The sequence below is a fragment of the Actinophytocola gossypii genome (assembly GCF_025165815.1).
GTDB lineage: Bacteria > Actinomycetota > Actinomycetes > Mycobacteriales > Pseudonocardiaceae > Actinophytocola > Actinophytocola gossypii.
The window spans coordinates 112469-170139 of record NZ_JAFFZE010000012.1 but is presented as its reverse complement, the minus strand read 5'-3'; the positions used below and the strand labels follow the sequence as shown (position 1 = coordinate 170139).

46 protein-coding genes (2 of these 46 running past the window's edge) are annotated in these 57671 nt (G+C 71.3%); 31 read left to right on the top strand and 15 right to left on the bottom strand.

Features of this window, described 5'->3' with window-relative positions; translation table 11 throughout:
• The 12 genes from JT362_RS14655 to JT362_RS14600 form a co-directional block, all read left to right on the top strand.
• Positions 1 to 581, top strand: partial view of a cytochrome P450 family protein gene (locus tag JT362_RS14655; RefSeq protein ID WP_260191745.1) — the end only. The gene continues 661 nt to the left of window position 1, outside the view; only the last 581 of its 1242 coding nucleotides appear in the window; the start codon falls outside the window, past its left edge; its stop codon occupies positions 579 to 581.
• A gap of 18 nt (positions 582 to 599) precedes the next feature.
• Positions 600 to 1838, top strand: a complete 1239-nt coding sequence (locus JT362_RS14650) for a cytochrome P450 family protein (protein ID WP_260191744.1) — start codon at positions 600 to 602, stop codon at positions 1836 to 1838.
• Between the two features lie 64 nt (positions 1839 to 1902).
• Entirely contained in the window at positions 1903 to 3714 is a 1812-nt protein-coding gene (locus JT362_RS14645) for an MBL fold metallo-hydrolase (protein WP_260191743.1), read from the top strand.
• Positions 3711 to 5381 carry an alpha-galactosidase gene (locus JT362_RS14640; protein WP_260191742.1) on the top strand — a complete coding sequence of 557 codons (1671 nt, stop codon included), beginning with the start codon at positions 3711 to 3713 and terminating at the stop codon, positions 5379 to 5381. Before JT362_RS14645 ends, JT362_RS14640 begins: the two co-directional genes overlap by 4 nt.
• A gap of 69 nt (positions 5382 to 5450) precedes the next feature.
• Positions 5451 to 6803 carry an ABC transporter substrate-binding protein gene (locus JT362_RS14635; RefSeq protein WP_260191741.1) on the top strand — a complete coding sequence of 451 codons (1353 nt, stop codon included), beginning with the start codon at positions 5451 to 5453 and terminating at the stop codon, positions 6801 to 6803.
• A gap of 4 nt (positions 6804 to 6807) precedes the next feature.
• Entirely contained in the window at positions 6808 to 7752 is a 945-nt protein-coding gene (locus tag JT362_RS14630) for a carbohydrate ABC transporter permease (protein ID WP_260191740.1), read from the top strand.
• A complete protein-coding gene (locus JT362_RS14625) occupies positions 7752 to 8648 on the top strand; it encodes a carbohydrate ABC transporter permease (RefSeq protein WP_260191739.1) in 897 nt (298 codons plus the stop codon). The genes JT362_RS14630 and JT362_RS14625 overlap by 1 nt, the downstream gene beginning before the upstream one ends.
• Entirely contained in the window at positions 8645 to 9595 is a 951-nt protein-coding gene (locus JT362_RS14620; protein ID WP_260191738.1) for an ROK family protein, read from the top strand. The genes JT362_RS14625 and JT362_RS14620 overlap by 4 nt, the downstream gene beginning before the upstream one ends.
• Positions 9592 to 10158: a D-sedoheptulose-7-phosphate isomerase gene (locus tag JT362_RS14615; protein WP_260191737.1), complete on the top strand. Its 567-nt coding sequence runs from the start codon at positions 9592 to 9594 to the stop codon at positions 10156 to 10158. Before JT362_RS14620 ends, JT362_RS14615 begins: the two co-directional genes overlap by 4 nt.
• An 8-nt stretch (positions 10159 to 10166) precedes the next feature.
• Complete coding sequence (locus JT362_RS14610) at positions 10167 to 12599, top strand: alpha-mannosidase (RefSeq protein WP_260191736.1); 2433 nt, start codon at positions 10167 to 10169, stop codon at positions 12597 to 12599.
• Positions 12596 to 14419, top strand: coding sequence for a YyaL domain-containing protein (locus JT362_RS14605; protein WP_260191735.1), 1824 nt, complete (start codon positions 12596 to 12598; stop codon positions 14417 to 14419). The genes JT362_RS14610 and JT362_RS14605 overlap by 4 nt, the downstream gene beginning before the upstream one ends.
• The gene (locus tag JT362_RS14600; protein WP_260191734.1) at positions 14412 to 15899 is read left to right on the top strand and encodes an FAD-dependent oxidoreductase; all 1488 of its coding nucleotides are present in this window, start codon (positions 14412 to 14414) and stop codon (positions 15897 to 15899) included. Before JT362_RS14605 ends, JT362_RS14600 begins: the two co-directional genes overlap by 8 nt.
• 40 nt (positions 15900 to 15939) lie before the next feature.
• Here the strand turns inward: JT362_RS14600 and JT362_RS14595 are convergent, their stop codons facing one another.
• From JT362_RS14595 to JT362_RS14585, 3 genes are read right to left on the bottom strand one after another with little or no spacing between them, the layout of a single operon-like run.
• The gene (locus tag JT362_RS14595; protein ID WP_260191733.1) at positions 15940 to 16977 is read right to left on the bottom strand and encodes a LacI family DNA-binding transcriptional regulator; all 1038 of its coding nucleotides are present in this window, start codon (positions 16975 to 16977) and stop codon (positions 15940 to 15942) included.
• Positions 16978 to 16982: 5 nt separating this feature from the next.
• Positions 16983 to 17843: a hypothetical protein gene (locus JT362_RS14590; protein WP_260191732.1), complete on the bottom strand. Its 861-nt coding sequence runs from the start codon at positions 17841 to 17843 to the stop codon at positions 16983 to 16985.
• Positions 17840 to 19198: an FGGY-family carbohydrate kinase gene (locus tag JT362_RS14585; protein ID WP_260191731.1), complete on the bottom strand. Its 1359-nt coding sequence runs from the start codon at positions 19196 to 19198 to the stop codon at positions 17840 to 17842. Before JT362_RS14585 ends, JT362_RS14590 begins: the two co-directional genes overlap by 4 nt.
• 137 nt (positions 19199 to 19335) lie before the next feature.
• Between JT362_RS14585 and JT362_RS14580 the strand changes: the two genes are divergently transcribed.
• Positions 19336 to 19905 (top strand): hypothetical protein, encoded by a 570-nt coding sequence (locus JT362_RS14580; RefSeq protein WP_260191730.1) that lies wholly within the window; start codon positions 19336 to 19338, stop codon positions 19903 to 19905.
• On the opposite strand, the gene JT362_RS14575 is transcribed toward JT362_RS14580, so the two are convergent.
• On the bottom strand, positions 19859 to 20641 hold the full coding sequence (locus JT362_RS14575; RefSeq protein WP_260191729.1) for an RluA family pseudouridine synthase: 783 nt from the start codon (positions 20639 to 20641) through the stop codon (positions 19859 to 19861). The two genes, JT362_RS14580 and JT362_RS14575, sit on opposite strands and share 47 nt — an antisense overlap.
• A gap of 54 nt (positions 20642 to 20695) precedes the next feature.
• Here JT362_RS14575 and JT362_RS14570 point away from each other — a divergent pair, with 54 nt between their 5' ends.
• The 3 genes from JT362_RS14570 to JT362_RS14560 are packed head-to-tail and all read left to right on the top strand — an operon-like array spanning position 20696 to position 24433.
• On the top strand, positions 20696 to 21115 hold the full coding sequence (locus JT362_RS14570; protein WP_375546497.1) for a DUF6098 family protein: 420 nt from the start codon (positions 20696 to 20698) through the stop codon (positions 21113 to 21115).
• A gap of 10 nt (positions 21116 to 21125) precedes the next feature.
• Complete coding sequence (locus JT362_RS14565; protein WP_260191728.1) at positions 21126 to 22394, top strand: ATP-grasp domain-containing protein; 1269 nt, start codon at positions 21126 to 21128, stop codon at positions 22392 to 22394.
• A 17-nt stretch (positions 22395 to 22411) separates the two neighbouring features.
• Positions 22412 to 24433, top strand: a complete 2022-nt coding sequence (locus JT362_RS14560) for a CocE/NonD family hydrolase (protein ID WP_260191727.1) — start codon at positions 22412 to 22414, stop codon at positions 24431 to 24433.
• A gap of 11 nt (positions 24434 to 24444) precedes the next feature.
• Here JT362_RS14560 and JT362_RS14555 read toward each other — a convergent pair whose 3' ends face one another.
• Positions 24445 to 25083, bottom strand: a complete 639-nt coding sequence (locus tag JT362_RS14555) for a response regulator (protein WP_260191726.1) — start codon at positions 25081 to 25083, stop codon at positions 24445 to 24447.
• Positions 25080 to 26045, bottom strand: a complete 966-nt coding sequence (locus JT362_RS14550; protein ID WP_260191725.1) for a sensor histidine kinase — start codon at positions 26043 to 26045, stop codon at positions 25080 to 25082. The genes JT362_RS14555 and JT362_RS14550 overlap by 4 nt, the downstream gene beginning before the upstream one ends.
• A gap of 169 nt (positions 26046 to 26214) precedes the next feature.
• Between JT362_RS14550 and JT362_RS14545 the strand changes: the two genes are divergently transcribed.
• Together JT362_RS14545 and JT362_RS14540 are read left to right on the top strand one after the other, a co-directional pair.
• Entirely contained in the window at positions 26215 to 26673 is a 459-nt protein-coding gene (locus JT362_RS14545) for a CBS domain-containing protein (protein ID WP_260191724.1), read from the top strand.
• A gap of 18 nt (positions 26674 to 26691) precedes the next feature.
• Entirely contained in the window at positions 26692 to 27978 is a 1287-nt protein-coding gene (locus tag JT362_RS14540) for an ArsB/NhaD family transporter (protein WP_260191723.1), read from the top strand.
• A gap of 36 nt (positions 27979 to 28014) precedes the next feature.
• Here the strand turns inward: JT362_RS14540 and JT362_RS14535 are convergent, their stop codons facing one another.
• On the bottom strand, positions 28015 to 29070 hold the full coding sequence (locus JT362_RS14535; RefSeq protein ID WP_260191722.1) for an N-acetylmuramoyl-L-alanine amidase: 1056 nt from the start codon (positions 29068 to 29070) through the stop codon (positions 28015 to 28017).
• Positions 29070 to 29642, bottom strand: a complete 573-nt coding sequence (locus JT362_RS14530) for a hypothetical protein (protein WP_260191721.1) — start codon at positions 29640 to 29642, stop codon at positions 29070 to 29072. The genes JT362_RS14535 and JT362_RS14530 overlap by 1 nt, the downstream gene beginning before the upstream one ends.
• 120 nt (positions 29643 to 29762) lie before the next feature.
• On the opposite strand from JT362_RS14530, the gene JT362_RS14525 reads away from it, so the two are divergent.
• The 4 genes from JT362_RS14525 to JT362_RS14510 all read left to right on the top strand — a co-directional run bounded on the left by JT362_RS14525 (position 29763) and on the right by JT362_RS14510 (position 38746).
• On the top strand, positions 29763 to 30791 hold the full coding sequence (locus JT362_RS14525) for an NADP-dependent oxidoreductase (protein ID WP_260191720.1): 1029 nt from the start codon (positions 29763 to 29765) through the stop codon (positions 30789 to 30791).
• Positions 30792 to 31511: 720 nt separating this feature from the next.
• Positions 31512 to 32480 carry a multicopper oxidase domain-containing protein gene (locus JT362_RS14520; protein ID WP_375546496.1) on the top strand — a complete coding sequence of 323 codons (969 nt, stop codon included), beginning with the start codon at positions 31512 to 31514 and terminating at the stop codon, positions 32478 to 32480.
• 41 nt (positions 32481 to 32521) lie between these two features.
• Complete coding sequence (locus tag JT362_RS14515) at positions 32522 to 36499, top strand: ThuA domain-containing protein (RefSeq protein ID WP_375546495.1); 3978 nt, start codon at positions 32522 to 32524, stop codon at positions 36497 to 36499.
• A gap of 69 nt (positions 36500 to 36568) precedes the next feature.
• The gene (locus JT362_RS14510) at positions 36569 to 38746 is read left to right on the top strand and encodes an OmpL47-type beta-barrel domain-containing protein (protein ID WP_260191719.1); all 2178 of its coding nucleotides are present in this window, start codon (positions 36569 to 36571) and stop codon (positions 38744 to 38746) included.
• A gap of 76 nt (positions 38747 to 38822) precedes the next feature.
• On the opposite strand, the gene JT362_RS14505 is transcribed toward JT362_RS14510, so the two are convergent.
• Entirely contained in the window at positions 38823 to 39221 is a 399-nt protein-coding gene (locus JT362_RS14505) for a hypothetical protein (protein WP_260191718.1), read from the bottom strand.
• A gap of 161 nt (positions 39222 to 39382) precedes the next feature.
• Between JT362_RS14505 and JT362_RS14500 the strand changes: the two genes are divergently transcribed.
• Both JT362_RS14500 and JT362_RS14495 read left to right on the top strand, forming a co-directional pair.
• Positions 39383 to 40084: a Crp/Fnr family transcriptional regulator gene (locus tag JT362_RS14500; protein ID WP_260191717.1), complete on the top strand. Its 702-nt coding sequence runs from the start codon at positions 39383 to 39385 to the stop codon at positions 40082 to 40084.
• A gap of 358 nt (positions 40085 to 40442) precedes the next feature.
• Positions 40443 to 42173 carry an HEXXH motif domain-containing protein gene (locus JT362_RS14495; RefSeq protein WP_260191716.1) on the top strand — a complete coding sequence of 577 codons (1731 nt, stop codon included), beginning with the start codon at positions 40443 to 40445 and terminating at the stop codon, positions 42171 to 42173.
• 5 nt (positions 42174 to 42178) lie between these two features.
• Here JT362_RS14495 and fxsT read toward each other — a convergent pair whose 3' ends face one another.
• From fxsT to JT362_RS14465, 6 genes are all read right to left on the bottom strand, one after another.
• On the bottom strand, positions 42179 to 46570 hold the full coding sequence (gene fxsT / locus JT362_RS14490; RefSeq protein WP_311202708.1) for an FxSxx-COOH system tetratricopeptide repeat protein: 4392 nt from the start codon (positions 46568 to 46570) through the stop codon (positions 42179 to 42181).
• The gene (locus JT362_RS14485; protein ID WP_260191715.1) at positions 46567 to 47670 is read right to left on the bottom strand and encodes an AAA family ATPase; all 1104 of its coding nucleotides are present in this window, start codon (positions 47668 to 47670) and stop codon (positions 46567 to 46569) included. Before JT362_RS14485 ends, fxsT begins: the two co-directional genes overlap by 4 nt.
• A 13-nt stretch (positions 47671 to 47683) precedes the next feature.
• Positions 47684 to 49480, bottom strand: a complete 1797-nt coding sequence (locus JT362_RS14480; protein ID WP_260191714.1) for a VMAP-C domain-containing protein — start codon at positions 49478 to 49480, stop codon at positions 47684 to 47686.
• 84 nt (positions 49481 to 49564) lie between these two features.
• Positions 49565 to 49903 carry a hypothetical protein gene (locus tag JT362_RS14475; RefSeq protein ID WP_260191713.1) on the bottom strand — a complete coding sequence of 113 codons (339 nt, stop codon included), beginning with the start codon at positions 49901 to 49903 and terminating at the stop codon, positions 49565 to 49567.
• Positions 49904 to 50017: 114 nt separating this feature from the next.
• Complete coding sequence (locus tag JT362_RS14470; protein ID WP_260191712.1) at positions 50018 to 50146, bottom strand: LPFR motif small protein; 129 nt, start codon at positions 50144 to 50146, stop codon at positions 50018 to 50020.
• Between the two features lie 56 nt (positions 50147 to 50202).
• A complete protein-coding gene (locus JT362_RS14465; protein WP_260191711.1) occupies positions 50203 to 51432 on the bottom strand; it encodes a D-arabinono-1,4-lactone oxidase in 1230 nt (409 codons plus the stop codon).
• A 75-nt stretch (positions 51433 to 51507) separates the two neighbouring features.
• Here JT362_RS14465 and JT362_RS14460 point away from each other — a divergent pair, with 75 nt between their 5' ends.
• From JT362_RS14460 to ptsP, 7 genes are all read left to right on the top strand, one after another.
• Positions 51508 to 52152 (top strand): DUF4230 domain-containing protein, encoded by a 645-nt coding sequence (locus tag JT362_RS14460; protein ID WP_260191710.1) that lies wholly within the window; start codon positions 51508 to 51510, stop codon positions 52150 to 52152.
• A gap of 82 nt (positions 52153 to 52234) precedes the next feature.
• The gene (gene pfkB, locus JT362_RS14455; RefSeq protein WP_260191709.1) at positions 52235 to 53245 is read left to right on the top strand and encodes a 1-phosphofructokinase; all 1011 of its coding nucleotides are present in this window, start codon (positions 52235 to 52237) and stop codon (positions 53243 to 53245) included.
• 11 nt (positions 53246 to 53256) lie between these two features.
• Positions 53257 to 54744 (top strand): PTS mannitol transporter subunit IIBC, encoded by a 1488-nt coding sequence (locus JT362_RS14450; protein WP_260191708.1) that lies wholly within the window; start codon positions 53257 to 53259, stop codon positions 54742 to 54744.
• On the top strand, positions 54737 to 55189 hold the full coding sequence (locus JT362_RS14445; protein ID WP_260191707.1) for a PTS mannitol transporter subunit IIA: 453 nt from the start codon (positions 54737 to 54739) through the stop codon (positions 55187 to 55189). The genes JT362_RS14450 and JT362_RS14445 overlap by 8 nt, the downstream gene beginning before the upstream one ends.
• Positions 55186 to 56226 (top strand): zinc-dependent dehydrogenase, encoded by a 1041-nt coding sequence (locus JT362_RS14440; protein WP_260191706.1) that lies wholly within the window; start codon positions 55186 to 55188, stop codon positions 56224 to 56226. The genes JT362_RS14445 and JT362_RS14440 overlap by 4 nt, the downstream gene beginning before the upstream one ends.
• Positions 56227 to 56258: 32 nt before the next feature.
• Positions 56259 to 56540, top strand: a complete 282-nt coding sequence (locus JT362_RS14435; RefSeq protein ID WP_260191705.1) for an HPr family phosphocarrier protein — start codon at positions 56259 to 56261, stop codon at positions 56538 to 56540.
• On the top strand, positions 56533 to 57671 hold the 5' portion of the coding sequence (gene ptsP / locus JT362_RS14430) for a phosphoenolpyruvate--protein phosphotransferase (RefSeq protein ID WP_260191704.1). It continues 505 nt past the right edge of the window; the window shows 1139 of its 1644 coding nt (coding positions 1-1139); it begins with the start codon at positions 56533 to 56535; the stop codon falls past the right edge of the window. The genes JT362_RS14435 and ptsP overlap by 8 nt, the downstream gene beginning before the upstream one ends.

Below are 57671 nucleotides of genomic sequence, written 5' to 3'. Positions count from 1 at the left end.
CCGCGTTCCTCAACCACAACAACCTGCGCAACGACTACGAGATCCAGCAGTCGATGGTGCTGATGATCTCCGCCGGGTACGAGACCACGACGTCCTGGATCGCCCAGTCGCTGCGGCTGATGCTCGCCGACAACCGGTTCGCCGGCCGGCTGCGCGGCGGCCGGCTCGGCCTCGACGACGCGCTCGACGAGGTGCTGTGGCGCGACCCGCCGATGTCGAACATGCCGGCCAGGTACGCGCTGGTCGACTGCGAGCTGGCCGGCATGCCGATCGAGCGCGGCGACGCGCTGATCCTCGGTCTCGGCGCGGCGAACCAGGATCCGAGGGTGCACACCGACGACTCGTGGCTGGAGGTCGGCAACCGGTCACACCTCGCGTGGAGCGCGGGTCCGCACGCCTGCCCGGCGCAGCGGGCCGGGCGCATGATCACACGGATAGCGGTCGACACGGCGCTGCACCAACTACATGATGTGACGTTGTCGGTACCGGCTGACGAGATCCAGCTGCTTCCGTCACCCTGGACGCGGTGCCCCGCCAGCCTTCCGGTCAGGTTCACCCCGTCCGGCCCGGTCCCCAGATAAGCCAGGAGGCTCAGCCCGATGACCGACTCGGTCGCCGCACAGGTTCCCGTCATGCACCTCGACCCCATGGGCACCGACCACCACGGTGAGTCGGCCAGGATGCGGGAGCTGGGGCCGGTGATCCGGGTCGTGCTGCCGGGGGACGTCACGGTCTGGGCGGTCACCGACCACGCGCTGCTCGCCGACCTGGTCACCGACTCGCGGGTGAGCAAGGACTGGCGGAACTGGAACGCGATCAAGTCCGGCGAGGTCACCGACGAGTGGCCGCTGGTCGGCATGATCAAGGTGACCAACATGGTGACCAGCGACGGCGAGGTGCACCAGCGCCTGCGCCGACCGGTGACCCGCACCTTCACCCGCGGCCGGGTGGAGCAGCTGCGCCCGCGCCTCAACGAGATCGTCAGCGCGCTGCTCGACGACCTCCCCAACCACGCGGCCGCCGACGGTTCGGTCGACCTCCGCACCCACTACGCCTACCCGGTGCCGATGCAGATGATCTGCGAGCTGACCGGCGTGCCGGTCGACTGGCGCCCGAGGCTCCGCGAGCTGGTGGACAGCATCTTCCGCACCAACACGACGGCCGAGGAGGTCGTGGCGACCCAGCGCGACCGGCACGAGCTGCTGAACCGCCTGGTCGACCTGCGCCGCGAGGAGCCGGGTGCGGACCTCACGAGCGCGCTGATCGAGATCGGCGAGCAGGACCAGGAGAAGCTGACCCAGGAGGAGCTGATCGACACGATCTGGCTGCTCCTGACCGCCGGGCACGAGACCACGCTGTCGCTGATCGTCAACGGCGTGCGGGCCATGCTCACCCACCCCGACCAGCTCGAGATGGCTCGGTCGGGCGGCGCGGAGGTGTGGGCCCGCGTGGTCGAGGAGACGCTCCGCTGGGACGCCCCGATCGGCAACTTCCCGGCCAGGTACCCGTTCGAGGACATCGAGATCGCCGGCGTCCGGATCCCCAAGGGCGAGGCGATCCTGGCCCCGTACAGCGGCGTCGGCCGCGACCCCGCCCAGCACGGCGCCGAGGCGGACACCTTCGACATCACCCGCCCCGCCGTCAAGCACCTGGCCTTCGGCGGCGGCCCGCACATCTGCCTCGGCGCCCACCTGGCGCGGCTGGAGGCCCAGGTCGCGCTGCCGGCGTTGTTCGAGCGCTACCCGGACGTCCGCCTCGCCGCCGACGCGGCCACCCTGCCCCCGGTGCCGTCGTTCTTCTCCAACTCCGCCGCCCTGCTCCCGGTCCACCTGAGCTGACGGGGTCCTGAACGTCACCGTCAGGCATTGGCAGGCCTGACCTCCTTGTGGCAACGTTGCCACAATGGAGCTGGCCGTCGGGGTGTATCTGTTCCGGGACACGTGCAACGTGTACGTGCTGGTGCGGGACCGGGAGGCGGTGCTCGTCGATTTCGGGGACGGGGGCGTGCTCGACCACCTGGACGAGTTCGGTGCGGACCGGGTCACGGACGTGCTCGTCACGCACCACCACCGGGACCAGGTGCAGGGGTTGCGGCGCGCGGTCGCGCACGGGGCGCGGATCTGGGTGCCGCCCAGCGAGCGTGATCTGTTCGACCGGGTGGACGAGTACTGGCAGGCCCGGGTCCTCACCAACTACTACGACCTCCGGCAGGACCGGTTCTCGCTGCTCGAACCCGTCCCGGTGACCGGAACCGTGCCCGAGTACCGGACGCGGCGGTTCGGCGGGTTCGACGTCACGACCGTCCCCACCCCGGGGCACACGCTCGGCTCGGTGTCCTATCTGGTCGACGTCGACGGCCGGCGGCTCGCGTTCACCGGCGACCTGATCCACAGCCCGGGCAAGGTCTGGTCGCTCGCGGCCACCCAGTGGTCCTACTCCGCGCTGGAAGGGCTCAAGGCGACCGTCTTGTCGCTGTACGACCTCGCCGAGCGTGGACCCGACCTCGTACTGCCCTCGCACGGGGAGCCGATCGCCGAGCCACAGCCGGCGTTCGACCTGCTGGAGCGGCGGCTGCGGGCGTTCACCGACTCGCGCCGGGACTCCCCGTGGGACGCCCGCGGCCAGTGGGAGCATCCGTTCGAGGAACTCAGCCCGCACCTGCTGCGCAACCGGCACAGTTTCGCCACCAGCTACGTGCTGCTGTCCGACACCGGCAACGCGCTGCTGATCGACTTCGGGCTCGACATGATCGTCGACCTGCCCACCGGGGACGACCGGTCGTCGCGCCGGCCATGGTTGCCGTCGTTGCGGGTGCTGCGCCGGGACTTCGGGGTCGACCGGGTCGAGGTCGCGATGCCGACGCACTACCACGACGACCACGTGGCCGGGTTCAACCTGCTCCGCGAGGTCGAGGGGACTCAGGTCTGGGCCGAACGCACCGTCGCCGACGTGCTCGGTGTGCCGACCCGGTACGACCTGCCCTGCCTCTGGTACGACCCGATCCCGGTCGACCGGGTGCTCGAGGCCGGTCGCCCGGTCCGCTGGCACGAGTACGAGCTGGCCACCTACCCGCTGCCCGGCCACACCCTGTACGCGGTCGCCATCGCGTTCGAGGTGGACGGCCGGCGGGTGGTGGCGACCGGCGACCAGCAGACCACCACCTGGCGGCCGGGGGAGCGGGCCGAGGTGCTGAACCTCCAGTACAAGAACCGGTTCCGGATCGACGACTTCACCCGCAGCGCCGAGCTGTACCGCACGCTCGCGCCGGAGCTGATGATCTCCGGCCACTGGGCGCCGCGCCTGGTCGACGACGCCTACCTCGACCTGCTCACCGAGAAGGGCGCCGAACTGGCCAGGCTGCACCGCGACCTGCTTCCTTTGTCCGAAGTGGACTTCGAGGCCGAGGGTGTCGGCGCGTGGATCCGGCCCTACCAGGCCACTACGAGACCGGGCCGCCCGTTCGAGGTCGAGGTCGAGGCACGCAACCCGTTCGCCGACGCCGACGACGTCACCGTCCGGCTGGTCACCCCCGCCGGCTGGGCGGCCGAACCCGCGACGGCGACGACCTCGGTACCCGGCCGGGCCACCGAGACGTTCGGGTTCACCGTCACCCCGACCGACGAGCGTCGCCGCCGCGCCCGGCTCGGCGCGGACCTCACCGTCGGCGGCACCCGGTTCGGCCAGCACGCCGAGGCCCTGGTGGACGTCCGATGACCTACACCCTCACCCTCGACGAACGCCGCCTGACCGCCGAGATCCGCGACGAGCACGGCCTGTGGTTCCGACTGCGCCTCTTGTCCTCTTTGGACACGATGACCAGGCCGGACGAGACCCTCGGCGAACCCGTGGTGTCCCGTTCGGACGGTAGGATCGAGGTTCGCTGTGTCAGTTCACAGTGGACCGAACGGGTCACCACCGTCGAGCTGCACGACGACCGGATCGAACTGCGCACCACCGTCCGCGGCACCGGCCGGCTGCTCACCGCGCACCTGCTCGGCGGCCACCGCCCGCCCAACGGGTTCCTGCCCAGTGGCTCGGCACTGCGCACGGTGTACTCGCCCAACCCCGACCACCCGAGCCGGGTCCTCCGTCCCGCCGTCGAACCCGCGGTCATCGGCGTCACCGGCGACGGCGCCGAACCCGGCGTCGGCCGCTGGCTGTTCGCGCCCGCCCCCTGGTGCGTCGCCGGCCGGCGCGACCAGGGCGACTGGGTGTCGTTCGCCCTCGCCGCGCCGGTCGAGGAGCAGACGTTCACCTCGATGCACTACGCCGCGGGCACCGACGGTTTCGCCCTCCGCCTCGACTACGAGGGTCACACCGAAGTCGACGGCACCTTCACCACACCGACCCTGGTCGTCCACTTCGGACATACCGATCCGCCCGCCGCGCTGCGCGCACACCGGGACCTGCTGCTCACCCGGAGCCTTGCCCGGGAACCGGCGCCGCCGCACCGGTGGTGGCTGGAGCCGATGTTCTGCGGCTGGGGCGCCCAGCACCACCTGTCGCTGACCACCGGACGGTCCACGAAGGACTTCGCCACCCAGCGTCACTACGACGCGTTCCTCGACCACCTCGCCCGCCACGACGTCGTCCCCGGCACGGTCGTGGTCGACGACAAGTGGGCCGAGCACTACGCCACCTGCCGCCCCGACCAGCGCAAATGGCCCGACCTGGTTGGCTGGATCGCCGGCCGGCACGCCCTCGGCCAGCGCGTGCTGCTGTGGTGGAAGGCCTGGGACCCCGACGGCGCCCCCGCCGACGCCTGTGTCCGGCTCCCCGACGGCACCCCGGTCGCGCTCGACCCCGAGCACCCCACCGGCCGCCGGATCGTCACCGACGCCGTCGAGCACATGCTGGGGGACCTCGACGCCGACGGGCTCAAGGTCGACTTCCTCGCCCGCACCCCGAGTGGCACCGCCCTGCGGCACGCCGGCCGGAAGTGGGGCGCCGCGCTCCTGCACGACCTGCTCGCCCTCGTGTACACCACGGCGAAACGGGTGAAACCGGACGCGCTGATCGTCACCCACACGCCCAACCCCGCGTTCACCGACATCACCGACATGCTGCGGCTCAACGACATCCGCATGCTCGACGCGGTCGACCCGGACGGCCCGGTGGTGCCGCACATGCGCTACCGCGCCGAGGTCGTGCACGCGGCGTGCCCCGGCGTGCCGGTCGACGCCGACGGGTGGTGTCTGCCCGACCGGGCCGAGTGGGCCGCCTACCTGGCCGTCCAGCCCGAGTTGGGGGTCCCGGCGCTGTACTACGCCACCCACGTCGACCTCAGCGGCGAGGAACTGACCGCCGCCGACCTCGGAGACGTGTCACGAGTGTGGGCCGACTACCGCCGTGGTCTTGACGGGGCAGGTGAGCCGTCCTAGGTTGTGGCAACGATTCCATGTGGGATCGTTACCACACTTGTTCCCCTCGACGACGCGGAGGAACCTCGGATGTCCACTCGTTACGCACGCACCGTGGCCGTGGCCGCGATCGGCCTGCTCGTCCTGTCCGGCTGCGGCGGGGTCGGCGGGGACGACCAGCCAACCGAAGGCGAGGCCGTCACCCTGACCACCCTCGGCTTCGGTGTCGACGACGAGATCGCCTCGGTGCGCGTCGACCTGGCCAACGAGGCGATCGCGCCGAGCACGGTCAAGATCGGCGGCAACGCCTTCGACGCGCAGCAGTTCCTGTCCGCGGTGGCCTCCGGCACCGCCCCGGACCTGATCTTCATCGACCGCCAGCTGCTCGGCACCTACGCCGCCCGCGGCACCATCGAGCCGCTGGACAGCTGCGTCGAGAAGGAGCAGATCAACCTCGACCAGTACCGCGACCCCGCGCTCGAGGAGGTCACGCTCGACGGCAAGCTCTACGGGCTCCCGGAGTTCTACAACAACCGCGTCATGATGATCAACGACGACGCGGTGGCGAGCGCCGGCCTGACCGCGGACGACCTCGACCCGTCCGACCGCGACGGCCTGGCCGCGGCGACCACCAAGCTGACCAAGCGCAACGGCGCCGACCTCGCGCGCATCGGCTTCGACCCGAAGATCCCGGAGTTCCTGCCGATGTGGGCGAAGGCCAACGGCGTGGACATGATCAGCGCCGACGGCAAGACGGCCAACCTGGACGATCCGAAGCTGGTCGCGGTGCTGGAGTACGCGGTGGGCATGATCGACGCGCAGGGCGGCTGGGGCTCGTTCAAGGCGTTCCGCGACTCGTTCGACTTCTTCGGCGAGAAGAACCAGTTCGCCACCGACCAGCTGGCCGCGTTCCCGATGGAGGACTGGTACCTCAACGTGCTCGGCGAGGTCTCCCCGGACCTGAAGCTCACCGTGAAGCCGTTCACCGACCAGAACGGCGACCCGATCGACTGGGTCACCGGCAGTGCGTGGGCGGTCCCGGCCGGCGGCAAGAACAAGGACCTGGCCTGCCAGTGGATCAAGACGATGTCCGACGCGGACTCGTGGATCGCCGCCGCCGAGGCGCGGGCGGAGAAGCGCGAGGCCGAGGGGCTGGCGTTCACCGGCGTCTACACCGGCAACGAGGTGGCGGACGAGAAGATCTTCGGTGAGATCGTCGACCTGAGCGACACCCCCGTCTACGAGGACGCGGTCAACGGCGTGCTGGAGGCGCAGGAGTCCGCGTTCTCGATGCCGGCCTCGCCGGCCGGATCGGAGTTCAAGGCCGCCTGGGAGGGCGCGGTGAACCGGGTGCTGTCCGGCCAGCAGTCGCCGGCGGACGCGATGGCCCAGGCCCAGCAGGAGGCGCAGACCGCGCTGGACAACGCGGCCGCGGGGAACTGACCCCATGAGCACGGCCACCCGCCAGAGGAAGCGCCGGCCGCGCGGGAAGAATCAGCGACGGGAGACCCTGGCGGCGTTCGCGTTCCTGTCGCCGTGGATCATCGGGTTCCTGGTGCTCACCGCCGGGCCGATGATCATCAGCCTGGTGCTGTCGTTCACCAACTACGACGGCCTGCAGGAGACCAGGGGCGTCGGCTGGGACAACTACGAGAAGCTGCTGTCCGACCCGAAGGTCCGCAAGAGCCTCAGCAACACGCTGATCTACGCGGTGATGATCGTGCCGAGCACGATGATCGTGTCGCTCGCGCTCGCCTCGATGCTCTCCCGGATCGGCCGGCGCTCGGCCGGTGTGTTCCGCACGCTGTTCTACCTGCCCGAGGTGACCCCGAAGGTCGCGATCGGCGTGCTGTTCCTGCTGCTGTTCAACGGCCAGGTCGGCATGGTCAACTGGGCGCTCGGGCTGGTCGGCATCGACGGGCCGCAGTGGAGCACCGACGAGGCGTGGGTGAAACCCGGCCTGGTGCTGATGAACCTGTGGTCGGTCGGCGGAACCGTGGTGATCTACCTGGCCGCGCTGAACAACGTGCCGAGGGACCTGTACGAGGCGGCCGACCTGGACGGCGTGTCGCGCTGGCAGCGGTTCCGGCACGTCACCGTGCCGATGATCAGCGGCGCGCTGTTCTTCACCCTGATCATCCAGACGATCAGCGCGCTGCAGACCTTCGACGAGGCCTACGCCGCCTTCTACGGCAGCGCGGCGTCGGCGAGCTACTCCAGCGAAGCCGCCCTGTTCTACCTGATCTACCTGTTCCAGCAGGCGTTCCAGTTCCTGCACATGGGCTACGCGTCGGCGATGGCGTGGCTGCTGTTCGTCATCATCATGATCATCACGGCGATCCAGGTGAAGGTGAGCAAACGGTTCGTCTACTACGAGGGCGGTGACCGCTGATGGCCGCTCCGACCGTCGCACCGCCCGAAACGCCGAGGACGCCGCCGGCCCAGCCGGTGCGGCCCCGGCGCGGCCGCAAGAGCCGGGTGCTGTTCTGGATCGGGCTGCTCGGCGCGTCCGTGCTGTTCCTGTACCCGTTCTTCTGGGTGCTCAGCGCGTCGCTCAAACCGCGCTCTCAGGTGTTCGACAACGCGCTGCTGCCGAGCCAGTGGGCGTGGGAGAACTACGTCAACGTCTGGCAGGCGGCGCCGGTCCTCCAGTGGTTCCTGAACAGCGTCGTGGTGGCCGTCGCGGCGGCGACCGCGGTGACGATCGCCAGCGCGCTGGTCGCGTTCGGCTTCGCCTACTTCCGGTTCCCCGGGCGGAACTTCCTGTTCGGCCTGGTGCTGGCGACGATGATGCTGCCGGGCGCGGTCACGATGATCCCGGTGTACCTGATCTGGAACAGCGTCGGGCTGTCCACCACGCAGGTGCCGCTGTGGGCGGCGAACCTGTTCGGCAGTGCGTTCTACATCTTCCTGCTGCGCCAGTTCTTCCTGGGCCTGCCGCGGGACCTGTTCGAGGCCGCCAGGATCGACGGCGCGAGCTACTGGGGGCTGTTCTGGCGGATCGCGGTGCCGCTGTGCAAGCCGGCGATGATCGTGACGTTCGTGTTCGAGCTGAAGGCCAGCTGGTCGGACCTGCTCAAGCCGCTGATCTACCTGCGCGACGAGGAGCTGTACACGCTGCCGCGCGGGCTGAAGGCGATCTCCGACCAGTTCGGCCAGTCCGGTGAGCAGCAGTGGGAGATCGTCCTGGCCGGCAGCGTGATCACGACGCTGCCGATGGTGGTCGTGTTCTTCCTGGCCCAGCGCCACTTCCTCTACGGCATCGCGACCCAGGGACGCAAGGGATGAATTCCGCCGTGCTGGCACTCGACATCGGGGGGACCAAGCTCGCCGCGGGCCTGGTCGACCCGGACGGGCGGGCGCGCTCGTTCCTGGTCGCGCCGACCCCGGTCGGGGTGTCGGCGGTGCTCGAGGCGCTGTTCGCCCTGGGGCGCAAGGCGGTCGCCGACGCGGGGGCCGACCTGGCGGACGTCGCCGCGGTCGGCATCGGCTGCGGTGGCCCGTTGGACGCCGAGCGCGGGGTGCTGCTCGCGCCGCCGCACCTGCCGGGTTGGCGGGACGTGCCGGTCACCCGGCTCGCCGCGCGGGCGTTCGGGGCACCGGCGGCGCTGGACAACGACGGCACCGCGGCCGCGGAGGCGGAGTTCCGGTTCGGCGCGGGCGCGGGGAGCAGGCACCTGGTGTACCTGACGCTGTCCACCGGTGTCGGCGGCGGCGTCGTGCTCGACGGCCGGGTTTACCGGGGCACCACCGGCAACGGCGCCGAGCTGGGGCACGTGGTGGTCGACCGGCGGGGGCGGGTGTGCCGGGGCTGCGGCGGCCGGGGTTGCCTGGAGGCGTACGTGTCCGGCACGTCGATCGCCGAGCGGGCGGCCGAGGAGCTCGACCCGGCCAGCTCGCTGGCCACGGTGGACTCCTTCACCGCGGCGGACGTCGCCGAGCACGCGGCCGCCGGGGACGCGTTCGCCGCCGGGGTGTGGCGGGAGACGACGAGCGCGCTCGGCAGCGGGCTGACCTCGATCGTGAACGTGCTGGAACCGGAGGTCGTGGTACTCGGCGGCGGCGTCACCCGCGCGGGCGAGGCCCTGGTCGCGCCGGCCCGCGAGGTGGTCCGGACGACGGCGATGACTCCGGGCGGACGCGCGGTCCGGGTCGAACGGGCCGCCCTCGGCGACCGGGTGGGCGTGGTCGGCGCGGCCGCGGTGGGGATGCGACTGTTGGAGGAGACCAGATGAGCTTGGCCGACCAACTGGCCGACCACATCGGGGTGGCCGAGCGCGTGCGGGAACTGCTGCCGGAGCTGGACAAGGTGGCGGACCGGCTGATCGAGGTGTACGAGGCGGACGGGCGGCTGTTCACGTTCGGCAACGGCGGCAGCGCGGCGGACGCGCAGCACCTGGCCGGCGAGCTGATCGGCCGGTACAAGCGCACCCGGCGGCCGCTGCCGGCGGTGGCCCTGACCGTGGACCCGTCGGTGCTCACCTGCATCGCCAACGACTTCGCCTACGAGGACGTGTTCGCCAGGCAGGTGGTCGGGTTCGTGCGGCCGGGTGACATGGTGGCCGCGTTCTCCACCAGCGGCCGATCGCCGAACGTGGTGCGCGGGCTGGCGGCGGCCCGCCGGCAGGGGGCGACTACCGTCTACTTCGGAGGCTCGGGCGGTGGTCCGGCCGCCGCGCACGCCGACCACGCGCTGGTGGTCGACTCGACCGAGACCGCACGGATCCAGGAAATGCACCTGCTGCTCCTGCACCTGCTCTCCGAGCGGGTCGACGCGTGGGCAGCGGGCGACGACTAGGGAGACCAGTGTCCGACCAGCGTCTACTGCACATGATCGGGAACGCGCACATCGACCCCGTCTGGCTGTGGCAGTGGCCGGAGGGCTACCAGGAGGTCCGCGCCACCTTCGCCTCCGCCATCGACCGGATGACCGAGTACCCGGAGTTCGTGTTCACCTGCGACTCCGTGCTGTACCTGGCCTGGGTCGAGGAGCACGACCCGGACCTGTTCGCCGAGATCGGCAAACGGATCGCCGAGGGGCGCTGGCAGGTGGTCGGCGGCTGGTGGATCGAGCCGGACTGCAACCTGCCGTCGGGGGAGTCGTTCGTGCGGCAGGCCCTCTACGCGCAGCGCTACCTCAAGGACCGGTTCGGCGTCACCTGCACCGTCGGGTGCAACGTGGACCCGTTCGGGCACAACGCCTCCCTGCCGCAGCTGCTGCGCGGGTCCGGAATGGACGCCTACGTCTTCATGCGTCCCGGCCCGCACGAGATGGCGCTTCCCGGCCCGTACTTCTGGTGGGAGTCACCGGACGGGTCGCGGGTGCTGACCTACCGGATCCCGCACGAGTACTGCAGTTCCGGCGCCGACCTCGGCTACCAGGTCGACAAGTCGCTCGCGCAGCTGCCCGCCGACGCGCGCGAGCTGATGGTGTTCTACGGCGTCGGCAACCACGGCGGCGGCCCCACCAAGGCGAACCTGGACAGCATCCGCCGCCTCGACGCCACCGGCGGCCTGCCCCGGATGCGCTGCGGGCACCCGCGTGACTTCTTCGACCGGCTGGTCGCCTCCGGGGAGGACGTCCCGGTGCACGTGGGCGAGCTGCAGCACCACGCGGTCGGCTGCTACTCCGCGCACTCCGGGGTCAAGCGGTGGAACCGGCGGGCGGAGAACCTCCTGGCCCGCGCGGAGAAGTGGGCCACCGTCGCGTCCTCGGTCGCCGGTGTGCCCTACCCGGCCGCCGACCTGGAGCGGGCGTGGAAGCTGGTGCTGTTCAACCAGTTCCACGACACCCTCGGCGGCGCGGCGATCGAACCGGCCTACGAGGACGCCCGCGACCAGTACGGGCACGCGGTGTCGCTGGCCGTCGAGGCGTTCAACCGCGCGGTGCAGTCGATGACCCGGCGCATCGCGATCGAGCCAGAGCCCGACATGACCCCGCTCGTGGTCGTCAACCCGCACCCGTGGCGGCTGGTCGCCGACGTGGAGTTCGAGTTCGGCGGCTTCCCCGCGTTCGGCACCCGCGCGGTCGACGACGAGGGCCACCCGGTCGCCGTGCAGCGCACCCGCTCGAAGGCCACCGTCAACGGCTGGCGCCGCCGCCTGGTGCTCGCCGCCGACGTGCCGCCGCTCGGCTACCGGGTGTACCGGCTCTACCCCGGCGGCGACGGCGAGCCGGCGCCGGCGGTCACCGCGACCGACACCCGGCTGGAGAACGAGTTCGTCGCGCTCGAGGTCGACCCGGCGACCGGCTGGCTGCGTTCCCTGCGTGACAAGGTCTCCGGCGTGGACGTCGCCGCCCCGGGCGGGCACGCCGTCGTCATCGACGACCAGTCCGACACCTGGGGGCACCGGGTGCGGGCCTACGACTCCGTCGACGGCGTGTTCACCCCGCGCTCGGTGCGGCTGGTGGAGCACGGCCCCGTGCGGGCGGTGTTGCGCGTGACCAGCGGGTACGGGGCGTCGACACTGACCGAGGAGTACGTGCTCGGCGTACGGGACCGGCACGTCGAGGTACGGGTGACGCTGGACTGGCAGGAGCGGCGGAAGCTGCTCAAGCTGCGGTTCCCCACGGCGCTGTCCGACGTGCGGGCCACGTTCGAGATCCCGTACGGGCACGTGGAGCGCCCGGCGAACGGCAGCGAGGAGGCCGCGCAGGCCTGGGTCGACGTGTCCGGCGAGCTGCCGGACGGCCGGCGCGCCGGGCTCGCGGTGCTCAACGACGGCAAGTACGGCCACGACGTGCTCGGCGGCGACATCGGCGTCACCGCCGCGCGCAGCCCGGTGTACGCCTGGCACGAGCCGAAGGAACTGGACGACGACGAGCTGTACGTCTACCAGGACCAGGGCCGCCAGGAGTTCACCTGCCGCCTGGTGCCGCACGCCGGCGACTGGCGCGACGCCGCCGTGGTGCGGTGCGCGGCCGAGCTGAACCAGCCCGCGTTCCCGCTGCTGGAGTCCTACCACGACGGTGACCTGCCGGCGGTGCGGTCGTTCATGGCGGTGTCCGGGGCGTCGGTGCTGCCGACGGTGCTCAAGGCCGCCGAGGACGCCGAGGGCGCCGACGCGCTCGTGGTCCGCGCCTACGAGACCGCGGGCCGGGGCGGCGAGGCGACCGTCGAGGTGCTCGGCCGCACGGTCACCGCGACCTTCGGGCCGGCCGAGATCAAGACGTTCCTGGTGCCCCGCGACCACGACCAGCCGGTGGTGGAGACCGACCTGATCGAGTGGCTCCCGTGATTCCGTTCGACGTCACGGTCCTCTCCGCGCGGCCGGACGCCCTGTCGGTCGACCGCACGGTGTGCGACGTCGATGGCTCGCGGTTCGCCGTCCGGCTCGACGTCACCTGTGTCGCGTCCGAGCCGGTGGTCGCCGGCCTGCGGGTGTCGGTGCGCCTCGGCGAGACCGACGACCCCGGCTGGCTCGTGCCGGGCGCCTTCTACGGCGAGAACCGGGTCGCCGGGTGCCGGGTGCGGTACCCGAGGTTCACCCGCGACGCACCCGACCCGGCGCTGCTGGAGTCCGCCGAGTGGGGGTTGCGCGCCGACCGCTGCGCCACGCCCGCGGTGTTCGCCTGGGACCGCGAGGGCGGCGCGGCGCTGGTCACCACCGAGTGGTCGCCGCTCGGCCAGGCCGGCGTCGGGCTCGCGATGGACGGCGAGCACCCGGTGCTGCGCCTGCACTTCCCGTACCGCGAGGAGCCGGTGGTCTACGACGGCTCGCCGAACCCGCTGCCGGCCGACACCCCCGCGTTCGAGTGGTACCCGGGCCGGACCGAGACGCTGCGGTTCGACCTGCACGTGCTCGGCCCCGACCGGCACGCCTACGCCGGGGTGCTGTGTGACCTGCACCGCCGGACCGCGCCGGTGGACGCCGACACCGTGCCGTGGGTTTCGGTCGAGGATGCGGCCGCGCTCACCGCGTGGGGCCTGTACCGGTGGCACTACGTCGCCGAGGACGCGGTGCTGCTGGAGACCGCCGCGTTCGACCGGCACGCGCTGGGGGAGCACGGCGACCGGCAGGCCATGCACGTGTCGTGGATCAGCGGCGTCCCGTACGCCTACGCCCTGCTGCGGCACGGCAGACGGGTCGGCAACGACTCCTATGTGGACGCCGCGACCGCCGTGCTGGACAACATCGCCAACCACCTCACCCCAGGCGGCACGTTCTGGGGCCAGTGGACCCGCGCGAACGGCTGGAACGCCGGCTGGACCCCGGACCGGCGGCGCGTGCACGCCAGGACCCTCGGCGAGGCCACCCTGTTCCTCACCCGAGCGGTCGCCCTCGGCGGCCCGCCGCAGTGGCGCGCCGCGGTGGTGTCCAACCTGGACGTCGCGGTCAAGGGCCAGGCCGCCGACGGCTCGTTCGGCGCCGGCTACGACGTGGCGACCGGCGAGGTGCTGGACCGGAACGGCACCAGCGGCCTGGCGTGGATCCCGGCACTGGTCGAGGCCGCCGCCCTGTTCGACGAGCCGCGCTACCTCGACGCCGCCCGGCGGGCCGGCCGCTTCTACGCGGGCGCGGTGGAGCGGGAGTTCCTGTACGGCGCACCCGAGGACGTGGACCTGGCACCGTCGTCCGAGGACGGTTACCTGGCGATCATGGCGTACGTGTCGCTGTACGAGGCCGACGGCGCGGACGAGTGGCTGGCGCTGGCCCGGCGCGCGGCCGACTGGACGCTGACGTTCCGCTACACCTACGACGTCGACTTCCCGCCGCACACCCTGTTGGGCCACTACGACTTCCGCAGCCGAGGCGCGGACCAGGCGTCGCCGGCGAACCAGCACCTGCACTCCTACGGCCTGATCTGCGCCGCCGAGCTGGCCCGGCTCGGCGAGCACACCGGCGAGACGTACTACACCGCGTCGGCCGAGGAGAACCTGGCCTGCTTCCGCCAGTTCGTGGCCCGCGCGGACGGCGACTTCAACGCGTACCGGGGAATGGTGAGCGAACGCTTCTACCAGACCGCGTGCTACCAACCGAAGGGAATGCTGTTGACGCTGTCCCACGCGTGGTGTGTCGGCGTGCTGCTGCTGGCCTGCGAGGCGCGCCTTGGCTGAGCTGGTGGTCTACGGCGCGACGGCGGCCGGGGTGTGCGCCGCGGTCGCGGCCGCGCGGCACGGGGTGCCGGTGACGCTGCTCGAACCGGGCCGGCACGTCGGCGGGATGGTCTCCGGCGGGCTCGGCTACACCGACATCGGCGACCCGAGGGTCCTCGGCGGCATGGCGGGGGAGTTCGCCGCCGCCGTCGCGGAGCACTACGGCACGTCCCGCTACGCCGGCCCGGAGCCGCACGTGGCGGAGCGGATCTTCGAGTCGTGGCTGGACCGTGCCGGCGTGGCGGTCGTGTTCGGCGTCGGCGTGTCCGCCGTGGAGGGATCGATCTCCGTACTGCACGGCACCGACGGCCGGTCGTACCGCGCGGGCGTGTACGTCGACGCGTCCTACGAGGGCGACCTGCTCGCCGCCGCCGGCGTGCCGTACCGCGTCGGCCGGGAGAGCCGTTCCCTGCACGGCGAGACGTTCGCCGGCCGGCGGGAATGGGCGCCCGGCAAGCACAACTTCGAGCCGTACCTGTCCCCGTTCGCCGCCGACGGCTCGCTGCTCCCCCTGATCGACTCCTCACCCACCGTCGACGCGGGCGAGGGCGACGGCGCCGTGATGGCGTACGGCTACCGGGTCTGTCTGTCCACAGCGGACGACCGGCTCCCGTTCACCCGCCGCGACGGCTACCGCGAGGAGGAGTGGGAGCTGGCCCGCCGGTACTTCGCGATGCTCGCCGAGCGCGACCTGGAGCCGCCGGACGTGCTCGGCCTGGTCCGCAACCTCCCCAACGGCAAGTGCGACGGCAACTCCATCGGCCCGCTGTCGGTGAACCTGCTCGACGGCGCCAACCGCGCCTACCCCGACGCCGGCCCCGCCGAGCGGGCGGCGATCGTCCGCCGGTACCAGGAGTACACGGTCGACTTCCTGCACTTCATGAGCACCGACCCCGCCGTGCCCCGCCAGGTCCGCGACCGTCTCGGCGAATGGGGCTGGGCCGCGGACGAGTTCGACGGCGGCCTCCCGCACCAGCTGTACGTGCGCGAGGCCCGGCGGATGCTCGGCGAGTACACCCTCACCGAACACGACCTGCACACCGCCCCCACCCCCAAGTACGACACGATCGCCATGGGCTCGTACCACATCGACATCCGCGAGGTACGCCGCACGTGGCGCTGGGTGTACGAACACCCCGACCCGATCCCGTCGGTGTACAACGAGGGCTACCTGTCCGTGCCGGTGCGCCCGTACCAGGTCCCGTACCGCGCGATCGTGCCCCGCTACGCCGACTGCACGAACCTGCTGGTCCCGGTCTGCCTGTCCGCGTCCCACGTGGCCTTCAGCTCGGTCCGCATGGAACCCCAGTACGAGATGCTCGGCCACGCCGCCGGCCTCGCCGCCTGGCGCGCCCTCACCACAGACCGACCCGTCCAACAGGTCGACGTCGCCGACCTCCAACAACACCTCCTCGACGAACGCCAGATCCTCACGATCTGACCCGCGTCCGGCGGGTGGGACGATTGCGGAGTGATGCGCGTCAGCCCGGTAGCCGGCGGGTGGAGCCTCGGCGTTCGAAGGTGGGTTCGAGCCAGACGGTGCGGGGGTCGCCGGTGAGGGTGCCGGACAGGCGGGCCAGGAGCAGCTCCGCGGCCTTGGCGCCCATCGCCACCACCGGTTGGGAGACCGCGCTCACGGCCGGCTGCACCATGCTCATCCACGGGAGGTCGTCGAAGGCCACCAGGGAGACGTCCTTCGGCACCCGCAGCTTCCGGCGTTGCATCTCCTGCCACACGCCCTCGGCCATCAGGTTGTTCGCGGCGAACACCGCGGTCACGTCCGGGCGGACCTCCAGCAGGGACGCGATCGCTGTGGCCGCGCTGCCCTCGCCGAAGCCGACGCGGACCACCAGCTCGGGGTCGTAGTCGACACCTCGCTCGCGCAGGGCCTCGCGGTAGCCGGTCAGGCGACCCACACCCGTGGTCCACTCCAGTTCGTCGATCAGGAACGCGATGCGGCGGTGGCCCAGCTCCAGCAGGTGACCGGTCGCCGCCCGCGCGCCGTGCTCGGAGTCCACCAGCACGGCGTCGCACTGGCTCTCGGCCATCTGGCGGTCCACCTCGACGACCCGCACGCCCTGGGACGTCAGCAGCGCGCCTGCTTCCGACGACAGCGGGGTGACGATCGTGCCGGGTACCCGCATCGCCAGCAGCGTGCGGACGCCGGCCAGTTCGCGGTCGGTGTCGCCGTCGTCGTTGACCAGCACCATCTGGTAGCCGGCGGCGCCGAGCACCTGCTCGATGCCGGCCGCTAGGTCGGCGTAGAACTGGTTGCGCAGGTCCGAGATCACCACGCCGACCAGCCGGTTCGTCCGCCTTTTCAGGCTTCTGGCGAACTCGTCGGGCACGTAGCCGAGCTGGTCCGCGGCAGCCAGCACCTTCGCCTTGACCGCCGCGGCGGCGTAGCCCTGGCCGGTCAGCGCCCTGGACGCCGTCGACGGTGACACGCCGGCCGCCTTGGCCACGTCGCCGATCGTCGGACGGCGCTTCGGCTCGTCGAGGGTTGGCTCCTCCGACACGGGGCTCAGGCCGCTTCCCGCCACGGCCGGGCGGTCTCGTCGACCACCTCGGCGAGTGCGCGCAGCCGGTCCACCGACCGGGAACGCAGCAGCGGCACCGGATCGGCCAGCGTGTCGCTCCACACCGCCCGGCCGGCGAGGAAACCGGAGGCGCCGGCCGCGCACGCCGTGCGCACCGACGGCGGGAAGTCGGCGATCGACACACCCTGCGACAGCACCACCCACGGCACCGGCAGCGCGGCCGTCATCCGCTCGCACACCCGCCCGATCGCCACCTGGTCGCCCTTGCCGAACCGCGGCACCTGTCCTTTGTAGAGCGACGGGCGGAGCGCGCCCAGCTCGGCGGCCGCCTCCAGCAGCAGGGCGTCGAAGTCGTCACCGGGCCCTGGCCGGACCACGCCCTCCAGCACCGACACCAGTCCGGCGCCGGCACACCGCCGGATGAAGTCCTCGGCCAGCGCCAGGCACGCGTCGCGCTCGTCCGGGCGCCAGATCAGCAGGAGCTTCAACGCGTGCGCGCCACGCGCCGCGGCCGCCGCCGGGTCGACGGCGTCGTCGATCGCGGTGCGCACCACCGGGCCGCCCTCCGGCGGGTGGGTCAGCGCGTCGGCGGCGAGGATGAGCCCGCACGGCAGGCCGAGGTCCGCCACCTGCTCGAAGCCGTACTCGCGGTCGATCAGGAACCCGCTGGCGTGCGGGCCGAGCTCGGCGGCCACGGCCAGCTTGAACCGCACCAGGTCGGCGTCGGTCACCGGCCCGTCGGTGTGCTCGGCGAGCATCCCGCGCAGGCTCTCCCGCTGGTCCATCGCCACCATGGCGAGCCCACCGGACGGCCGGGCCAGGGAAGCCAACGAGGCCAGGGTCATGTCTCCTCCTGAACCCGGGACAGGAAGTCCCGGTACATCGTGTCGTACCGGTCGGCGAGAACGTCGTCGCGGGGCAGCTCGTCGCTACCGAGCGTTGGGGTGTCGAGGCCGATCGCGTGTCCGGCGAGCAGCGCCGCGCCGGTACGGGCCGCGTCGGCGGCACGCACCAGCCGGACCGGGCCGGGCAACACGTGCGCCTTGACCTCCATCAGCACCCGCCCCCGGCTGGGGCCGCCGAGGACGGTGACCCGACCGAGCTTCGTGCCGGCGTGCCCGGCCTGTGCCTCGGCCATCCAGCGGGCGTGGCAGCACGCGCCCTCCAGCACGGCGACCAGGACGTCGGGCAGGGCGTGTCGCGAGGCGAGGTCGTGCACGGACAGCCGCAGGTCCGGGTCGGGCGCCGGCGCGGCCCGGCCGGCGAGGTAGGGAAGCACGACGACACCGGTCGGACGGTCCACGGTCGCGGCCAGCGCGTCGACGTGGGCGTGGTCGCCGCCGGCCAGGGTGCACAGCCAGTCGACGAGCCGGCCGGCGTGCGGGAAGCCGGACACCATGGCCCAGTGCCGGCCGTCGGCGGTGCGGTTCCAGGACATCCCGGTGCCGGCAGCGTCCGGCCCCGGCGCCCGGTCGGACACGGTGACCACGGCCTCCGCGGTGCCCAGCGAGTCCGCCACCGCCCCCGGCGCGCGGACGCCGGCCGCGTGCGCGGCGACCAGGTGGTCGTGGCCGGCGACCACGACCGGGACCCCGTCCGTCGTGCGGCCGGTGCTCTCCGACGGCAGCCGCTCCTGGTCGACGCCGGCGAGTGCCAGCAGGTCCTGGTCCCACCGGTCGGCGCGCTGGTCGAACGCGCCGGACCGGCCGGCCAGGGTGCGGTGCCCGAGCGGATCGCCGCACAGCGCGGTCGCGACCAGCTCGGGGACGCCGACCCACGCCCGCATCCGGTCCAGGCAGGCCGGGTCGTCGCGGCGCAGCCACAGCCAGGTCGCCAGCGGGGTCTTCGCGGCGACGTCGACGCCGGTCCTGGTGAAGATCGCGGCCCGGCCGACGTCGCCGGCGAGCCAGCGGGCCTGCTCGGCGGCGCGGTCGTCCCACCACCACAGCAGGGGTCGCAGCGGCCGCAGGTCGGCGCCGAGCGGAACGCCGCCCTCGGCGACGCCGGTGACCCCGATCGCGTCCGGCGGCCCGGCCTCGGCGACGCAGCCGGCCAGGTCGGCGAGCACCCCGGCGACCAGGTCGTCGGCGTCCGGCGGGGTGGGGCGGCCGCGTTCGGCCAGCGCGGTGCCGTCGGGCGTGTAGAGGCCGACCTTGCAGTTGGTCGTCCCCACGTCGATCCCGGCGAGCCGCTCCGCCACGCGCCCGACCCCCTCCGACACCGGTGTGGCAACGTTGCCACATCATCCTCGCGACTCGAACCGGCACCGGTCAAGTCAGGTGTGTATCAGGCGGCGGCCACGTCCCTCTTGTCATTATCCGAGAGGAGGAGGACACGATGCGAACACCGGAGTTCCGACCCGTGGCCCGCCTGTCCGCCGAGTGGGCGCCGGCCGGGGAGTCGGCCGGCGAGTGGCACGCCGGCGACATCCTGCTCACCCACGGGAACTCGTTCTTCGCCAAGCTCATCGGGTTCGGCCAGCGCCTGCGGATCCACGGCGAGGACCGGAGGTACGCGTGGTTCACCCACGCCGCGCTGGTCGTCGGGCCGGCGGGTGAGCTGGTCGAGGTGATGGGCACCGGCATGGTGCGCAGCAGCGTGCGCGACTACCACCCGCGCGACTACGCCGTGGTCCACACCGGGATCGAGCCCGCCGACGTCAAGCAGGTGCTGGCGTTCGCCGACTGGGTCGTGGCGGCCCGCCCGAAGTACGGCTGGACGACGATCGTGAGCATCGCGCTGACCGTGCTCACCGGGTCGAAGTTCTCGTTCTTCGTCAGCGGTGAGCACATCTGCTCCGGGTTCGTCGCCCGCGCGATGGAACGCAGCGGCGCGATCTTCACCCGCGACCCGGTGCACATCACCCCGGCCGACCTGGCGAAGTACTACGCGGTCGAGCCGCGTTAGCCAGCAGCTCCGCCACGTCGGGCCGCGGGTCGCGCAGCGGCGCCCAGAAGCCGTCGTCCGGGACGGCCGCCAGCTCCAGCCTGGGCGGGTCGAGCCAGGGGGCGGCCAGGCCGAGCCGCCACGAGTGCAGGTACGTCCTTGGCTCCGCGGCACCGCCGAACAGCGGGTCGCCGGCGATCGGGTGCCCGATCCAGGCCAGGTGCACCCGAATCTGGTGCCGTCGCCCGGTGACCGGCACCGCGACGAGCACGGTGTGCTCCCCGTCGGTCCACAGTGACCGGATCAGCGTGGTGGACGGGTACCGCTTGGTGTCCAGCAGGTCCGCCTCGGACACCCACCACCGGCCGTCGTCGTGCCGGATCCGCTCCCTCGGGGCGGCGATCCGCACCCGGCCCTTGCGCCCGGCCGACAGCGGCAGCTCGATCACGCCTTCGTCCGGCAGGCCGGTGGAGCGGGTGACCGCCAGGTATGCCTTGTCGGCCTCCCGCTTGGCGAACTGCCGGGTGAGCCCGCCGTGCGCGGCCAGGTCCTTGGCGAACAGCACCAGCCCGGAGGTGGCCTTGTCGATCCGGTGCACCGGGTACAGCCGCTCGCCCGCCGCCTCGGCCAGCTCCACCAGGTCGACGTCGTGCCGCTCACCGGTCACCGCGATGCCGGCCGGCTTGTGCAGCGCGAGCACCGCGTCGTCCTCGGCGAGTACCGAGGCCGCGCGCAGCTCCGCCCAGCTCCACCCCACCAGCGGGAGCGTAGTGGGGTTTTCGAAGGTCGTTCCGGGGGCATCCCCCTGGTCATGGATCCGCTGGGAATGCCGACGCTGGAGCGGCTCGACGAGTTGACCCAGCTGATGGAGCACGGCGTCGAGCTGTACCTGCGCTACTCGCCGGGTCCGGTCGCCGACGCCCAGCACGCCAGTACCGACCACGAGAGCGGGCTGGTCATGCCCGGCCTGTCCGCGAACCCGATGCGGGTGCCCGCCTGGTGGTCGCTGCCCCCGGAGGACTGGCTCGCCCGTCGGATCTGCCAGTACCTACGCGAACTCCGGGAGGGCGCCCGGCCGTGGGTGCTGACCGGACGGGTCGTCGACTTCGGACCGGACAACGAGCCGTTGCTCGACGACGTGGAACCCATCGCCTGGCTCTCCGGCGAGCTGGTCCGGCACGCGCACCAGCGCTACCGGGACCGGCTCGACGCGGGCCGCGCGACGCATTGAGGAGTGGGACTTGACGAAGCGCAACATCGTGGTGCTCGGCCTCGACGAGGAGAACCAGCGGCTACTGGAGCGGATCCCGGACGCGGACCGCTACGCCTTCCACGGCCTGCTGACCATCCCGGAACTGCAGTTCGGCGACATCGAGATCGAGCGCCTGCTGGCCGAGGCCGAGAGCAGGATCGCGGCGTTCGACGAGACGATCGACGCGATCGTGGGATTCTGGGACTTCCCGGTCAGCACGATCGTCCCGCTGTTGTGCGAGCGGTTCGGCGTGCGCGGCGCGAGTCTGGACGCGGTGCTGAAGTGCGAGCACAAGTACTGGAGCAGGCTCGTCCAACGTGACGTGATCAAGGAGTACGCCCCGTTCGGCGTGGTGGACCTGGAGGACCCGGTGCTGCCGGCGGACGTCGGCTACCCGTGCTGGCTCAAGCCGGTGAAGTCGTTCTCGTCCAAACTCGCCTTCGAGGTCACCAGCGACCAGGAGTTCGACGAGGCCGTCGCCGAGCTGCGGGACGGCATCGGCCGGGTGGGGGAGCCGTTCGAGTACGTGCTCGCCCAGGCCGACCTGCCGCCGGAGATCGCCGAGGTCGGCGGGCAGGTGGCGCTGGCCGAGCGGGCACTGTCCGGGAACCGCGCGGCGGTCGAGGGCTACGTCCAGGACGGACAGGTCGTGGTGTACGGCGTGCTGGACTCGCTGATCTACCCCGGGGTGTCGAGCTTCCTGCGCCACCAGTACCCGGCGCGGTTGCCGGCGACCATGTGCGACCGGCTCGCCGACGTGTCCCGGCGGGTCATGGCGGGCATCGGCTACGACAACGCCACGTTCAGCATCGAGTTCTTCTGCGACCCGGAGACCAACGAGGTCACCGTGCTGGAGATCAACCCCCGGCACTCCCAGTCGCACGCGGAGCTGTTCGAGCAGGTCGACGGGTTCCCCAACCACCACTACATGGTGAAGGTCGCGCTCGGTGAGGACCCCGGCCAGAAGGGCGAGGGGGAGTACGCGATCTCGGCCCGGTGGTACCTGCGGCGATTCGAGGACGGTCTGCTGGTGCGTGGCCCGTCGCCGGCGGACATCGAGGCGGTGCAGCGGGACATCGACGGCGTGCACGTCCTGCGCCGCGCCGCGGACGGCGCGCGGCTGTCCGACGGGATGTCGCAGGACAGCTACAGCTACGAGCTGGCCGAGATCATCGTCGGCGCGGACAGCGTGGCGGAACTGGAGGACAAGTACGAGCGGTGCGTGGCGGCGCTGCCGTTCGAGTTCGCCGAGGAGTGAAGGGGGAAACCGAGCGGATGCGTGTCGTCACCTCACTGCCGTACGAGATCAAGGAGGACGAGCACGTCGTCGTCCCGACGACGGACGGAACCCGGCTGGCCGCCAGGATCTGGCGGCCGCTGGACTCCGACGAGCACCCGGTGCCGGCGATCCTGGAGTACATCCCGTACCGCAAGCGGGACCTGACCTCGGTCCGCGACTCGATCGCGCACCCGTACCTGGCCGGGCACGGCTTCGCCTGCGTGCGGGTGGACATCCGGGGCAGCGGTGACTCCGACGGCGTGCTCGTCGACGAGTACCTCGAACAGGAGCAGCGCGACGCCGAGGACGTGCTGGCCTGGCTCGCCGCGCAGCCGTGGTGCGACGGGACGACCGGGATGATGGGCATCTCCTGGGGCGGGTTCTCCGCGCTCCAGGTCGCCGCGCGGCAACCGCCGAGCCTCGGCGCGATCTGCATCGCCTCGTTCACCGACGACCGCTTCGCCGACGACATGCACTACATGCGCGGGTGCATGCTGTCGGACAACCTGGCCGAGTCCGGCACCATGTTCGCCTACTCCGTATGCCCGCCCGACCCGGCGCTGGCCGGCGCGGACTGGCGTCGCATGTGGACCGAGCGGCTGGACGCGGCGCGGCCGTGGGTCGCGGAGTGGCTGCGCCACCAGCGCCGCGACGACTACTGGCGGCACGCGTCGGTGTGCGAGGACTTCTCGGCTATCCGGGTGCCGGTGTTCGCCTCGTGCGGGTGGGCCGACGGCTACTCCAACGCCGTGCTGCGGCTGGTGGAGGGCCTGGACGTGCCGCGCAAGGGGCTGATCGGGCCGTGGTCGCACAAGTACCCGCACCTGGGCGTGCCGGGGCCGGCGATCGGCTACCTGCAGGAGGTGGTGCGCTGGTTCGACCGGTGGCTGCGGAACGGGGAGTCCGATGTGGACGAACCGGTGCTGCGGACCTGGATGCAGGACAGCGTGCCGCCGTCCACGTCCTACGAACAACGCCCCGGCCGCTGGGTCGGGGAGCCGAGCTGGCCGTCGCCGAACATCCGTCGCGACCTGCACCCGCTGGCGCCGCACCGGATCGCGCACCGGGACGCGAAGGTGCCGGTGGACGTGGTGACGATCGAGTCCCCGCTGTCGGTCGGGCAGTTCGCCGGCAAGTGGTCCTCCTACAGCGCGCCGCCGGACCTGCCCTACGACCAGCGCGAGGAGGACGGCGGCTCGCTGGTGTTCACCTCCGACGTGCTGACCGAGCAGTGCGAGATCCTCGGCTCACCGGTGGTGCGGCTGGACGTGTCGGCCGACCGGCCGGTAGCGATGGTCGCGGCCCGGCTGTCCGACGTGGCCGAGGACGGGCGCGCCACCCGGGTGACCTACGGCCTGCTGAACCTGTGCCACCGCGACTCGCACGACCACCCCGAGCCGCTGGTGCCGGGCCGCCGGTACCAGGTGGAGGTCCCGCTGAACGGCGTCGCGCAGGCGTTCCCCGCCGGGCACCGGATCCGGCTGTCGCTTTCCACGTCGTACTGGCCGCTGGCCTGGCCCCCGCCGGAGCCGGTGCGGCTGTCCGTGCACACCGCGGGGAGCTTCCTGGAGCTGCCGATCCGCCCGGTCGCCGCGCCGGACGAGGTCAGCCTGCGCCCGTTCGACGAGCCGGAGGGCACCCGGCCGCTGGCGACGACGGTGCTGGAGCAGGGGGACTACCGCTGGGACGTCGGCCGCAGCATGATCACCTACGACTCGGCGCTGGACGTGGTGAAGGACACCGGCGTGGTGCGCTACGAGGACACCGGCACCGAGATCCGCAAGGACGTGCGGGAGCGCTACAGCTGGACCGCCGACGACTACTCCTCGGTCCGCGGCGAGACCGAGTGGGTCATGACGTTCGCCCGCGGCGACTGGGCCACCCGGATCGAGACCCGCCAGGTGCTGACCTGCACCCCGACCGACTTCCACCTGCACGCCCGCCTGGACGCCTTCGAGGGCCAGACCCGCGTCCGGTCCCGCAACTGGACCATGACCTTCCCCCGCGACCACCTGTGACCACCCGGGACCTACGGCTCCACCAGGCCCGCGCGGATGGCGTACCGGGTCAGGTCCAGGCGGTCGCGCATGCCGAGCTTGGCGAGGATGTTCGCCCGGTGCCGGTCGACGGTCTTGGCGCTGATCATGAGCAGGTCGGCGATCTCCTTGGTGGAGTTGCCCTCGGCGATCAGCTTGACGATCTCCTCCTCGCGTGGGGTGAGCACGCTGTCCGGCAGCCTGCCCCGGCGCAGGTGGTCGCGGATCAGCGCGGTGACCGCCGCCGGGTACAGGAACGGCTCGCCGCGCATGGCGGCCCGGCAGGCGGCCATCAGGTCCTGGTCGGCCACCGACTTCAGCACGTACCCGGACGCGCCCGCCTTCAGCGCCTCGAACAGGTACTGCTCGTTGTCGTACATGGACAGCACCAGGATCCGCACGTCCGGTGCCCGCTGCGCGATCTCCCGCGCCGCCTGCAACCCGGTCATCCTGGGCATCGCGATGTCCAGGATCGCCAGGTCGATGCCGCCCGCGCCGACCAGGCTCACCGCCTCAGCGCCGTCGGCGGCCTCGGCCACCACGTCCAGGTCCGGCTCGGCGTCCAGGATCAGCCGCAGGCCCCGCCGGACCAGCGCGTGGTCGTCGGCCAGCAGGATCCGTGTGGCGGTCATGCCGGCACCACCAGGATCACGTCGGTGCCGTCGCCGCGCTTGGAGTCGATGGTGAGCGTGGCGCCGACCAGCAGCGCCCGTTCCCGCATGCCGCGGATCCCGGCGCCCTCGCGGAGCACGCCGCCCCGGCCGTCGTCGGAGATCCGCAGGGTCAGGCCGTCGAGCTCCTGGCGCAGGGTCAGCTCGACCCGGCTGGCTCTCGCGTGCCTGGCCACGTTGGTCAGCCCCTCCTGCGCGATCCGGTAGAGCACCAGCTCCACGTCGTCGTCGAGGACCGGCAGGTCCGAGACCTTCTTGGTCACCGGTACCCCGCTCATCTCGGAGAACTCGCTGCTCAACGCGCTCAGCGCGCTGGCGAGCCCCAGGTCGGACAGGACGCCCGGGCGCAGCCGTCTGGCCACCTGCCGCACCTCGTCCAGGCTCGCACGCACCCCCTCCTGCACGCCGTGCAGCTCCTCGCGCAGCTCGGCCGGCGCCTGGTCGACCACCCGCTTGAGCCCGAGCAGCACCACGGTCAGGCTCTGCCCGATCTCGTCGTGCAGCTCGCGGGCGATCCGCTGCCGCTCGCCCTCCTGCGCGGCCAGCGCGTGCGCGCTCGCGGCGCTGCGCTCGGCCTCGAGCCGGTCGAGCATCTCGTTGAACGTGCGGATCAGGTGGGTGAGGTCCCCGTTGCCCCGTTCGAGGAGCCGGTCGCCGTGCCGCAGCAGGTCCACCCGCTCCATCAGCGTGGCCAGTGAGCCGAGCGGCGCGAGACTGCTCCGCACCAGCACCGCGTTCGCCGCGAGGATCACCGCGAGGCCGACGATCAGCACCGGGATCTCGGTCACCAGCACCGGCGCGGACACCGTCGCCGGCGACAACGCGAGCACCACCGTACCGATGGTGAACACCAGCCCGTTGATCAGGAACAGCCGCCGGAACAGCGACCGCTCCGGCCGCACCGGTGCGGGGTTGACGCTCATCGCTCCAGGGTGGTCGCCCCGCGCGCGGATGTCCATGCGGGGCGGCCCCCATCCCGGCCTACATGCCGCACCCCACTCGAGTTGGGTGTCAGCCCCAATGGTTTCAAGGCCCTGACCAGCAAAGACTTGGAAGGTGACCACTTCGGAGACTTCACCACGGATCGAGGCCATGAAAGCACGCGACATCGCCGTCACCATGCCGACGGTCACGGCCGACGACCCGGTGATCCGGGTGGTACGGGCCATGGTCGTGCGACGGCTGCCCGGCCTGATCCTGGTGGACGAGTTCTCCCGGCCGTCGGTGGTGCTGCCCGGGACCCAGGTCCTCCGGCTCGCCGTGCCGTCGTCGTACCAGGACGACCCGGCGCTGGCGCGGACCATCGACGAGGAGCACGCCGACACGTTCTGGACCGAACTCGGCGAGCGCACGGTCGGCGAGTGCCTGCCCCGGCAGGCGGCCCGCCCGGTCACCGTCGCCGAGGACGCGACCCTGCTCGAGGTCGCCGCGGCGATGGCCAGGCTGCGCAGCCCCCTGGTCGCGGTCGTCGACGCGCGGGGCGTGCTGACCGGAGCGGTCACGCTCGAGCGCCTGCTGACCAGTCTCGCCGTCAACAACCTCGGCGACTGAGCCAGTGGGTTCCGCACAATGAGCGCGGTCCTCGCACTGGCGATCTTCTTCGTGGCGTTCTACTTCATCGCCACGGAGAAGGTGGGCAAGGTCAAGGTCGTGCTCGTCGCCGCGGGCGCGATGGCCGTGCTCGGCCTCGTCCCCGGCGCGGACGTGTTCTACTCCGAGCACGAGGGCATCGACTGGAACGTCATCTTCCTGCTGTTCGGGATGATGATCATCGTCGGGATCATCAAACCGACCGGGCTGTTCGACTACCTGGCGATCTGGGCGGCCAAGCGGTCCAAGGGCCAGCCGTACCGGCTGATGGTCATGCTGATGCTGATCACCGCGGTCGCGTCGCCGTTCCTGGACAACGTCACCACGATCATGCTGGTCGCCCCGGTGACGATCGTGGTCTGCAACCGGTTGCGGATCCCCGCGCAGCCGTACCTGATCGCCGAGGTGCTGGCGTCCAACATCGGCGGCGCGGCGACGTTGATCGGTGACCCGCCGAACATCATCATCGGCAGCCGGGCCGGTCTGACGTTCAACGACTTCCTGGTGCACATGGCGCCGGTCGTGGTCGTGATCTTCGCCCTGTTCGTGGTGCTGACGAAGTTCCTGTTCCGCAAGTCGTTCGTCTACAACGCCGACCGGGTCGCCGAGGTGCTCTCGCTGCAGGAGAAGCGGGCGATCAAGGACCCGAAGCTGCTCATCCGCTGCCTGGTCGTGCTCGGCCTCGTGGTGGTCGGCTTCGGCCTGCACTCGGTGCTCCACGTCGAGCCGTCGGTGGTGGCGCTGGTCGGGGCCGGCGTGATGTACCTGGTGGCCCGCGTCGACGCCGAGGAGGTGCTCGACGAGGTCGAGTGGGGCACGCTCGCGTTCTTCGCCGGCCTGTTCATCATGGTCGCCGGCCTGGTGCACACCGGTGTGATCGACACCGTCGGCGAGTGGGCGATCGAGCAGTTCGGCGACAACTACTTCGTGGCCGCCACGGCACTGCTGTTCGGCTCCGGTGTGCTCGGCGCGTTCTTCGACAACATCCCGTACACCGCGACGATGGCCCCGATCGTGGAGGGTGTGGTCGCCCAGGCGCCGAACCCGGCGACCGGCGAGGCGCTGTGGTGGGCGTTCGCGCTCGGCGCGGACTTCAGCGGCAACGGCACCGCGGTGGCGGCGAGCGCCAACGTGGTCGCCATCGGGATCGCCGCGCGGTCCGGTCACCGGATCAGCTTCTGGCAGTTCACCCGGTACGGCATCGTGGTGACGGTGTTCAGCCTGCTGCTGGCGTGGCTGTACGTCTGGCTGCGCTACTTCATGTAGGGAGGAGGGCCGGCCCGGCCGGCCCTCCTCGCCCGCTCAGCCGCCGTTGACCAGCGACATGTAGTGGTCCCAGTCCCAGTTCGGGCCGGGGTCGGTGTGGTCGTTGCCCGGCACCTCGCTGTGCCCGACGATCACGTCCCGGGTCTTGGCCAGCCCGTAGGTGTCGCACAGCCAGGCGGTCAGCGCCGCCGACGAGCGGTACATGGTCTCGGTGAACCACGCCGGGTCGTCGATCCAGCCCTCGTGCTCGATGCCGATGGAGCTGGCGTTGGCCGATCGGGCGTGCCAGGCGGTGTCCTGGTCGTGCACCATCTGGGTGATCTCGCCGTCCGAGGACCGGATGACGTAGTGCGCGCTGACCTGCGAGGCCGGGTCCTGGAACCAGCTGATCGAGCCCGCGTACGACCCCTGCGTGACGTGCACGACCACCGTCCGGATCGTGTCGGTGCGCCCGGCGGCGAAGTTCGCGCTGTGCGCGGGGTTCCAGATCGCGCCCGGGTAGTCGAGCGCACCGGCGCCCTCGTCCAGCGCCCGCACGGAAGCGAACCGCCCGAGCTCCGGCAGCACGTCCCGGGCCTCTGCGGTCACCCCTCGCGCGTCGACACCCGCGCGCAGCAGGTCGTACACCATGTCCGCGTACATCCGGGCGACCCGGTCGTCGGCGGCACCGCCGTAGCTCGCGACCACCGGGTACCAGGCGCCGAGCCGGTCCCGGTCGGCACCGGACAGCCCGTGCTCGTCGGCCATGGCGCGCAGCACCGCCGCGCCGCCCCGGACGTTCGCCGCCGTGTCGGTGCGCAGCTCGGCGACCGGTTCCCCGGTGAGCCGCGCGGCCCGCTCGAGCGTGTGCCGGGACGGGTTGCTGACCAGGTGCATGACACCGAACCCGTTGTCCTGGCTCGGCGCGCCGCCGTGCCCGTCGAGCCGGGTCTCGCCGTAGCCGACCGCGACGATCAGGTCCCTGGGCACGTCGAACTCGGCGGCCGCGGCCGTGAACGGGTCGGCCTGTCCGGCCTGCGCCGGCGTGGCGAGCCCCGCAATCACCGCGCCGACGATCAGCGCGGCCGCGCCGAGCGTGGTCCTGGCGCGCATCACCGCTCCCGGGAGCTCAGTGCGCCGACCTCGGCCAGCATCTCCAGCGCCTTCGGCTCGGCCTCGTCGTAGCGCTCCGGGCAGCACGACCGCTGCACCGTCTGGGCCAGCAGGCCGGCGGTCAGGTCCGGGTAGAGCGGCTCGTTGTGGATGGCCTGTTCGAAGAACTGGGTGGCGGCGTAGGTGACGTCCATGATCTCCTCCGGCGTGCCCCAACCCTGGCTCGGGCGCTGCTGGAACACGCCGAGCGAGTCCTTGTCCCCGCACGGCAGGTTGTTCATGTGCGACTCGACCCAGCCCGCCTCGAACGCGGCCAGCATGACCTTGTCCGACGCGCCGAGGTCGAGCCCGACCTGGTGGACGGTCTGGGTGACGGCGAGATCGCGGTCCGGCGGGATGCTCTCGCACTCGGCGGGTTCGATCGTGGCCGGAACGTGCGTGCCCGGCGCGGCGGGGTCGGCGGCCGGGCTGGCCATCGCCGAGCCGGTCACCAGCCCGACGGCGGCGACGGTGGCGGCGATCGCCCCGGCAAGCGCGAACCTCGACCGTCGTGCGGATGTGCGGGTAGTCATCGCTAAGTCTTCCCTTCCCCGAAAGGGTGTGCCCTCGACGCCAGCCAGTGTCCGCACGTGGCCCACTCACGACTACCGACGAAAGTCGGTCAACTATTCACGCGGCGAACAGGGGAGTCCGTGACCAGACAGAACCGGCGTGTCGTTCTGCGGAACAGGCCGGCGCACCGCATCGAGGCCGACACCTTCGAACTGGAGACCGCACCCGTTCCTCCGCTTCGGGACGGTGAGGCGCTGGTCGGCGTCCGGTGGCTCGGCATCGACGCGACCCAGCGGACGTGGCTCAACGCGGAGGCGACCTACACCGACCCGGTCGCGGTCGGCGACGTGATGCGCGGAAGCGGCGTCGGCGAGGTACTCGAATCGAGAAACCCGGCACTGCCCCGAGGACAGTGGGTCTACGGGACGCTCGGCTGGCAGGACTACGCGATCGCGTGCGGCGAGGGGCTCTTCGGCGTCAACCCCGTCCCGCCGGGCTTGGACCCGAAGCACATGCTCTCGGTGTACGGCACCAGCGGCCTGACCGCCTACGTCGGGATCACGCACGTGCTGAACGTGTCCCCCGGCGACACCGTGCTGGTCACCGGCGCGGCCGGCGGCGTCGGCTCGCTGGCCGGCCAGATCGCGCGCCTGCGCGGTGCCCGTGTCCTCGGGACCGCGGGCACTCCCGAGAAGGTCCGGTGGGTCACCGACGTCGCCGGGTTCGAGTGCCTCGACTACCACGACGACGTCCGAGCGGCCCTGCGCCGGTTCGCTCCGGACGGGGTGTCGGCCGTCTTCGACAACGTCGGCGGACCACTGCTGGAGGCCGCGCTCGACAACCTGGCCATCGGTGCCCGGATCGCCCTGTGCGGCTCGATCTCGTCCGGCTACACCGCCCAGGGCTACGGGAACGCGCCGGCGAACTACATGCGGCTCGCGTTCCGGCGCGCACGCATGGAGGGCTTCATCTTCCTCGACTTCCTCGCGGAGTTCCCCGCCGCCCTCGGCGAACTCGCCGGCTGGGTAGCCGACGGGAAACTGGTGTGGCGGGAAGACGTCACCACCGGGCTGGCCAACGCCCCCGCCGCCCTCCAGGGCCTGTTCGACGGGACCAACCTGGGCAAACGGCTCGTCGCTCTCGACCGCGCCACCGACGACGAACGATGACCGACCCGAGGCGGCCGACTGGTCATCGGGTCGTCGACCGGCGGCGGGACGTGGTGCCCTCGTCGCGGACCGTGAGAAGAACGGCCCTGGCCACGGTGCCGCCGGCGTTGTTGTCCAATTGAGACATCGCCCGTCCGGAGCCGGTTCGCGCCCGGTCCGGGACCGCTCGACGTCGTCTCGCGGGAGCCGGCCCCGGCCCACGGCGATCACGCGGGGTGCACACCGGCGACACCGGTGGCCGGGTCCGCGCGCGTGTGAAGTAGCGGTTAGGCTGCGCCCGGACGGGTGAACGAGCGGGTGCTCCTCACGGAGAGTCGCGAACGGCCGGATTTGATCAGGCGCCGAACGAACAGGCGGATCACCGGCCCCCAGGCACCCAGACCGGGTGGGGGTGCTCACTCCATTGAGCCATTTGGCCCTTAACTTTTGTCGCTGAACGACATAAGTTCGACTCGTTTGATCAGAAGCGGGCCGAAGGGCGTAACAGCATGACAAGGATGTCATCGCGGCGGGTGCACGGATGCGTTCCACTTCCGTGCTAGTCGCCACGGCGAGCCGACACGGTCGTGTCGCACCTTCCCACTCACCTCCGACGCGGAGTTCCGCGAGGTCGTCCGGCCATCACGCCTGCTCGTCACCAATCCCGCCAACTGGAGACCGATGATGGACAAACGCGCCCCAACGAGGGTTTCCCGGCGATCGCTGATCGCCGGTTCCGTGATGGCCGGCGGAGCGATCGCCGCCGTCGGACCCGCCGCCATGCTCAACCAGCCCGCGGCCAGCGCCGCCCGCGCGCGCACGAGGCGGCTCACGATGTACGCCGAGCGGATCGGCGACAACCTGATCGGCTACGGGCTCGCGCCGGGACAGGCGACCGTCCCCGGACCACTGCTGGAGATCTACGAGGGCGACACCCTCGAGATCGAGCTGGTCAACACCACCGACCAGCGGCTGTCGATCCACCCGCACGGCGTCAACTACGACACCAACTCCGACGGCGCCCCGCTCAACGGCTCGTTCAACGAGCCGGGGGAGACCCGGGTATACACCTGGCGCACCCAGGAGCAGTACCGGGCGAGCGGCGGCTTCTACATGCCGGGCAGCGCGGGCTACTGGCACTACCACGACCACGCCCTCGGCGGCGAGCACGGCACCGGCGGCATCCTGCGCGGCCTGTACGGCGGGCTGATCGTCCGCCGCCAGGGTGACCTGCTGCCCGACCGGCAGTTCACCGTCGTGTTCAGCGAGATGACGATCAACAACAAGACCGCGCCGAACACCCCGATGTTCGAGTGCCGCCACGGGGAGCGGGTCGAGTTCGTCTGCATCGGGCACGGCAGCCAGCCGCACACCTTCCACCTGCACGCACACCGCTGGGCGGACACCCGCACCGGCATGCTGCGCGGCGACAGCGACTACTCCAACGTGGTCGACAACAAGAACCTGGACCCGGGCAGCTCGTTCGGCTTCCAGGTGCTCGCCGGCGAGGCGGTCGGCCCCGGCGCGTGGATGTACCACTGCCACTACCAGGCCCACACCGACACCAACGGGATGGCCGGCATCTTCCTGGTGCGCAACGCCGACGGCTCCATGCCGCCCGGCGCGCAGGAGGCGATCGACCGCTTCCACGGCCACACGCACGCCGCGGCCACCACCCAGGCGCCGACCACCGGACACGGCGGCCACTGATTCCCCCGACAAGGCCCCTACCACCAACGAAGGAGTGAGGGATGGGACGAAGAGTTCCCACTGGCTTGTCCCAACGCCGATCCTGGCGAACAGCCGGGGTGGTGTTGCTCAGCGCGGCGATGTCCTTCGGGACACTGGTCGCGCCCTCGATCACCACGACCACCGCGCCCCAGGCGGCGGCGCAGACGGCCGCTCCGGTCAACGTGCTGGTCTTCCACGGACCGGCCGCCGACCAGAAGGACCCGGTCGTCCGGGCCACCGACGCGATCGCCGGGCTCGCCCAGCGCAACGGCATGAACGTCGCGGTCAGCTCGGACCCGGCCGTGTTCAGCGCGGAGAACCTCGCCCGCTTCCGCGGCGTGGTCATGCTCTCCGCCGAGGGCCTGTCGCTCACCGGGGCGCAGGAGACCGCGCTGCAGAACTTCATCAAGGCCGGCAACGGCTACCTCGGTGTGGCCGACGCGGCGAAGTTCCAGCCCAACTCCGACTGGTTCACCGGCCTGGTCGGCGCCCGCCCGGTCGGCGCGCTGACCCCGCCGATCCCGGTCGCCGACGTCGGCACGAGCGGGGAGAACCCGCCGCGGGAGACCGCGGTGCAGCTCACCGACAACGACGCCGACACCAAGTGGCTGACGTTCGCCGAGACCGGGTGGGTCACCTACACCCTCGACGAGCCGGCCGTGGTGACCAAGTACTCGATGACCTCGGCCAACGACTTCGACGGCCGGGACCCGGCGAACTGGACCCTGCAGGCCAGCACGGACGGCACCAACTGGGTCGACCTGGACGCCAGGACCGACGAGGAGTTCCCGGAGCGGTTCCAGCTCCGCGAGTTCGAGCTCGACAACACGACGGCGTACGCGCACTTCCGCCTCGACATCACCGCCAACCGCGGTGAGTCCGCGACCCAGCTCGCGGACTGGGGCCTGTACACCGCCGAGTCGGCGCCGCCGCCGGAGCCGGAGCCGCAGGAGTCGGTGGTCAACTTCACCGACCGGCACCACCCGGCGACCGCGGGCCTGCCGATGGAGGTCACCCGCACCGACAAGTGGACGAACTGGGACACCAACCCGCTCGGCCAGGTGCACACCGTCGCGCAGGTCGAGGAGCGGCACTACGACGCCGGTCCGGGCGCGAACGGCCCGTTCCACCCGATCTCCTGGTGCCGTGACTACGACGGCGGCCGGTCCTTCTACACCGGCATGGGTCACACGAACGGCAGCTACGGCGAGACCGCGTTCCGCACCCACCTGCTCGGCGCCCTCAAGTGGACGACCGGCATGGTGCGCGCGGACTGCAAGGCGACCATCGCGTCGAACTACAAGGTCGAGCGCCTGACCGCGGAGAACCAGCCCGGTGAGCTCGACCAGATCGGCGAGCCGCACGGCCTGACCATCGCGCCCGAGGGCACGGTGTTCTACGTCGGCAAGGCCGCCTGTGCCGAGAACGCCGTGCCCCAGCCGAACGACTGGACGAACCCGGACATCGGCCTCGGCTGCGGCACGATCCACCAGTGGGACCCGGAGGCCAAGGAAGTCAAGCTGCTGGCGACCCTGGACGTCATGGGCAACCGCGGCAGCGGTGGTGAGCTGGTCAAGAACGAGGAGGGCCTGCTCGGCCTCGTGACCGACCCGAACTGGGCCGAGAACGGCTGGCTCTGGGTCTACTGGATGCCGCACGAGTCGATCGACCGGGAGAACCGGATCGGCAAGCGCACGATCTCGCGGTTCACCTACGACCACGATGCGCAGACGCTGGATCTGGCGAGCCGCGTCGACGTGCTGGAGTGGGACGCGCAGATCCACAGCTGCTGCCACGCCGGTGGCGGCATGGCGTTCGACAAGGACGGCAACCTGTACATCGGGTCCGGCGACAACAACTCGTCGCAGGGCTCGGACGGCTACTCCGGCAACAACTGGACCGCCGAGTACAAGGGTGTCTCGTTCCAGGACGCTCGCCGCACGTCGGGTAACACCAACGACCTGAACGGCAAGGTCATCCGCATCCACCCGGAGGCGGACGGCACCTACACGATCCCCGAGGGCAACCTGTTCCCCGAGGGGACGGCCAAGACCCGGCCGGAGATCTACGCCATGGGCGTGCGGAACATCTCGCGCCTGCAGATCGACCCGGAGCACAACTGGCTGACCACCGGGTGGGTCGGTCCGGACGCGTCGGCCCCGAACCCCGAGCTCGGGCCGGCGAAGTACGAGACCGCGACGATCATGACCGAGGCGGGCAACCACGGCTGGCCGTACTGCATGGGCAACAAGCAGCCGTACCGCGACCGCAGCAACACCGACGCCGAGGTGCTGACCGGGTGGTACGACTGTGACAACCCGCTGAACACCTCGCCGCGCAACACCGGTCTGATCAACCTGCCGCCGATCAAGAACAACATGATCTGGTACGCGCCGGACGGCGGCGGCCCGGTGTTCCCGAACCGGCCGAACAGCAACGTCCCGACGTACAACGCCGAGGACGCGACCTACACCCAGCCCTACCTCAAGGGTGGCGGTCAGGCGGTCATGTCCGGTCCGACCTACCACTACGACCGGGTGAACACCGACAGCGGTGTCGCGTGGCCGAAGTACTGGGACGACAAGTGGTTCATCGGTGACCAGACGAACCCGCAGAACCGGGTCGCGGTCACGGTGAACCCGGAGGGCGTGCCGGAGGCCCAGCCGCCGGTGTTCGCCGAGGACCTGCGGAAGATCATTCCGCTCGGCGGCGGCGACAACCAGCTGAACCAGTGGATGGACGCCAAGTTCGGTCCGGACGGCGCGCTGTACGTGCTGGACTACGGCGGCGGCTTCTTCTCGGTCACCCCGAACCAGAAGCTGCTCCGGATCACCTACCAGGGCGGCGGTCCGACCCCGGCCACGACGACCTCGTCGGTCGCGGTGCAGGACCAGGCGCTGACCCACCGGTTCAACGGCCTGAAGGCCGGCGGTGTGTCCTGGCTGTGGGAGTTCGGCGACGGCACGACCTCGACCGAGGCCAACCCGACCCACACCTACAAGCGGGTCGGTCCGTACACCGCCAAGCTGACCGTGACCTACGCGGACGGCGAGACGGCGACGATCCGGCACGCGGTCAACGTCGGATGTGTGGTGTCCGACCCGAACACCAAGGTGACCTTCCTCGACGCCAACACGACGGTCAACAACAAGAACGTCGGCGCCGGGTGCAAGATCGACGACCTGATCAACGACGAGGTCACCTGGGACCGGCACCGTCCGTTCGTCCGGCACGTCAAGCAGGTGACCAAGCAGCTCCGGCAGCTCGGCATCATCAACGCCAACCAGAAGGCGAAGCTGGACACCGCGGCGGAGGAGTCGGAGATCGGCCGCAAGGGCGTCACCGGCTACGAGACGCTGTTCAACGGCACGCCGGAGACCCTGCGCGGCTGGGAACAGGCGCCGTCCGGATCGTTCTCGATCCAGGAGGACGGTTTCCTGCGATCCAGCGGCGGGCTCGGCATGCTGTGGTACGCGGACAAGGCGTACGGGGACTTCTCGTTCAAGGCGCAGTTCCGCGACATGTCGCCGGAGGGACACCGCGCCAACACCGGGATGTTCACCAGGTTCCCGGACCCGAGGACACCGCTCGAGGAGCGCCCGCCGGGCAGCTGCGGCACGGTCGGCTCGGCGCGGAACTCCGAGGCGTGGGTCGCGATCTACTGTGGACACGAGATCCAGATCTACGACGGTGAGTCCGGTGAGCCGCAGAAGACCGGGTCGATCTACAACTTCGACCCGGTGGACCTCGACGGCGCCAACCCGACCGACAAGGGCGTCTGGAACGAGTACGAGGTCCGGGTCGTCGGACAGCACTACACGATCATCCGCGACGGGATCGTGATCAACGAGTTCGACAACACCCCGGGCAAGGAGTCCTCGCGTGCGGGTGACCCGCCGACGGATCTGCGCCAGTTCCTGAGTGGATATCTCGGTCTGCAGAACCACGGCAACAACGATGTGATCGAGTTCCGCAACATCCGGGTGCGGGAGCTCTAGTTCGAGCGGGCCGGCCGGCGCACCGCGCGCCGGCCGGCCCTTTCCCGCCCCATTTGGAGGCACCCTGACATGTTCCGACCACTAGTCGCCGCGACGGCCGCGGCGCTGACCGTGCTGGGGCTGGTGGCGGCACCGGCCTCGGCGTCGCCGGAGCCGGCGTCCCCACGGCCGATCAAGACGGCGCCGGCCGCGCCCACCGCGCCGGACGAGGCCGCGCAGGAAGAGTCGGCCGCCGCGGCGCAGACGCTGCGCTGGACCGGCACCGACGACATCAACTCGTACGGCGAGGCCCCCACCACCGCGGTGGCGGGGGAGACCACGATCGTCTTCGAGAACAACGAGTCGACCGGCAACACCACGTACATGACCCACACGTTGACGTTCGACACGTCGACGCCGGGCTACAACCACGACGTGAGCCTGAACATCACCGCCAACCCGCTCGACGGGAACGGCGGTCTGCACGAGGCCACCGTCACGCTCACCCCGGGCACGTACCGCTACTACTGCACCGTCCAGGGCCACAGCCAGATGGCCGGCGAGCTGGTCGTGACCGGTGACGGTGGTGGCGAGGACACCACCCCGCCGACGGTGACCGCGGAGGTCACCGGCAGCCAGGACGCCGACGGCAACTACGTCGGCAGCGCGACCGCGACGCTGACCGCGGCCGACGACGGGTCCGGTGTGGACACCGTCGAGTACCAGTTGGACGGTGGCGCCTGGACCGCCTACACCGAGCCGGTGGTGGTGAACGCAGTCGGCGACCACACGCTGCTGTACCGGGCGACCGACGTGGCCGGCAACGTGTCCGAGGAGGGCACGACGTCGTTCTCGGTGGTCGAGGGCGGCGGTGGCGAGGACACCACCCCGCCCGCGGTGTCCGCGGAGGTCACCGGTGAGCAGGACGCGGACGGCAACTACGTCGGCAGCGCCACCGTCACGGTCACCGCGACCGACGAGGGCTCCGGCGTGGAGCTGGTGGAGTACGAGATCGACGACACCGGCTTCCACCCGTACACCGAGCCGGTGGTGGTGACCGACCCTGGCGACCACGCGGTGCAGTTCCGCGCGACCGACGCGGCCGGCAACGAGTCGGAGACCGGCTCGGTGCCGTTCCGGGTCGTCGAGGGCGGCGGTGGCGAGGACACGACCCCGCCCGCGGTGTCCGCGGAGGTCACCGGTGAGCAGGACGCCGACGGCAACTACGTCAACTCCGCCGTGGTGACCCTGTCGGCCACCGACGACGGCTCCGGCGTGGCGTCGGTCGAGTACCAGCTCGACGGCGGCGAGTGGACGGCGTACGACGCGCCGCTCACCGTCAACGCCGAGGGTGCGCACACCGTGCTGTACCGGGCGACCGACGTGGCCGGCAACGTGTCCGAGGAGGGCACGTCGTCGTTCACCGTGGTGCGCACGGACAGCACCGCGCCGACCGTGTCGGCCACCGTCGTCGGTGAGCAGGACGCCGACGGCAACTACCTCGGCAGCGCGGTGGTCACGGTCACCGCCGAGGACGAGGGGTCCGGTGTGGACACCGTCGAGTACTCCCTGGACGGGGGCGAGTGGACCGCGTACACCGAGGCGGTCCAGGTGAGCGGGGCTGGCGCGCACACCTTCGCCTACCGCGCGACCGACGTGGCCGGCAACGTGTCCGAGGAGGGCACGGAGTCGTTCACCGTGGTCGACGACCCGAACCAGGACACCGTGCCGCCGAGCGTGTCGGCCCAGGTGTCCGGGAACCAGGACGCCGACTGGAACTACGTGGACACCGCGACGGTCACGTTGACCGCGTTGGACGTCGACTCCGGCGTGGCGTCGGTGGAGTACAAGCTGGACGACGGTGCGTGGACCGAGTACACCGAACCCCTGTCGGTCGGCGTCGGCGAGCACACGGTGTGGTACCGGGCGACCGACAACGCCGGCAACGTCTCCGCCGAGCTGTCCGGTTCGTTCACCGTGGTGGAGGCCGTCAACGACGAGTGCCCGAACTCGGACACGAGGGCGACGGTGTTCATCGGTGCCGAGAACACCTACGTGGCCAACCGGCAGACGGCCAACGGCTGCACGGTCGCCGACGCGATCGCGCAGGACGACTGGTACCGGACGCACAACGCGTTCGTCCGGCACGTGAAACGAACGACCAGGGAGCTGGTGGAAGCCGGCGTGCTGACCCCACGCGAGCGGGACATCATCGTCCGCGCCGCGGCGCGGTCGGACATCGGCGGCAACACCGCCAGCCGGGTCTAGCCGGCACCTGACGAGCGGGCCTCCGGTCAACCGGCGGGGGGCCCGCTCTCGTGCTGTCCGACACCTCCTTTCCGGTTCAGCGCCGGTTCGTGGCGACCAGGACCGCCAGCACCATGACCAGCGGCCAGACCACCGCCAGGAACTGGAGGTTCCAGGACACCGCCAGCACGATCGCGGTCAGCGCGGAGACGCCGAGCCCCGCGGCCGGCGACAGGTAGCAGAGCCCGAGCGGGCCGAGGAAGAACGTCCAGAGCAGTGCCGATCCGGCGCGCTTCTCGACCGGCCGGGGCATCGGGTACCGGCCGGGCCCGTGGATCTCCTGGTCAGCGCCCTTGTACCAGCCACCGGAGACCAGCGGCGGGTGCGGGGCGAAGACGACCGGCGTGGTGCCGAAGGACTTCGGCGTCTGCAGGGTCGGGCTCGGCAGGTGGCGCTGGTTCTCCAGCCGGCCGAGGGCCAGCTCGGCGCTTCTCATGGCGTCCTCCCCAAAGGTGGCTGGTGGTGTCGGCAATTGCCTGGCACAATCGTCGGTTGCGGTTCGTAAGTTTCGTTTCGTTGCCCAAGACCATGGTGGCGTCCCGACGATGCGGGCGATGCGTCAAATGGAACACTCGGCAGAACTGGGGAGGCCACGATATGGGAGCTCCCACCGCTGAGAATGGGGAACGGAGAGCCTGGTACCGGCTGACCGAGGAGGAACGCGCCGCGCTCACCCAGGCGGGGCATCGGAAGGTCTGGCGGCCGGGGGAGGTCCTCGCCCTCCAGGGCAGCCCCGCGGCCAGCATGTTCGTTGTCCTCCGGGGCTGGGTCAAGATCAGCGCGACGAACTACCGCGGCGACGACGCTCCGCTGGCCGCCCGCGGCCCCGCGGAGATCATCGGCGAGCTCGGCCCGATCAGCGGCCTGCCCCGAGCCGCCACCATGTCCGCGATCGACGAGGTGCACACGCTGGTCGTGGCCCGGGAGAAACTGCTCGGCGTGCTCCGCAGGCGCCCCCACATCGGCGAGGAACTGCTCCGCACGGCCGCGATCCGCCTCCAGCAGTCCGACCGGCTGCGGCTGGAGTCCGGCGGACCGGACTTCCCCCAACGACTGGCCGCGGTGCTGCTCGAACTGGCCCTCCAGTACGCCCCGGACTGGGCCGAGGGCAAGCAGGTGAACCTGCACTTCAACCAGGGCGAACTGGCGAGCTTCGCGCGGGTGTCACGAAGCACGCTGGCCAGGGGCCTGGAGGAGCTCCGCAAGCTGGGCGTGGTCGAGACGGCCAGACAGCGCATCACGATCATGCACCCGGAGACCCTGCGCGAACTCGCCGCCGGCCGCCCCCCACCCGGCTGATTGGTCTGGACCAAAGGCTGACAATGTCGGCTACCATGAAAATACTGTCCCCGCGCGGAGGGAATGGATACATGAATTCGTTCTCGGTGGATATCGAACCAGGTGTCGAATCCGACCTGATCGACCTGGACGACGTTCCATTCGCGACATTACGCGGGATGGACAGCGAACCCCTTCGCCGTTCCCTGGGCCACGTGGTTGAGCGGACTCGGACGGTTCGCGCACGGTATCGAAGCACACACGAGGCCGGCGGTGAACGGATCGACTGATGGCCGCGCCAGCAGAAGAACACCCGGCGTTCCATCGGTTGTCCTGGCGTGATTTCGACGCTTTCGCGCGTCTCGACGGTGATGCGAGCATGATGCGGCGGCTGCGGCGTGCGGAGCGGAGCCGCCGGAAGCTGCTGCTGCGTGCCCTGACCGAGGAGTCCGTGAAAGCACCGGCGTTGTGCGGACCGATGCCGTCTCTCGATCTGGCCTGGGAGCTTCTGGCACGGGTGGAGAGCAGGTCGCCGAAGGCACTCGACCGCATGCTCTCCCACCCATATACGGGTAGCTGGGCGGGGTACACGATCCGGTTGCTCCGCGCCGGGATCGACGGCGTGTGCCCGCTGTGGGTGCATCTGGGCCACCTGCACGCACTGGCCGCGGCCGCCGCGATCCGCGCGGGCCTCGAGTTCCGGGCCGAGGTGCCGGTCTGGGACGGAAACGTCATGCTGCCGTCGCTCGGCATGGCCCGGGTCGCCTGTGCGTCGCCGTTCTCGGTGGCCGTGGTCGGCGGTGGGCCGGGCCGCTACATGATCGGCAACGGGGACAGCGTGGTGGCGATCCCGAGCCAACCGGTCGACGGCCCGGACTGGTGGGGGATACGGCGGGTGCGCGTCAGCGTCGACACCCGCCGCTTCACACTGCGCCTCGACGACCTCGATCCCTACCGGGGGCTCTACGAGCCGGTGCCGCCGCAGCGGCTGCCGGGAGCGGAACTCGACGACTGGCGGCGTCTGATCGACGAGGCGTGCCAGCTCATCGTCCGGCACTCGCCGGCCTTCGCCGGGAGCATGCCGGTCGGCCTCGACTCGCTGGTGCCGAAGCCGAGGGTGCTCTTCCGAAACCCGAGCGCCTCGACCGGCGAGGCGTTCGGCAGCGCGGTGGTGGGCCGCCCGACCGACGGCGCCGCGCTGGCCTCGACGCTGATCCACGAGTTCCAGCACATCGTGCTCGGTGGCGTGCTGCACCTGGTCCGGCTGTACGACGACGACCCCCGGGAGCGGATCTACGTCCCGTGGCGCGACGACCCTCGGCCGCTGAGTGGTGCGCTGCAGGGGGTCTATGCGTTCTTCGGAGTCGCGGCGTTCTGGCGGGCCGTGGCCTCGGCGGACGGCGCGTCCCGCCGCGCCGCGTTCGAGTTCGCGTACTGGCGGCGGCAGAGCTGGCACACCCTGCGGGAGCTCCGCGCCGATCCGGTCCTCACCGACGCGGGCCGGCGGTTCCTCGACGGGATCGCCGAACGGCTCGGTCCGTGGCAGAACGACCCGGTACCCGCGGACATCGCGGAGCTGGCGGCCGTCACCACGGAGGACCACCGGGCGGGTTGGCGCGTGCGGCACCTGCGCCCGAGCCCCGCCGTGGTCACCGAACTGGCGGACGCCTGGACGGCCGGCCGGGTTCGTCCGCCGGTCACCGTCGACGTAGCCGACCTGCCGCCGACGCCGGTGCCGGACGGGTCGTGGTCGCGGGCCCGCGTCGACCTGGTCCGCCTCGCCCTCACCCCGGCGGACCTGGCCGAGCTGTCCGACGTGTGGCAGACCGTTCCCGGTGCCACCGGGGCGGATCTCGCCTACGCCAGCGGTAGGTATCTCGACGCGGCCCGGGGCTACCGGGCGGAACTGTTCGCCGACCCGGACCGCCCCAGCTCGCTGGTCGGACTCGGGCTCGCGCTGCGGGCAGGCGGCCCCCACCCCGCGGCCCGTGCCCTGCTGCACCGACCCGAGCTGGTTCGGGCGGTCCACCGGCGGCTGCGTGACGGGCACGGCGAAGCGCCGGCCATCGAGGACATCGCGTCCTGGATCGGCCGGCTCGTCTCCGAATAGTCCGGTTACATCAACATCGGGTCGATGTCGCACTCGGCCCTGACGCCCCGGCCGGCCGCCTGCGTCCCGGGGTGTGCCTCGCCGAGGACCGTGCGGTACTTGCTGATGACCGGTTCCCGATAAGGCCTCGCGTCGTCCTGGCGGCCCGCCGCGTCCAGAGCGAGCCCGAGGTTGAACGCCGCCGCCAGAGTTGTGGGGTGGTCCCCGCCCAACACCCGGCCGCTACGGTCCACCGCGTCCGTACCCAGCTCGATCGCCTTCTCCAGGTTGCCCAGCAGCGACAGGTCGCTCGCCAGGTTGATCGAGGCGACGATCGCGTACGGGTGATCCGGGCCGATCCCGGCCCGGAAGTGCTCCAGCGCGCGCTCGTCGAGTTCCCGGGCGGCCTCCACGTCCCCCTGCTGCCGCAGTGTGACGCCGAGGTCGACCGACACCCCGAGGGTGTGCGGGTGGTGTTCGCCGAAGTTGCGTCGGTACCGCTCGAACGTCTGCTCACCGAGCTCCCGGGCCGCGCCGAGTTCACCCGCGTGCCGGAGATCGATCGAGTGAGCGAGCGCGCAGGCCATGGTCGTCGCGTGACCTTCGCCGTAGGCGCGCCGGAAGGACGCGAGAGCATTGCCCGACAGGGCGAGCGCGCCCTTGTGGTCTCCGTCCTTGCGCCGGCTGATCGCCAGCAGGAAGGCGTGTGTCACCGCGTCCGGGTGGTCGTCGCCGTAGCGAATGCGGAACTGTTCGGCGTGTTTCTCCTGCATGACCCGTGCCTGGCCGTACTCGCCGGCCTCGCGGATGTCCACGACGCACGCCGCGCGCGTGTTGAACGTCCGTGGCTGGTCGGGGCCGAGCACCTCGGTCTGCCGCCGGTAGGTCTCCTGGTCCAGCTCCGCCGCCGCACGGTACTCGCCGGACAGGCGGAGGCTGATGCCGTGCTGGTAGGCCGCGTGCAGCGTCTCGGGGTCGTCGTCGCCGAACATCCGCCGGGACTTGAAGTAGATCTCCTCGCTGAGCTTCGTGGCCGCGGCGAAGTCGCCCTGGACGCGGAGATCGAAGACGATGTTGCGCTGGAGCGCGAAGACCTCCTCGTTCTCCTCTCCCGAGACCTGCAACCGCAGTGCGAGGGTGCGCTGGTTGAGCTCGGCGGCCTCCGAGTAGCGGCCCACCGCCGCCAGGTACCGGCCGAGGCGGGCGGAGACGTCCATGGTCTGCGGGTCGGTCGGTCCGAGCGTGCGGGTGAAGTGCTCGTGGGCGGCCAATGCGAGCTTCGCGGCTTCCTCGTGGTCGCGCCACTCGGACAGGAAGCGCATGAGGTTGATGACGAGCTGACGCGGCCAGCTCTCGTCGCAGTTCATCACGTTGGCGGCGATGGCGTGCGGCAGCAACTCGCGGTAGCGCGGCCAGGAGCGGCTCGACTCCGGGTCGTTCGGGTCCAGCGCGGCGAGCAGCTGGTGCGCTCCGTGCTGCATCTGGGCGTGCATCTGGGGGGCCATCACCCGGTTGCGCAGGACCAGCTGGACCAGCCGGTGCAGCTGGATCGTGTTGTTGCCGTGGTCGATCTTGGCCAGGCCGTACCGGTTGATGTCCCGGATCGCGCGTGCGAGCTTGATCGGGTCCCGCAGCGCCGCGTCCAGCTCGGGCGAGATGGACACCACCCGGCTGACCCCGGTGAACAGGTCGCGGGAGATCGGTTCCGGGGAGAAGAACGCGCAGATGTGCAGGATCTGGTGCGCGGCCGGGTTGCGGGTCCGGAGCTCGTCGAACGAGACGTTCCAGGCGGCGGCGACCGACACCTCGTAGTCCGGGGCCGACGCGGTGTCGAGGATCTCCGCCACCGACTCGTCGAACAGGCGCAGGTACTCGTGCACCGGCATGCCGGTGACCGCCCGCCACGCGGCGGCCTGCTCGATCGCCAGCGGTAGGTCGCCGAGCTTGTCCGCGAGTGCGTCCGCGTCCTCGGTCGGGATCTCCGGGCCGCGGCGGCCGAGCAGCTCGATGCTCTCCTCGCGCTTGAACACCGCGAGCTCGAGCGGGCGGGCCACTCCGGCCCAGTCCGCGTTGCGGGAGGTGATGAGGATTTCGCCCGGACCGTTGCGGGGGAAGTACGGCAGCACCGCCGACGGGCTGTCGGCGGCGTCGAAGACCAGCAGCCACCGGCGGAACGGGCGGCCGGTGCGCAGCGCCTCGAGCACCGCGGGTATGGCGACGTTCGTCTCGGCCGGCAGCCCGAGCATGCGGGCCAACTCGGTCAACCCGGCCCGGATCTGGGCGGTCTGCGCGGCGTCTATCCACCAGATGACGTCGTAGTCCTGCAGGTGCCGGTAGATGTACTCGGTCGCCATGTGCGTCTTGCCGATGCCGCCCATGCCGTGCAGGGCGGAGGGCAGCACCGCCGTCGTGCCGCCCGCGTTCAGCCGCTTCTCCAGCTGCTCCAGCAGTTCGTCCCGGCCGGTGAAGTTCGGGTTGCGGGGCGGGACGTTTCCCCACACCGGTGGCGGGTCGTCCGGTTGCCGCTCGGGGAACGTCCTGCCCGAGACCGACGGGTGCACGAGCGGTCGGGTCGCCTGTTCGGCGTCGGTGTCGCTGTGCCGGACGGGAACCAGGTCCTGGGACCGATCGACGCGCTCGGTCGTCGTCTCGCGCATGGGTTCGCTCGCAGTGGGATCGGGCCGGCTCTTGATTGGTTTCGTGATTGATTCAGAAGCCGGGATGACGGAAGGATCGCGCGGTTCGGCGTGACGTATCCGGTCGGCGCGGCTGAGGTAGGGCCCGGAGAGCGCGCGCATGACGACGCCCTCCAGGACCACATCGTCCGCCGAGTCGGGGGTGCGCTCGGGGTCCGGTGTGTTGTGCGGGTCGGCGATGGCGTCTCGGAGGTGGCCGAGCACCGGAATCCGTTCGCCGAAATGGGCGGCTGCCACTCTGACGACGCTGGCGGTCTCCGAACGCCGTGCGCCGCTGAGCAGCAATTCACGGACTGCCTGAGGAAATTCCAGAGTGCCACCAGTGTCCCAAGTGGACCCCTTTTCCCTGAGTTCCGGAGCGTACACCACCAGACCCGAGGCAACTAGCTCACCCAGGTGTTCCGATCCGGCCTCGGGCACGAATCGCCGGGCGATCACCTCGGCCACATCCAGACGTGCCGGCAGCGCGGCCAGCAGGGTCGCCAGTCGCAGCGCAGGCGGCGACGCGACGCTCCGGAACCGCTGCACCCGCTCGCGGGGCGACAGGGCCTCGTCGGCCGGCTCCCGGCGGGCGGCCCGCGGCCGGTCGGTCGCGAGCAGCACGGCCCCGTCGACCGCGCCTCGGTGCTCCCCGGCCACGAGTCGCGCCCACCAGCTCAGCCAGCGCGGTCGCAGCTCGATGACCGGCACCGGGACCGCCCCGGGCGGGGCGATCGGCTCGAACGCCAGCGACGTGTCGGAGAGCGTGAACGTCCAGCGCGCGTTGGGTTTCAGCGCGCCACCGACGTTCATCCGCGCCCGGTGCGGGTCCAGGCCGCCCTGGCCCCACAGCCACCGCGGGAGCAGGTTCACGACGGTGACCGCCATGCGCCTGCCCCACCTGGACAGCACCGGGTGCAGGACCTCCGGACGGCAGACCTCGCCGATGCCGTCGGTCAGCAGCAGCACCGCGCGCCGGCCGGAGGAGTCGAGCACCTCGGCGGGGTCCCGGGCCGGGGCGCCGGGCGTTCCGCCGCGGAGCACGGGCCGAGGACCGTCGGCGGAACGCTCGGTGTCGAGCAGCCGGACATGGATGCTGCGAAACGCCCCCAACTGCTCAAGCAGCGCCACGAACGCGGCCACCCGGGAATGCCACAGGGACATCGACGGGGAATTGTCGACGACCAGCGTGAGATCGAGCCAGCGTTCCATTCTCGATTTCGTGACCGGCCACCACAGGCCGGTTTCCGCCGCCTGTTCGGCGGTGGCCTCCTCGTCCAGTACGACATCGCCGTCGCGGCGGGACGGAATGTCGCGTTTCAGCGTGCGGAGCGCGCGGAAGAAGTCGAGCGACCTCGGCAGCGCGATCGCGGCCGGCGCCACGCCGTCGCCGGGCAGGAGTCGCAGCTCGGGGCGCGGCGCCCGGCCGGCGGGTTCGGCGGCGGTCTCGGGTGCGACCGGTTCGGGTGCCGGCGGCGGTGGGGGAGCGGGCACCGGGACGTCGGTGCTGTCGTACCTCGGCGGCTCGGGTTCCGGCCTCGGGACCGGTGGCGGCGGCTGCTCGTGTGGTTCGGGCGCCTCGGGCGTGGGAACCGGAGGCGGGGCCGTAGCGGAGGCCAGCCACAGGACGTCGGCCACGTCCGTCCAGGTGAGGTCCTCGATGTCCCGTCCGTGCGGGGTGGGCGACTCCGCCGGTGGTGCGGGACGCTGCTCGGGGACGCCGGCCGGCCTGACCACGGTCACCGCACCGTCAGTTTGTGCCAGAGGGCGTCGACGAGTCGTGGCCACGCCACCTGGTCGGGCTGGTAGGCGCCCGAGGTGGCGAGGTACACGGCGTCGAGGAGCCGGTCGGTGGGCAGGCCGCCGTCGGCCTTGCTGCGTTCGACGAACTCGCGGATCAGCCGGTCGCGGTGTTCGCCGTTCTGGTCGAGCACGTGGTTGGCGACGATCGCGGCGAGCTGCTCGAGGTCGGGGTTCTGGATGCGCAGTTGCAGGCACCGGCGGAGGAATGCCGGGGGGAACTCCCGTTCGCCGTTGCTGGTCATGACGACGACGGGGAAGGCGTGGCAGGCGACCCGGCCGTCGACGACGGCCGCGGTGCGGTGCGGGTCGGCGGTGTGCACGGTGACCTCGGGCGACCTGGTGCGGACCCTGGCCAGTTCGGGAATGGTGAACTCGCCGTCCTCGAACAGGCTGAGCAGGTCGTTGGGCAGGTCGGCCTCGGACTTGTCCAGCTCGTCGATGAGCAGCACGCGCGGCCGCCGGCTGGGCAGGAACGCGGTGCCGAGCGGTCCGAGCCGCAGGAAGTCGCCGACCGGAGGCTCGTCGGCGGGTTCGTCGCCCTGTCGCGCCGCGGCGGTGGTGGCGGTGGTGGCGGCGGCCTGGGCGCGGCCGATGGCGTCGTAGTCGTACAGGCCGGAGCGCAGCGTGACGTGGCTGGTGATCGGCCAGCGCAGCACCCGGCCGAGGCCGAGCTCGCGGGCGATGCGGTAGGCGAGGCTGGACTTGCCGATGCCGGGGTTGCCGGTGACGAGCAGCGGCCGACGCAGGTAGAGCGCGGCGTTGACCATGTCCAGCTCGTGCGGGTCGATGTCGGTGTCGGACAGGTGGTACTCGGTGCCGAGGCGCCGGTCGGCCTCGCCGTCGTCGGGCGGCGGCAGGTCGGGGTCGGGCAGCGGGCCGCCCGAGTAGGTCCGCCAGGACGGGGGCGGCGGCAGCAGCTCGGTGAGGTCGATGTCGTGCGGCGGCCGCCCGGTGCCTCGGTAGATCCACCAGTCCGGAGCGTCGTTGCGCGGCACGCGGTGTTCGGTGGTCCGCGCCAGGTCCTGGTCGTTCACGCTCATCCGCGGTATCCCCTTACTGTTGAGTCGGGATTAACGGCTGGTCGAGAACGATTACTCTTTTCGGATCGTCCCACATTACCACCAAATCGCGAACCAGAGAATCATTGAACGGTACAGTGAACGGCGTATTCGCCATTTTCCGGCGGTCCGGCAGCTCGAGGAAACCGCGCGCGCCGTCGAGCAGCCAGGTCACCAACTCGCGGAGGTCCTCGGCGGTGGCGTCCGGGTGCCAGAGGACCACGGGCAGGCCACCGCGCAGGGCGGCGGTCAGCCCGTCCGGCGGGGCACCCGGTTCTCGTTGGGAGAACGGAGGTTCCGCCAGTACCAGGCCCACCCAGCGCTCGGCGCTCAGCACGGCGTCGATGGGATGCTCCTCGGTCGGTACGGAATAGTGGATTCGGTCCGGGGACGGATCCTCCAGCATAGAGTCGAACCGGAGGTGCCAGGCACGGTGCCAATACCTGGCTTTCATCCGTTCGAGTGAACGCACACTGATTCTGTAGTCATACCGAAGCGGCCGCGGTTGGCCGGACGCGTGTTCCTTGTGCCACCGCTGCACGGGCAGGTGCAGCAATGCCCGGGGGAGCAGGAATTCCACGGCGGCCGAGATGCTCTGCCCGGACCACACGCCCTCCGCGTCGAGGATGACGTCGTCGACCCGGAACTCCACGTCGTCGAGCAGGACCTCGCGGACGGTGCCGAGCGTCGGCGGCCACACCTCCGGGTCGTCCTGCCGCCAGTACGCGAGCGTGCAGCGCTCCGGGTCGATCGGGTCCGGCTCCAGCATGATCGTCAGGTACAGGTGCGGGCGGTCCGGCAGCGGCGCCTGGGCCGCTCGCCGCTCCTCCACCGCGGACCCGAGCCGCATCCGGCGGGTCTGGTCGCCCAGCCATGCGGTGACCGACGCGGCGACGTCGGCCGGCACGTCGTCGACCTCCTTGACCAGCAGGGTCAGGAACGCGAAGGCGGGCGGGACCCCGTCCGGGCCGGCGTTGAAGTCCCGCAGGTAGTTGAACGCCTCCCAGGCGTCGCGCACCTCGTCCTGCCGGGGCGCGGGAATCGCCGGCCCGGCGGCGCGGCTCACGATCAGCGCGAGCCGAGGGGACTCGACGAGCGTGAGGCAGTCGCGCAGGGCGTTCAGCTCCGCGGGCGGGAGCAGTTCCAGCACGGGACCGGGCGGCTCGATCCGCATCCGTTCGGGTGACGGCGATTCCGGCGCGAGCGAGGCCCTGTCACCCAGTAGGCGTAGCCGGGCGGTCCCGGAGAAGGTCTTCACCGTCACGTCGATCCGACGGTACGACTCGGGCACCATGCCGGGGTCGACCTCGATCACCTCGGTGAAGAACTGTTCGGACGAGATGAGGGCGACCATCCGGTCGGACTCGGCCAGCATGGCCTTCGCGGCGGGTGCGTCCAGGATCCGGAACGCGAGGTCGACCGCGGCGCCCACCCAGCCGTTGCCGTCGTGCAGGACGTCGCCGGAGGTGATGCCGACCCGCAGCTGGAACTGCGCCTGGGGAATACGGGTCGAGTTGTACCGGCGGAGCGCGGCGACGATCCGGTCCGGCAGCCGGTCGGCGACCGTGCTCTTGGCCGTGTCGGGCGGGAGCAGGATCAGCATGCCGTCGCCCCGATCCTCGGTGGCGCACGAGTCGTAGTCGACACCCGACTCCGTGAACGCCTTGTTCAGCACGTCGTACATGCCGTTGCGCACGTCCAGCCGGTCGGGCAGGTTCCGCGCCTGGTGCGTGAATCCGGGGACGTCGACGACCACGATCGTGCGGTGGAGAGCCGGTGTCCTCAACGTCACTGGCCATCCCTCCCGGCAACGGCGTCGGAGCGATTATGGCGCCACGCGGCGCGGTGGATCACGTCAAATGACGAATTCGATTCGTCAGAACGAGATGTCGCCTCGGATGTCGCGGGCCTGGACGACCTTGCCGGAGACGGTTCCGGAGATCTGGTTGTTGACGCCGCCGTGCTGTTCGACCGAGGCGGTCCGCCAGCGTTCGCGCAGTTCCGCCGCGAAGTCGGGGTCCTCGGCCTCGGCGCGGGCCAGTTCCTCGCCGAGCGCGGCCACTTCGGGGGAGTCGGCTTCGGCCCCTGCCGCGGCCTCCAGGGTGCTCACCGCTCCCGGCCGGTCGGTGAACTTCCGCTTGACGAACTCGTAGAGGCCGCTCACCGCCTTTCCGGCGAGTGCGGCGGCGATCGAGATCAGGACCGGCTCTGGCATCTGCGTCTCCCCGGGTGTGCGCTCACACTCACGGTAGCAACGCGAACACGGGCGCCCACCCGCTTTCGCGAGTGGGCGCCCGTGTTCGCGCCGAAACTCCTGCCGGTACTCCGGTCAGTACGCCCTGGTGCGACGACGGCCGAAGAGTCGGCCGATGACCCGGAACGGCAGGGTCACGACGTTCACGACCGTGCCGATGACGGCGCTCAGTGCGCTCTTGCCTCGACGAGCTGGCCTGGTCATGGCTTGTCTGCCTCCTTCAACGGGATTCGGACAACTGCGGAATACCCGCACGGGTGTCACCCAAACGTGCCGAAAAGACGGCTCAGGAACGGATTGTCGAACTTGCCGGTGGGATCCACGGCGCGTCGGAGTTCCCCGAAATCACTCCACCGCGGGTATCGCGACGCCAGGTCCGTGCCGGCGAAGCACTTGCCCCAGTGCGGGCGCGCGCCAAGCGGGAGCAGGGCCGCCTCGAGGTCGGGCAGCAGGGCGGCGACGGCGGCCGGCCGCTGGCGCCAGGTGAAGTGCACGGCGATCGAGTCCCGGCCGTGTGCGCCGCTGAGCCAGAGGTCGTCGGCGGCGACGGAGCGGATCTCGGTGACGTGCAGGACCGGGGACACCCGCCCGGCCATGGCGCGCACCCGGGCGATCGCCTCGGGCGCGGCCTCGCGCGGCACCAGGTACTCGCTCTGCAGTTCCTCGCCGCTGCTCGGCTTGTGCGTCATCCGGAAGTGCGGCAGCCGGTCCAGCCACGGACCGGGCGCGCCGAGCTGCTCGGTGACGGCGTCCACCGACTCGGTCGGGATCATGTGCAGCGGCGCCGTCGCCGGGCCTGCGCCGAACAGGTCTGCCGGCGGCGCGGTTGTCGTGCTCTTCACCCAGACCTGGCGCAGGTGGTCGCCGGTCCAGTCGGTGAACAGGCTGACGCTGTACCCGGCCGACATCAGCGCGTCGAGCTCCGCCATGCCCGAGGGCCACGGCACCTCCGGGTACACCGTCTGCCGCACGTCGAAGGCCGGCACCACGTCCAGCACCACGCGTACCACCACCCCCAGCGCGCCGAGGGCGACCACCGAACCGGCGAACTCCGGGTCACCGCGCAAGACCCGGCGCGGCTCCCCGTCCGCGCCGACCACGTCCAGCGCCGCGACCGAGGTACTCAGGCAGCCGTTGCGGTCGCCGGACCCGTGCGTGCCGGTCGCCACCGCGCCGGCCACCGAGATGTGCGGCAGCGACGCCAGGTTCGGCAGCGCCAGGCCCCGCGCCCGCAGCACCTCCGCCAGGTCGCCGTACCGGGTCGCGGCCGGCACCGTGACCCGGTCGCCGGCCACCTCGACGTCCCCGGGCAGCGCGTCCAGCGACACCAGCACGTCCGGGGTGTCGGCGACGTCGGAGAACGAGTGCCGCGAGCCGAGCGCGCGGATCCTCGGCGTCCCGGCCACCAGCTCCCGCAGCTCGGCCTCCGTACGGGGGCGGGCGATCCGACTTGCCCGGTAGGTCAGGTTGCCGGCCCAGTTCCGTTCCATGCGCCCAAGTATCCGGGTGGGTTCGGTGGCCGGACGGGGTACTCCTCGCCAGGTGGAGCCAGTGAGGAGGCCGGCATGTCCGAGACGAACCTCAGTCCACTGTGGAAAGTCGCCAGCAGCGTCTGCGCCGTGGCCGCGGTCGTGGCGCTGCTGTTGTGGCTGGTCAGCCGGCTCCCGGAGCTGAACCCGTTCGCCGAGGAGACCGTGGACCGCAGCGGACCGGCGATCCTGCAGTCGGTGCGGGACCTGAGCCGGTACCACGCGGCTGCGGGGGACTTCCAGGTCGTCGTGGACCTGGAGCAGGACGTGCCGTGGCTGCCGGACATCATCGCCGGCGAGCGGACGCTGTTCGTGGCGGCCGGCTCGGTCGACGCCTACGTGGACCTCGGCGGGCTGGCCGACGACGCGCTGACCGTCGACGAGGAGCGCCGGACCGTGCGGGTCGAGCTGCCGCCGGCCGAGTTGGCGAAGCCGAACCTCGACCAGGAGCGCAGCTACGTCTACGACCAGGACCGCGGCGCGTACAACCGGATCGAGTCGCTGTTCAGCACGCCGGACCAGCGGGAGCTGTACGTGCTGGCCGAGGACAAGATCGCCGACGCGGCCGAGCGGACCAGGCTCACCGAACGCGCCGAGCGCAACACCAGGACCATGCTGACCGGCATGTTCTCCTCGCTCGGCTACACCGCCGAGTTCGCTGGGGAGCCGAGCGTGTCCTGAGCACGACCCGCTCGATACCGACTCCGTACCGTGCCGCTGTTGACGTGCACCACCCCTTGCATGTAAACACAGCAATACAAACATGAACGGCGGTAAAACCACATACGCGGGTGGTGCGGATTTGATCGTTACTCTCACACTCAATCCGAGCCTGGACCGCACGATCGAGATCGCGCGCCTGACCAGGGGATCGATGACGCGCGCGACGGCCACTCGGCTCGATCCGGGCGGCAAGGGGGTCAACGTCTCCCGGGCGCTCGCCGCGCACGGGGTGCCGACCCTCGCGGTGGTGCCGTGCGGCGGACCGGAGGGCGAGCAGCTCACCGAGCTGCTGAAGCTGGAGGGCATCGACGTCGGCGCGGTGCCGGTGTCCGGGCGCACCCGCTCGAACGTCAGCCTCGTGGAGCCGGACGGCACGGTCACCAAGGTCAACGAGCCGGGCGGGTCGCTGCGCCAGGAGGACCTGGAGCGGGTCGACGAGGCGGTACTGTCCGCGGCGGTGGACGCGGACTGGGTGGTGGCGAGCGGCAGCCTGCCGCCGGGGGTGCCGGACACGTTCTACGGCCGCCTCGGGCGCCAGCTCAACGAGTTGGGGGTCCGGTTCGCGGTGGACACCTCCGGCACGGCGCTGGCCGAGGCGCTGGAGGCGGGTCCGGCCCTGGTGAAGCCGAACCGGGACGAGCTGGCCGAGACAGTCGGGTTCCGGATCGACACGGTCGCCGACGCGATCCGCGCCGCGGAGGCGATGCGGGCGGCGGGGGCGGAGGCCGTGCTGGCCAGCCTGGGCGCGGACGGCGCCGTGCTGGTCGGTGAGCGGGGGGCGCGTTGGGGCGAGTCGCCCGTCGACCGCGGCCGCAGTGCGGTCGGTGCCGGCGACGCGATGCTCGCCGGGTATCTCGCGGCCGGCACGTCCGGCTCGGAACCCCTGGTGGAGGCGTTGTCCTGGGGCGCGGCGGCGGTTCGGTTCCCCGGCAGCCGCATGCCCGGACCGTCCGATGTGGACCGCGCGAGGGTGCGCGTCCACCCGACCCCCGATCTTCTGCGGCCGCTGTCCGGGCCGCACCACGAACACGGGATGGAGCAGATTCGATGACGAATGTGTCCATGGCTGAGATGAAGAACCTGCAGGGCAACGGCTTCCGGGCGAGAGTGCAGCGCTTCGGCGGCTACCTGGCCGGGATGATCATGCCGAACATCGGCGCGTTCATCGCCTGGGGCCTGATCACCGCGATGTTCATCCCGACCGGCTGGACGCCCAACGAGACGCTCGGCGGCCTGGTCGACCCGATGATCAAGGTCCTGCTGCCGGTGCTGATCGGCTACACCGGCGGCCGGATGGTGCACGGGCAGCGCGGTGCGGTGATCGGCGCGGTCGCCACGATGGGCGTGGTGGTCGGCGCCGAGCAGCCGATGTTCCTCGGCGCGATGATCATGGGCCCGCTGGCCGCGCTCGTGCTCAAGGGCTTCGACAAGCTCGTCGAGGGGAAGATCAGGGCCGGCTTCGAGATGCTGGTCAACAACTTCTCCTCCGGCATCCTCGGCGGCGCGCTCGCGCTGGTCGGCGTGGTCGGCATCGGCCCGATCATGGAGGCGCTGACCAACGCCGCCGGCAACGCCGTCGACTTCCTGGTGGACAACAGCCTGCTGCCGCTCGTGTCGATCATCGTGGAGCCGGCCAAGGCGCTGTTCCTCAACAACGCGATCAACCACGGGGTGTTCGGCCCGCTCGGCGCGGACCAGGCGCTGGAGACCGGCCAGTCCATCATGTTCATGATCGAGACCAACCCCGGTCCCGGTCTCGGCGTACTGGTCGCGATGTTCCTGTTCGGCCCGAGGAAGATCCGGCCGACCGTGCCCGGCGCCATGATCATCCAGTTCCTCGGCGGCATCCACGAGATCTACTTCCCGTACCTGCTGATGAAGCCGAAGCTGATCATCGCCGCGATCGCCGGCGGCATGGCCGGCGTCGGCACCGCGATGATCACCAACTCCGGTGTGGTCGCCGCCCCGGCGCCGGGCAGCATCTTCGCCTACCTGGCGGTCACCCCGCGCGGCGGTCACCTGAGCGTGCTGCTGTCGATCGCGGTCGCGGCCGGGGTCTCGTTCATCGTCGGTGCCATGCTGCTCAAGTTCGGCCGGGGCGCCGACGACGACGATCCGGCGCTGGCGGCCGCCGTCGGCTCCGGCACGCCGACCGTGCCGGACAGCGGCGCTGGCACCGATGCCGGGACCGAGTCCGCGGGCGGTAGTGGCGCGATCTCCACGACGACTACCACCTCGACCAGGCCGGTGATCTCCGGCAAGGAGGTCACGAAGCTGATGGTGGCCTGCGACGCCGGGATGGGCAGCAGCGTGATGCTGGCGAGCCAGCTGCGGACCAGGCTCAAGCCGTACGGCGTCACCGTCGAGCACGTGCCGATCAACGACCTGCCGGCCGACACCCGCCTCGTGCTGACCCACGCCGACCTCGCCGACCGGGCCAGGTCGACCGTGCCGCACGCGGTGGTCATCCCGTTCCAGATGTTCCTCGGCGACCCGATGTTCGACGAGGTGGAGAAGGCGATCAAGGAGGGCGGGGAGTTGCGTGGCTGACGCGGAAGTGCTGTCCCAGGAAGGGATCCGGCTCGGTCGGACCGCGACCGACAAGTGGGACGCGGTGACCCAGTGCGGTGCGCTGCTCGACGAGCTGGGCGCGATCGAGCCCGGCTACGCCGAGACGATGCACGAGCGTGAGCGCTCGATGTCGACCTACATCGGCGAGGGCGTCGCGATCCCACACGGGACCGACGCCAGCCGGGCGCTGGTGCGCCGGACGACCCTTGGCGTGCTCCAGTTCCCCGACGGCGTGGACTGGGACGGTCAGCGGGTGACCATCTGCGTGGCCATCGCGGCCAAGGGCGACGAGCACGTAGCGGTGCTCTCGTCACTGGCCCAGATCCTGATGGACCCGCAGCAGGCCGAGCGGCTGCGTACCTCGAGCAATGTCGAGGAAGTGCACGCGCTGCTCGCATCGATCGGGAAGGGCATCGAAGTATGAGGGTGGCGCGTTTCTACGCCCCTGGAGACCTGCGGCTGGAGGACGCCGAGGCGCCGAACCCGGGTCCGGACGAGGTGAAGATCCGGGTGCGGCAGTGCTCGACCTGCGGCACCGACGTGAAGATCTTCAACCACGGGCACCACCACCTGGTGCCGCCGAGGGTCATCGGTCACGAGATCGCCGGCGAGGTGGTCGAGGTCGGAGCGAACGTCGGCGGCTGGGCGAGCGGCGACCGGGTGCAGGTGATCGCCGCCGTGCCGTGCGGGAAGTGCTACGAGTGCACGCACGGACTGATGACCGTCTGCCCGAACCAGACCTCGGTCGGCTACCACTACGACGGCGGGTTCGCCGAGTTCCTGGTGGTGCCCAAGGCCGTGCTGGACGTCGACGGGCTGAACCGGATCCCGGACGGCGTCGACTTCGCCGAGGCGTCGGTCGCCGAGCCGCTCGCCTGCGTGCTCAACGGCCAGGAGATCGCCGGGGTCGGCGACGGCGACGACGTGGTGGTCGTCGGTGCCGGCCCGATCGGCTGCCTGCACGTGCGGCTGGCCCGCGCGCGCGGCGCCCGGCGGGTGTTCCTGGTGGAGCTGAACCGGGCCCGGCTGGACATGTCGGCCGCGGTGGTGCACCCGGACGCGGCGATCTGCTCGGCCGAGGTGGACGCCGTGGACGAGGTCCGCAAGCTCACCGATGGCCGGGGCGCCGACGTGCTGATCACCGCGGCCGCGTCCGGCGCCGCCCAGGAGGAGGCGCTGCAGATGGCCGCCCGCGGCGGCCGGGTCAGTCTGTTCGGCGGCTTGCCGAAGGACAAGCCGACGATCACGCTGGACGCGAACCTGGTGCACTACCGGGAGCTGAAGGTGGTGGGTGCCAACGGGTCCAGCCCGAGCCACAACAAGAAGGCGCTGGAGCTGATCGCGTCCGGTCAGGTTCCGGTGTCGGACCTGATCACCCACCGACTCCCGCTCGCCGACCTGCACGACGCCATCAAGCTGGTGTCGAGCGGGCAGGCCATCAAGGTGACCATCGCGCCGTAGGTTTCTCGGTAGGTGTTTCTCGAGGAGGAGACATGCCAAGCAGGGACGTCGTCGTCGGATCCAGGGTCGGGCTGCACGGGCGGCCGGCCAAGACGGTCGTGGGCGTCGCCGCCGCGCAGCCGGTGGCCGTGCGGATCAGTACCGCGGGCAAGCCGGCGGTCGACGCGAGCAGCATCCTCGCGGTGCTCTCGCTCGGCGCGAAGGGCGGTGACACCGTGACCGTCGAGGCCGACGGCGACGGCGCCGAGGCCGCACTGGGCGCCATGGTCGAGATCCTGGCCCAGGACCTGGACGCCGAGCCGGCCGATGCGTGACGCGCTCACCGGTCTCGGCGTGAGCCCGGGTCGCACGGCGGGCCCGGCGTTCCGGATGGCGGCGCCGCCGACCCTGCCGGACACCGTGCCGGCGGTCGCGGACGTCGAGGCCGAGAAGACGCTGGCCACCAAGGCGCTCACCCAGGTGTCGTCCGTGCTCGAGGAACTGGCCGCCCGGGTGGACGGCGAGGCCGCCGAGGTACTGGCGACCGAGGCGATGATGGCCGCCGACAAGACCCTCGCCGACGCGGTCGCGGCCGCGGTCGCCGGCGGCCGGCCGGCCCCCTGGGCGATCGCCGACGCGATCGGCGCCCAACAGGAGACGTTCACCCAGCTCGGCGGCTACTTCGCCGAGCGGGCGGCGGACCTGGCCGACATCCGGGACCGCGCGGTCGCGCACCTGCTCGACGAGCCGATGCCCGGCCTGCCGGTGCCCGGCCGGCCGTACGTGCTGACCGCCGACGACCTGTCGCCCGCCGACACCGCGCTGCTTGACCCGAACTCGGTGCTGGCGATCGTCACCCGGCGCGGCGGGCCGACCAGCCACACGGCGATCCTGGCCAGGGCGCGCGGGCTGCCGGCGGTGGTCGGCTGCGCGGGCATCCTGGACGTCGAGGACGGTGCGGCCGTGTCGGTGGACGGCACCACCGGCGAGGTCACCGAGATCGACGAGTCCGAGGTGGACGGCGTGCGGGAGGCCGCGGCCAGGGAGCGGGAGCGACTGGCGGCGCTCACCGGCCCTGGCCGCACCGCCGACGGGCACGCGGTGCCGCTGGTGCTCAACGTCGGCGGTGTCGCGGACGTCGTCGCCGACGCGGAGGGCGTCGGCCTGTTCCGCACGGAGTTCCTGTTCCTCGGCCGCACGTCCGCGCCGTCGGTGGCCGAGCAGGAACGGGCCTACGCGGAGCTGTTCGGCGCGCTCGGCGGCCGCAAGGTCGTGGTGCGGACGCTGGACGCCGGGGCGGACAAGCCGCTGCCGTTCCTCGGGCTCGCGGCCGAGGAGAACCCCGCGCTCGGCGTGCGCGGCCTGCGGGTCGCCCGTGCGCACCCGGAGGTGCTGGCCGAGCAGCTGGAGGCGATCGCCCGCGCCGCGAACGCGACCGCGGCCGACGTGTGGGTGATGGCCCCGAT

Coding starts and splice junctions, on each gene's coding strand:
- JT362_RS14570 (WP_375546497.1), top strand. CDS start 20,696: ATGGATCCGCTGGGAATGCCGACGCTGGAGCGGCTCGACGAGTTGACC.
- JT362_RS14580 (WP_260191730.1), top strand. CDS start 19,336: ATGCGAACACCGGAGTTCCGACCCGTGGCCCGCCTGTCCGCCGAGTGG.
- JT362_RS14500 (WP_260191717.1), top strand. CDS start 39,383: ATGGGAGCTCCCACCGCTGAGAATGGGGAACGGAGAGCCTGGTACCGG.
- JT362_RS14550 (WP_260191725.1), bottom strand. CDS start 26,045: ATGAGCGTCAACCCCGCACCGGTGCGGCCGGAGCGGTCGCTGTTCCGG.
- JT362_RS14510 (WP_260191719.1), top strand. CDS start 36,569: ATGTTCCGACCACTAGTCGCCGCGACGGCCGCGGCGCTGACCGTGCTG.
- JT362_RS14530 (WP_260191721.1), bottom strand. CDS start 29,642: ATGACTACCCGCACATCCGCACGACGGTCGAGGTTCGCGCTTGCCGGG.
- JT362_RS14460 (WP_260191710.1), top strand. CDS start 51,508: ATGTCCGAGACGAACCTCAGTCCACTGTGGAAAGTCGCCAGCAGCGTC.
- JT362_RS14465 (WP_260191711.1), bottom strand. CDS start 51,432: ATGGAACGGAACTGGGCCGGCAACCTGACCTACCGGGCAAGTCGGATC.
- JT362_RS14520 (WP_375546496.1), top strand. CDS start 31,512: ATGGCCGGCGGAGCGATCGCCGCCGTCGGACCCGCCGCCATGCTCAAC.
- JT362_RS14475 (WP_260191713.1), bottom strand. CDS start 49,903: ATGCCAGAGCCGGTCCTGATCTCGATCGCCGCCGCACTCGCCGGAAAG.
- JT362_RS14505 (WP_260191718.1), bottom strand. CDS start 39,221: ATGAGAAGCGCCGAGCTGGCCCTCGGCCGGCTGGAGAACCAGCGCCAC.
- pfkB (WP_260191709.1), top strand. CDS start 52,235: ATGAACGGCGGTAAAACCACATACGCGGGTGGTGCGGATTTGATCGTT.
- JT362_RS14495 (WP_260191716.1), top strand. CDS start 40,443: ATGATGCGGCGGCTGCGGCGTGCGGAGCGGAGCCGCCGGAAGCTGCTG.
- JT362_RS14650 (WP_260191744.1), top strand. CDS start 600: ATGACCGACTCGGTCGCCGCACAGGTTCCCGTCATGCACCTCGACCCC.
- JT362_RS14535 (WP_260191722.1), bottom strand. CDS start 29,070: ATGCGCGCCAGGACCACGCTCGGCGCGGCCGCGCTGATCGTCGGCGCG.
- JT362_RS14630 (WP_260191740.1), top strand. CDS start 6,808: ATGAGCACGGCCACCCGCCAGAGGAAGCGCCGGCCGCGCGGGAAGAAT.
- JT362_RS14640 (WP_260191742.1), top strand. CDS start 3,711: ATGACCTACACCCTCACCCTCGACGAACGCCGCCTGACCGCCGAGATC.
- JT362_RS14545 (WP_260191724.1), top strand. CDS start 26,215: ATGAAAGCACGCGACATCGCCGTCACCATGCCGACGGTCACGGCCGAC.
- JT362_RS14590 (WP_260191732.1), bottom strand. CDS start 17,843: ATGACCCTGGCCTCGTTGGCTTCCCTGGCCCGGCCGTCCGGTGGGCTC.
- JT362_RS14440 (WP_260191706.1), top strand. CDS start 55,186: ATGAGGGTGGCGCGTTTCTACGCCCCTGGAGACCTGCGGCTGGAGGAC.
- JT362_RS14625 (WP_260191739.1), top strand. CDS start 7,752: ATGGCCGCTCCGACCGTCGCACCGCCCGAAACGCCGAGGACGCCGCCG.
- JT362_RS14560 (WP_260191727.1), top strand. CDS start 22,412: ATGCGTGTCGTCACCTCACTGCCGTACGAGATCAAGGAGGACGAGCAC.
- JT362_RS14435 (WP_260191705.1), top strand. CDS start 56,259: ATGCCAAGCAGGGACGTCGTCGTCGGATCCAGGGTCGGGCTGCACGGG.
- JT362_RS14515 (WP_375546495.1), top strand. CDS start 32,522: ATGGGACGAAGAGTTCCCACTGGCTTGTCCCAACGCCGATCCTGGCGA.
- JT362_RS14615 (WP_260191737.1), top strand. CDS start 9,592: ATGAGCTTGGCCGACCAACTGGCCGACCACATCGGGGTGGCCGAGCGC.
- JT362_RS14485 (WP_260191715.1), bottom strand. CDS start 47,670: ATGAGCGTGAACGACCAGGACCTGGCGCGGACCACCGAACACCGCGTG.
- JT362_RS14555 (WP_260191726.1), bottom strand. CDS start 25,083: ATGACCGCCACACGGATCCTGCTGGCCGACGACCACGCGCTGGTCCGG.
- JT362_RS14620 (WP_260191738.1), top strand. CDS start 8,645: ATGAATTCCGCCGTGCTGGCACTCGACATCGGGGGGACCAAGCTCGCC.
- JT362_RS14540 (WP_260191723.1), top strand. CDS start 26,692: ATGAGCGCGGTCCTCGCACTGGCGATCTTCTTCGTGGCGTTCTACTTC.
- JT362_RS14470 (WP_260191712.1), bottom strand. CDS start 50,146: ATGACCAGGCCAGCTCGTCGAGGCAAGAGCGCACTGAGCGCCGTCATC.
- JT362_RS14450 (WP_260191708.1), top strand. CDS start 53,257: ATGGCTGAGATGAAGAACCTGCAGGGCAACGGCTTCCGGGCGAGAGTG.
- JT362_RS14645 (WP_260191743.1), top strand. CDS start 1,903: ATGGAGCTGGCCGTCGGGGTGTATCTGTTCCGGGACACGTGCAACGTG.
- JT362_RS14635 (WP_260191741.1), top strand. CDS start 5,451: ATGTCCACTCGTTACGCACGCACCGTGGCCGTGGCCGCGATCGGCCTG.